36 protein-coding genes, 1 pseudogene and 1 riboswitch are annotated in these 48,428 nt (G+C 72.9%); of the genes and pseudogenes, 21 read left to right on the top strand and 16 right to left on the bottom strand.

The annotated features are described in order from the left end of the window. Positions 1–8,014 (top strand): SDR family NAD(P)-dependent oxidoreductase (locus ACFWZ2_RS37670; protein ID WP_384553662.1); only part of this gene is annotated, 8,014 nt, incomplete at its 5' end. Between the two features lie 189 nt (positions 8,015–8,203). On the opposite strand, the pseudogene ACFWZ2_RS37675 reads toward ACFWZ2_RS37670, so the two are convergent. The 7 genes and pseudogenes from ACFWZ2_RS37675 to ACFWZ2_RS37705 form a co-directional block, all read right to left on the bottom strand. After that, a pseudogene (locus ACFWZ2_RS37675) lies at positions 8,204–12,955 on the bottom strand (type I polyketide synthase); the annotation flags it as partial. A 35-nt stretch (positions 12,956–12,990) separates the two neighbouring features. After that, entirely contained in the window at positions 12,991–13,791 is an 801-nt protein-coding gene (locus ACFWZ2_RS37680) for a thioesterase II family protein (RefSeq protein WP_384553664.1), read from the bottom strand. Then, positions 13,788–14,015, bottom strand: coding sequence for a phosphopantetheine-binding protein (locus ACFWZ2_RS37685; RefSeq protein WP_384553666.1), 228 nt, complete (start codon positions 14,013–14,015; stop codon positions 13,788–13,790). Before ACFWZ2_RS37685 ends, ACFWZ2_RS37680 begins: the two co-directional genes overlap by 4 nt. Beyond that, positions 14,015–15,925: an HAD-IIIC family phosphatase gene (locus tag ACFWZ2_RS37690; RefSeq protein ID WP_384553668.1), complete on the bottom strand. Its 1,911-nt coding sequence runs from the start codon at positions 15,923–15,925 to the stop codon at positions 14,015–14,017. Before ACFWZ2_RS37690 ends, ACFWZ2_RS37685 begins: the two co-directional genes overlap by 1 nt. A gap of 5 nt (positions 15,926–15,930) precedes the next feature. Then, positions 15,931–16,959 carry a 3-oxoacyl-ACP synthase III family protein gene (locus ACFWZ2_RS37695; protein ID WP_384553670.1) on the bottom strand — a complete coding sequence of 343 codons (1,029 nt, stop codon included), beginning with the start codon at positions 16,957–16,959 and terminating at the stop codon, positions 15,931–15,933. A gap of 39 nt (positions 16,960–16,998) precedes the next feature. Then, positions 16,999–18,027 (bottom strand): alpha/beta hydrolase, encoded by a 1,029-nt coding sequence (locus tag ACFWZ2_RS37700; protein ID WP_384553671.1) that lies wholly within the window; start codon positions 18,025–18,027, stop codon positions 16,999–17,001. Beyond that, complete coding sequence (locus ACFWZ2_RS37705; protein WP_384553673.1) at positions 18,024–18,830, bottom strand: 2-oxo acid dehydrogenase subunit E2; 807 nt, start codon at positions 18,828–18,830, stop codon at positions 18,024–18,026. Before ACFWZ2_RS37705 ends, ACFWZ2_RS37700 begins: the two co-directional genes overlap by 4 nt. A 189-nt stretch (positions 18,831–19,019) precedes the next feature. Continuing rightward, positions 19,020–19,150: riboswitch (FMN riboswitch) on the top strand. Between the two features lie 189 nt (positions 19,151–19,339). Between ACFWZ2_RS37705 and ribD the strand changes: the two genes are divergently transcribed. The 10 genes from ribD to ACFWZ2_RS37755 all read left to right on the top strand — a co-directional run bounded on the left by ribD (position 19,340) and on the right by ACFWZ2_RS37755 (position 27,788). Continuing rightward, a complete protein-coding gene (gene ribD / locus ACFWZ2_RS37710) occupies positions 19,340–20,398 on the top strand; it encodes a bifunctional diaminohydroxyphosphoribosylaminopyrimidine deaminase/5-amino-6-(5-phosphoribosylamino)uracil reductase RibD (RefSeq protein WP_384553720.1) in 1,059 nt (352 codons plus the stop codon). A 1-nt stretch (position 20,399) separates the two neighbouring features. Continuing rightward, positions 20,400–21,020, top strand: a complete 621-nt coding sequence (locus tag ACFWZ2_RS37715) for a riboflavin synthase (RefSeq protein WP_384553675.1) — start codon at positions 20,400–20,402, stop codon at positions 21,018–21,020. 44 nt (positions 21,021–21,064) lie between these two features. After that, on the top strand, positions 21,065–21,664 hold the full coding sequence (locus tag ACFWZ2_RS37720) for a nicotinamide riboside transporter PnuC (RefSeq protein WP_384553722.1): 600 nt from the start codon (positions 21,065–21,067) through the stop codon (positions 21,662–21,664). Next, positions 21,661–22,950, top strand: coding sequence for a bifunctional 3,4-dihydroxy-2-butanone-4-phosphate synthase/GTP cyclohydrolase II (locus ACFWZ2_RS37725; RefSeq protein ID WP_384553677.1), 1,290 nt, complete (start codon positions 21,661–21,663; stop codon positions 22,948–22,950). Before ACFWZ2_RS37720 ends, ACFWZ2_RS37725 begins: the two co-directional genes overlap by 4 nt. A gap of 53 nt (positions 22,951–23,003) precedes the next feature. Continuing rightward, positions 23,004–23,489: a 6,7-dimethyl-8-ribityllumazine synthase gene (ribH, locus tag ACFWZ2_RS37730; RefSeq protein ID WP_384553679.1), complete on the top strand. Its 486-nt coding sequence runs from the start codon at positions 23,004–23,006 to the stop codon at positions 23,487–23,489. 35 nt (positions 23,490–23,524) lie between these two features. Continuing rightward, positions 23,525–23,797, top strand: coding sequence for a phosphoribosyl-ATP diphosphatase (locus ACFWZ2_RS37735; RefSeq protein WP_205039161.1), 273 nt, complete (start codon positions 23,525–23,527; stop codon positions 23,795–23,797). A gap of 54 nt (positions 23,798–23,851) precedes the next feature. Next, positions 23,852–24,709, top strand: coding sequence for an ATP phosphoribosyltransferase (hisG, locus tag ACFWZ2_RS37740; protein WP_384553681.1), 858 nt, complete (start codon positions 23,852–23,854; stop codon positions 24,707–24,709). Positions 24,710–24,729: 20 nt separating this feature from the next. Continuing rightward, positions 24,730–25,179, top strand: coding sequence for a PH domain-containing protein (locus ACFWZ2_RS37745; RefSeq protein ID WP_384553683.1), 450 nt, complete (start codon positions 24,730–24,732; stop codon positions 25,177–25,179). Positions 25,180–25,377: 198 nt separating this feature from the next. Continuing rightward, positions 25,378–26,721, top strand: coding sequence for a hemolysin family protein (locus ACFWZ2_RS37750; RefSeq protein WP_384553685.1), 1,344 nt, complete (start codon positions 25,378–25,380; stop codon positions 26,719–26,721). Next, positions 26,718–27,788, top strand: coding sequence for a hemolysin family protein (locus ACFWZ2_RS37755; RefSeq protein WP_384553687.1), 1,071 nt, complete (start codon positions 26,718–26,720; stop codon positions 27,786–27,788). Before ACFWZ2_RS37750 ends, ACFWZ2_RS37755 begins: the two co-directional genes overlap by 4 nt. A 32-nt stretch (positions 27,789–27,820) precedes the next feature. Here ACFWZ2_RS37755 and ACFWZ2_RS37760 read toward each other — a convergent pair whose 3' ends face one another. Next, the gene (locus tag ACFWZ2_RS37760; RefSeq protein ID WP_384553689.1) at positions 27,821–29,749 is read right to left on the bottom strand and encodes an AAA family ATPase; all 1,929 of its coding nucleotides are present in this window, start codon (positions 29,747–29,749) and stop codon (positions 27,821–27,823) included. 466 nt (positions 29,750–30,215) lie between these two features. After that, complete coding sequence (locus tag ACFWZ2_RS37765) at positions 30,216–30,866, bottom strand: uridine kinase (protein WP_384553691.1); 651 nt, start codon at positions 30,864–30,866, stop codon at positions 30,216–30,218. A 233-nt stretch (positions 30,867–31,099) separates the two neighbouring features. Between ACFWZ2_RS37765 and ACFWZ2_RS37770 the strand changes: the two genes are divergently transcribed. After that, positions 31,100–32,449: a peptidase C39 family protein gene (locus tag ACFWZ2_RS37770; protein ID WP_384553693.1), complete on the top strand. Its 1,350-nt coding sequence runs from the start codon at positions 31,100–31,102 to the stop codon at positions 32,447–32,449. A 108-nt stretch (positions 32,450–32,557) separates the two neighbouring features. On the opposite strand, the gene ACFWZ2_RS37775 is transcribed toward ACFWZ2_RS37770, so the two are convergent. Next, on the bottom strand, positions 32,558–34,039 hold the full coding sequence (locus tag ACFWZ2_RS37775) for a M1 family metallopeptidase (protein ID WP_384553695.1): 1,482 nt from the start codon (positions 34,037–34,039) through the stop codon (positions 32,558–32,560). Positions 34,040–34,258: 219 nt separating this feature from the next. Between ACFWZ2_RS37775 and ACFWZ2_RS37780 the strand changes: the two genes are divergently transcribed. After that, positions 34,259–34,405 carry an SCO1431 family membrane protein gene (locus tag ACFWZ2_RS37780; RefSeq protein WP_384553697.1) on the top strand — a complete coding sequence of 49 codons (147 nt, stop codon included), beginning with the start codon at positions 34,259–34,261 and terminating at the stop codon, positions 34,403–34,405. Here ACFWZ2_RS37780 and ACFWZ2_RS37785 read toward each other — a convergent pair. Genes ACFWZ2_RS37785 through ACFWZ2_RS37795 form a run of 3 tightly spaced genes read right to left on the bottom strand, consistent with a single transcriptional unit; the run spans position 34,383 to position 36,811 of the window. After that, positions 34,383–35,291, bottom strand: coding sequence for a hypothetical protein (locus ACFWZ2_RS37785; RefSeq protein WP_384553699.1), 909 nt, complete (start codon positions 35,289–35,291; stop codon positions 34,383–34,385). The genes ACFWZ2_RS37780 and ACFWZ2_RS37785 overlap by 23 nt on opposite strands. Positions 35,292–35,315: 24 nt before the next feature. Beyond that, on the bottom strand, positions 35,316–36,299 hold the full coding sequence (locus ACFWZ2_RS37790) for a DUF6114 domain-containing protein (RefSeq protein ID WP_384553701.1): 984 nt from the start codon (positions 36,297–36,299) through the stop codon (positions 35,316–35,318). Further along, a complete protein-coding gene (locus ACFWZ2_RS37795) occupies positions 36,290–36,811 on the bottom strand; it encodes a DUF6230 family protein (RefSeq protein WP_384553723.1) in 522 nt (173 codons plus the stop codon). Before ACFWZ2_RS37795 ends, ACFWZ2_RS37790 begins: the two co-directional genes overlap by 10 nt. A gap of 233 nt (positions 36,812–37,044) precedes the next feature. Between ACFWZ2_RS37795 and ACFWZ2_RS37800 the strand changes: the two genes are divergently transcribed. After that, a complete protein-coding gene (locus tag ACFWZ2_RS37800) occupies positions 37,045–37,668 on the top strand; it encodes a TetR/AcrR family transcriptional regulator (protein WP_384553702.1) in 624 nt (207 codons plus the stop codon). Positions 37,669–37,770: 102 nt separating this feature from the next. On the opposite strand, the gene ACFWZ2_RS37805 is transcribed toward ACFWZ2_RS37800, so the two are convergent. After that, a complete protein-coding gene (locus ACFWZ2_RS37805) occupies positions 37,771–39,015 on the bottom strand; it encodes a glycoside hydrolase family 18 protein (protein ID WP_384553704.1) in 1,245 nt (414 codons plus the stop codon). Positions 39,016–39,364: 349 nt separating this feature from the next. Between ACFWZ2_RS37805 and ACFWZ2_RS37810 the strand changes: the two genes are divergently transcribed. Further along, on the top strand, positions 39,365–40,540 hold the full coding sequence (locus ACFWZ2_RS37810; protein ID WP_384553706.1) for an acyl-CoA dehydrogenase family protein: 1,176 nt from the start codon (positions 39,365–39,367) through the stop codon (positions 40,538–40,540). On the opposite strand, the gene ACFWZ2_RS37815 is transcribed toward ACFWZ2_RS37810, so the two are convergent. Next, positions 40,503–40,910 carry a hypothetical protein gene (locus ACFWZ2_RS37815; protein ID WP_384553708.1) on the bottom strand — a complete coding sequence of 136 codons (408 nt, stop codon included), beginning with the start codon at positions 40,908–40,910 and terminating at the stop codon, positions 40,503–40,505. The genes ACFWZ2_RS37810 and ACFWZ2_RS37815 overlap by 38 nt on opposite strands. Before the next feature lie 323 nt (positions 40,911–41,233). On the opposite strand from ACFWZ2_RS37815, the gene ACFWZ2_RS37820 reads away from it, so the two are divergent. After that, complete coding sequence (locus tag ACFWZ2_RS37820) at positions 41,234–42,361, top strand: hypothetical protein (RefSeq protein ID WP_384553709.1); 1,128 nt, start codon at positions 41,234–41,236, stop codon at positions 42,359–42,361. Between the two features lie 23 nt (positions 42,362–42,384). Beyond that, positions 42,385–43,485 carry a phosphotransferase family protein gene (locus tag ACFWZ2_RS37825; RefSeq protein ID WP_384553711.1) on the top strand — a complete coding sequence of 367 codons (1,101 nt, stop codon included), beginning with the start codon at positions 42,385–42,387 and terminating at the stop codon, positions 43,483–43,485. Between the two features lie 7 nt (positions 43,486–43,492). On the opposite strand, the gene ACFWZ2_RS37830 is transcribed toward ACFWZ2_RS37825, so the two are convergent. Further along, the gene (locus tag ACFWZ2_RS37830; protein ID WP_384553713.1) at positions 43,493–43,924 is read right to left on the bottom strand and encodes a hypothetical protein; all 432 of its coding nucleotides are present in this window, start codon (positions 43,922–43,924) and stop codon (positions 43,493–43,495) included. 233 nt (positions 43,925–44,157) lie between these two features. On the opposite strand from ACFWZ2_RS37830, the gene ACFWZ2_RS37835 reads away from it, so the two are divergent. The 4 genes from ACFWZ2_RS37835 to fxsA all read left to right on the top strand — a co-directional run bounded on the left by ACFWZ2_RS37835 (position 44,158) and on the right by fxsA (position 48,338). After that, complete coding sequence (locus ACFWZ2_RS37835) at positions 44,158–44,598, top strand: Lrp/AsnC family transcriptional regulator (RefSeq protein WP_030789227.1); 441 nt, start codon at positions 44,158–44,160, stop codon at positions 44,596–44,598. A 66-nt stretch (positions 44,599–44,664) separates the two neighbouring features. Next, entirely contained in the window at positions 44,665–46,326 is a 1,662-nt protein-coding gene (locus ACFWZ2_RS37840) for an amidohydrolase (protein WP_384553716.1), read from the top strand. A gap of 536 nt (positions 46,327–46,862) precedes the next feature. Beyond that, entirely contained in the window at positions 46,863–47,654 is a 792-nt protein-coding gene (locus ACFWZ2_RS37845; RefSeq protein ID WP_384553717.1) for a polyprenol monophosphomannose synthase, read from the top strand. A gap of 105 nt (positions 47,655–47,759) precedes the next feature. Next, positions 47,760–48,338 carry an FxsA family membrane protein gene (fxsA, locus tag ACFWZ2_RS37850; protein ID WP_384553718.1) on the top strand — a complete coding sequence of 193 codons (579 nt, stop codon included), beginning with the start codon at positions 47,760–47,762 and terminating at the stop codon, positions 48,336–48,338. Positions 48,339–48,428 lie beyond the last annotated feature (90 nt).

Genomic DNA, 48,428 nt, shown 5'->3' on the forward strand with positions numbered 1-48,428 from the left:
GCTGCCCGGCACCGCCTTCGTCGACCTCGCCCTCCACGCGGGCGACCAGGTCGGCTGCGACGAACTGGCCGAACTCACCCTGGAAGCACCGCTCCTGCTCGCCCCCGGCGACGCGGTGCGGCTCCAGGTGTCCGTCGAGGCGCCGGACGAGACGGGACGCCGCTCCGTGAGCGTGTACGCGAGGACGGACGTGGCGGACGACGTCGAGCCCGGCCCCTGGACCCGGCACGCCACCGGCGTCCTCGCGCCCGCCGCGCCCGCGGCGGCCACCGCACCGGACGATCTGCGGGCCTGGCCCCCGTCCGGCGCACGCCCCCTGGACATCGACGCGCTGTACGCCTCCCTCGCCGGGCGCGGCTACGACTACGGCCCCGTCTTCCAGGGCGTACGAGCCGCCTGGCACACCGCGGACGCGACCTACGCCGAGGTGCTGCTCGCCGACGAACAGCAGGCGTCCGCCGCCGAGTTCGGCCTGCACCCCGCCCTCCTCGACGCCGCCCTGCACGCGGGTCTCATCCCGTCGGGCGAGGCGGCGGACGACACCGCGGACGCGGTCCCGCAGCTGCCCTTCGTCTGGTCCGGCGTGCGTCTGCACGCGACCGGTGCGACGGTGCTGCGGGTGCGGCTGGCCCCCGTGGGCCCGCACACCCTCGCCGTCGACGCGGCCGACGCGGAGGGGCGCCCCGTCGCCTCCGTCGCCTCGCTCGCGCTGCGCCCCGTCCCCGGCGGGGCCCTGGCCCCGGCAGGACCCGCGGCGAACGACTCGCTGTACGCGCAGGAGTGGACCACGGCGCCCGCCGCCGAGCAGGCCGCCGGCACGTCCGCCTGGTCCGTGCTCGGCGCCGACGCACCCCTCACCGCCGACCTGACCGCCGCCGTACGGTCCTTCGACGCCACCGCGGCCGTCCACCCGGACGCCGCCGCGCTGCGCGCCGCCGTCGAGGCGGGAGCCCCGGCACCGGACGTCGTGCTGCTGGCCGTCGACAGGACCGCCGAAGGCGCCGACGCGCCCGCAGCGGTGCGCGCCGTCACCCACCGGGTGCTCGCCGAACTCCAGGAGTGGGCGGGCGCGGACGCCCTGTCCGGCACCCGCCTCGTGCTCGTGACCCGCGGCGGCGCGGTGGTCGACCCCGAACAGGACGTCGCGGACCCGGCCGTGGCCGCCGCATGGGGCCTGGCCAGGAGCGTGCGCGCCGAGCAGCCCGGCAGGATCACCCTCGCCGACGTCGACACGCACGAGGCGTCCCCGGCCGCCCTGCTCGCCCACCTCGCCGCGGACACGGAGCCCGAACTCGCCCTGCGGGACGGCACGGCACGGCTCCCCAGGCTCGTCCGGGTCGAGCCGAATGAAGAACCGCAGGACACCCGGCAGGCACTGTCGGACGGCACCGTCCTGATCACCGGGGCCTCCGGCACCCTCGGCGGCCTGGTCGCCAGGCACCTCGTCACCGGCCACGGGGCCACCCGGCTCCTGCTGGCGAGCCGGCGCGGCGCCGAAGCGCCCGGCACGGCCGACCTGACGGCCGAACTCGCCGCCCTGGGCGCCGAGGTGACGGTCGCCGCCTGCGACGTCGCCGACCGCGACGCGCTCGCCGCACTCCTCGCGGACATCCCGGCCGCACACCCGCTGACCGCCGTGTTCCACACCGCGGGCACCCTCGACGACGGCACGCTCGCCGGTCTCACCCCCGAGCGGTTCGACGCCGTGCTGCGCCCGAAGGCCGACGCGGCCTGGCACCTCCACGAGCTCACCCGCGACCTGGACCTGTCCGCGTTCGTGCTGTTCTCGTCGGTGACGGCGGCCCTCGGCAACGCGGGCCAGGCCAACTACACCGCGGCGAACGGCTTCCTGGACGCCCTCGCCCGGCGCCGCCGCGCCCACGGCCTGCCCGCGACCTCCCTCGCCTGGGGGCTGTGGGGCCAGGCCACCGGCATGACGGGCCACCTGGACGCGGCCGACATCGCGCGGATGTCGCGCGGCGGTGTCGCGCCGATGACCTCCGAACAGGGCCTCGCCCTGCTGGACGCGGCGCTCGCCGCCGACAGGCCCGTCCTCGTACCGGCGAAGCTCGACCAGCAGGCGCTGCGCGCCCAGGCCGGATCCGGGCTGCTGCCCGCCGTCCTGCGCGGGCTCGTCAGGGCCCCCGCACGCCGGGCCGCGGCGGCCGCCACCACGGCGGGCGGCGCCTCCTGGGCGGAGCGCGTCGCCGCGCTCCCGGACACCGAACGGACCGCCGCCCTGCGGGACCTGGTCCGTACGCAGGTCGCCACCGTCCTCGGGCACGCCGACGCCACGTCCGTCGACGGCGCGCGCAGCTTCAAGGACGCGGGCTTCGACTCGCTGATCTCCGTCGAACTGCGCAACCGTCTGAACGCGGCCACCGGCCTCCAGCTCCCCGCCACCCTCGTCTTCGACCACCCGACGCCCGACGCGGTCGTGGCGCACATAGCCGGGCGCGTGAGCGGCACCGCCGCCCCCGTCGCCGTGCAGGGACCGAGGGCCGGGGCCGCCGACGACGACCCGATCGCGATCGTCGCCATGAGCTGCCGCTACCCCGGCGGCGTCGGCTCGCCGGAGGACCTGTGGCGCGTCGTGGCCGAAGGCGTCGACGCCGTCGGGGAGTTCCCCGAAGGACGCGGCTGGGACGCGGAGCGGCTCTACCACCCCGACCCCGACCGCGAGGGCACCACGTACGCGAAGGAGGGCGGCTTCCTCTACGACGCCGACGGCTTCGACGCGGAGTTCTTCGGCATCAGCCCCCGCGAGGCGCTCGCCATGGACCCGCAGCAGCGGCTGCTCCTGGAGACGTCGTGGGAGGCCGTCGAGCGGGCCGGGATCGACCCGCACAGCCTGCGCGGCAGCAGCACCGGCGTGTTCGCCGGTGTGATGTACGACGACTACGGCTCGCGCCTGCACACCACCCCCGAAGGGTTCGAGGGCTACCTGAACAACGGCAGCCGGGGCAGCGTCGCCACCGGCCGCGTCTCCTACACCTTCGGCTTCGAGGGCCCCGCGGTGACCGTGGACACGGCGTGCTCGTCGTCCCTGGTCGCCCTGCACCTCGCGGCGCAGGCGCTGCGCCAGGGCGAGTGCTCCCTCGCGCTCGCGGGCGGCGTCACCGTCATGGCCACGCCGAGCGTCTTCATCGAGTTCAGCAGGCAGCGCGGCATGGCCCCCGACGGACGGTGCAAGTCGTTCTCCGCCGACGCGGACGGCGCGGGCTGGTCCGAGGGCGTCGGCATGCTCCTGGTGGAGCGCCTCTCCGACGCACGCAAGAACGGCCACCCCGTCCTCGCCGTGCTGCGCGGCTCCGCCGTCAACCAGGACGGCGCGAGCAACGGCCTCACCGCGCCGAACGGCCCCTCCCAGGAGCGGGTCATCCGCCAGGCGCTGCACAGCGCGGGCCTGACCGCGTCCGAGGTGGACGCGGTGGAGGCGCACGGCACCGGCACCCGGCTCGGCGACCCGATCGAGGCGCAGGCGCTGCTCGCCACGTACGGGCAGGAGCACACGGCCGAACAGCCGTTGTGGCTCGGCTCGTTGAAGTCCAACATCGGCCACACGCAGGCCGCCGCCGGTGTCGGCGGTGTCATCAAGATGGTGACGGCGCTCCAGGCCGGGGTGCTGCCCCGCACGCTGTACGTCGAGGAGCCGTCGCCGCACGTCGACTGGTCGACGGGCGCGGTCTCGCTGCTCGCCGAGGAACAGGCCTGGCCCGAGCTGGACCGGCCGCGCCGCGCCGCCGTCTCCTCCTTCGGCATCAGCGGCACCAACGCCCACGTCATCCTCGAACAGGCCGCCCCGGAGGCGGACACCGCGCAGCCGGGCGAGGAGGAGCCGTCCGCGGCCCCGACCGCCTGGGCGCTGTCCGGGCGTTCCCCCGAGGCCCTGCGGGACCAGGCGGCGCGCCTGCACGCGCACCTCGCGTCCGACGACACGTTCCGGCCCCGCGAGATCGCCCGCACCCTCACCGCGGGCCGCACCGCCTTCGACCACCGGGCCGTGGTGCTCGGCGACGACCGGACGGAGCTGCTCGACGGCCTCGCCGCGCTGGCACGCGGCGAGCACACGCCGGGCGCGGTGCGCGGCACGAGCGCGGACCGCGGCGGCACGGCCCTGATGTTCACCGGCCAGGGCAGTCAACGCCCGGGCATGGGACGTGAGTTGTACGAGGCGTTCCCGGTGTTCGCGGCGGCCTTCGACGAGGTGTGCGCGGCGTTCGACCCGCTGCTCGGCCGGTCGTTGCGCGAGCTGGTGTTCGCGGCGGAGGGGAGTGCGGAGGAGGAGTTGCTGCACCGCACCGCCTTCACCCAGCCCGCCCTGTTCGCCGTCGAGACGTCCCTGTACCGGCTCGTCGAGTCGTTCGGGGTGCGCCCCGACGCCGTGATCGGCCACTCGGTCGGCGAGCTGACGGCGGCGCACGTGGCCGGGGTGTTCTCCCTCGCGGACGCCGCGGCCCTGGTCGCCGCGCGCGGCAGGCTGATGGACAGCGCCCAGGAGGGCGGCGTGATGATCGCCGTCCGGGCCCCCGAGTCCGACGTCCTGCCCGAACTGGCCGCCCACGAAGCCCTCGTGAGCGTCGCCGCCGTCAACGGCCCCGAGTCCACCGTCATCTCCGGTGACGCGGACGCGGTGCGCGAGATCGCCGGGCGGTTCGCCGAGCGGGGTGTGAAGACCAAGGAGCTGCGGGTCAGCCACGCCTTCCACTCGCCGCACATGGACGGCGTCCTGGAAGAGTTCCGCCGGGTCGCGCAGGCGGTGACGTACCACGAGCCGTCGATCCCCGTCGTCTCGAACGTCAGCGGCCGGATCGCGGCCGAGGGCGAGCTGACGACGGCCGACTACTGGACGGGACACATTCGCGCCGGAGTCCGCTTCCACGACGGGGTACGGGCGCTGCGCGAGCAGTCCGTCACCACCTATCTGGAGCTGGGCCCCGACCCCGTCCTGACCGCCATGGTCCGCGGCAGCCTCGGCGACGACGCCGACGGCGGCGCCCCGGTCGTGGCCGCCGCAGCACTGCGCGCCGGGCACGCCGAGGCACGGACGCTGCCGGTCGCGCTGGCCGCCGCGTACACCCACGGCACCGCCGTCGACTGGAGCACGCTGCACGGCACCGGACGCGAGAGCCGCGAGCCGCTGCCCACCTATCCCTTCCAGCACAAGCGGTACTGGCTCGACGCACCGGCCGCCGCGACCGACGCCACGGGCGCGGGACAGGACACCGTCGACCACCCGCTGCTCGGCGCCGAGGTCGAACTCGCCGAAGGGCAGGAGCTGTTGCTCACCGGACGGCTCTCCCGCGGCGCCCAGCCCTGGCTCGCCGACCATGTGGTGGCCGGACATGTGCTCCTGCCGGGCGCGGCCTTCGCCGACCTCGCGGTACGGGCGGGCGACCGGGCCGGCTGCGACCGGGTCGAGGAACTCACCCTGCACGCCCCGCTGGTGCTGCCCGACGACGGCGCGTTGCGGCTCCAGATCGGTGTCAAGGCACCCGACGCCTCCGGCGCACGGCCCTTCGCCGTGCACAGCAAGGCCGACGGCGACGGCCAGTGGATCCGGCACGCGTCCGGAACCCTCGCGGCCCGCACCCCCGAACCGGCCCTGCCCTGGGACGAGTTCACCACCGCCTGGCCGCCGTCCGGCGCACGGCCCGTCGACACCGAGGCCCTCGACGAGCGCCTCACCGATGCCGGACTCGGCTTCGGCCCCGCCTTCCAGGGGCTGCACGCCGCCTGGCAGCGGGACGACGTGCGCTACGCGGAGGTCCGCCTCCCCGAGGCGGCCGAACAGAGCGCCACGGGCACCGACGCGTACGGCATCCACCCCGCGCTGCTCGACAGCGCACTGCGGCTGCTCGCACCCGCGCAGGACACCGGAGGCACCGAAGGCGACGGCGTCAGGCTGCCCTTCTCCTTCGGCGGCGTGACGCTGTACGCGACCGGCACCACGGCGGCACGCGTCCGCATCGCGCCCGCCGAGGGGTCCGACACGTACAGCCTGCAGATCGCCGACCAGGACGGGCGGCCCGTCGCCCTCGTCGAGGAGATCGCCCTGCGCCCGCTGGACGCCGGGCAGTTGCGCGCGGCGCGGCAGAACGCGTCGGGCGGCGGCCTGTACCGGGTCGACTGGACCGCGCTCACCGAGAGCGCGGCCCCGGACCTGGCCCGATGGGCGGTGCTCGGCACGACCGCCCCGTCGCACGGCGCGGCCACCGCCTACGCCGACCTCGCCGCCCTGCGCGAGGGCCTCGCGGCCGGTGCGACGCCGCCGGACGTCCTGCTGGTCGACGCGGCCGCCGCCGACGACCACGATGCGCCCGCCGCCGTGCGCGCCGCCACCCACCGCCTCCTCGGCCTCGTCCAGGGATGGCTCGCCACCGACGGCCTCGACGGCACCCGCCTCGCGGTCCTCACCCGGCACGGCGCGGCCGTGTTCCCCGGCGAGACACCGGGCCTCGCGGCCTGTGCCGTGCACGGCCTGCTCGCCGCCGCGCAGGCCGAACACCCGGGCCGCATCGCCCTGGTCGACCTCGACGAACACCCCGACTCCGACCGGTCCCTGGCCGCCGCGGTGGCCTCCGGCGAACCGCGTACGGCCGTACGCCAGGGCATCGTCCACGCGGCCCGGCTCAGCGCGGCCGACCGCACCGCCACGGCCACCGACCCGGCGCCCGCCGCGTTCGGCCAGGACGGCACCGTCCTGGTCACCGGCGCCACCGGACTCCTCGGCGGCCTGGTCGCCGAGCACCTGGTGACCGCACACGGCGTCAAGAACCTGCTGCTCACCAGCCGCAGCGGACCGGACGCCCCCGGCGCGGCCGAACTCGTCGCGGGCCTCGAAGCGGCGGGCGCCACCGTCACCCTGCGGGCCTGCGACGCCGCCGACCGGACGGCGCTCGCCGGACTGCTCGCCGCCGTGCCGGACGACCGGCCGCTGACGGCGGTCGCGCACATCGCGGGCGTCCTCGACGACGGCGTGCTCACCGGGCTCACCCCCGAACGGCTCGACGCGGTCCTGCGCCCCAAGGTGGACGCCGCCTGGAACCTGCACGAACTCACCAGGGACCTCGGCCTCTCGGCGTTCCTGCTCTTCTCCTCGGTCGCCGCCACAGTGGGCACCGCGGGCCAGGCCAACTACGCGGCAGCCAACGCCTTCCTGGACGGACTCGCCGCACACCGGCGCGCCGAAGGACTCCCGGGCCTCTCGCTCGGGTGGGGCCTGTGGGACGAGAGCGGCGGCATGACCGGCGCCCTCCAGGACGCCGACCGCGCCCGGCTCGCCCGCTCCGGCATCGCCCCGATGACCGCACGGGAGGCGCTCGCGCTCCTCGACGCGGCCCTCGTCGCGGGCGAACCCGTCCTCGTACCCGCCAAGTTGGACCTGGCGGCGCTGCGCACCGAAGCGGCCGACGGGCGGCTCCTGCCGCTCCTGAAGTCCCTGGTGCGCGTCCCCGCGCGCCGGGCCGCGGCAGCGGCGGGCGGCACGGACGGCGCACAGCGGTCGCTGGCCGACCGGCTCGCCGCGCTCCCGGCCGACGAACGCGAGCAGACCCTGCTCACCCTCGTACGGGAAGAGGTCGCGGGCGTCCTCGGCCATGCCGACGCGCGCACCGTCGACCCCCAGCAGGGCCTGCAGGACATGGGGCTCGACTCGCTCACCGCCGTGGAACTGCGCAACCGCCTCGGCGCGGCGACCGGGCTCCGGCTCCCGACCACCCTCGTCTTCGACTATCCGACGGCCGCGGGGCTCGCCGCCCATCTGGGCGAGCGGCTGCTGCCCGACGAGCCGGGGACCGCGGTGACGGTCGCCGCGGAGATCGACCGCCTCGCCGCGGCGCTCGCCGCGGGCCCGAGCGGCCCCGAGGAGCACGCGGAGATCGGCGCCCGCCTCGCGGAGCTGCTGCGCGGCTGGCAGAGCGGCGGGGCGCCGGAGGACGATCTGTCGTCGGCCACCGACGACGAGCTGTTCGAGGCGCTCGACGAGGAGCTGGGGATGTCCGCGCTGGACTGAGCGCGGCCGCCCCCGCGGTGACAGAGCCGGCCCCCAGGACCGAGAACGGTCCTGGGGGCCGGCTCTTCGCGTGGGCGTGAGTTGACCGAGGGGCGTATGCGTACAGCCGTAGGCCCCGCACATGACTGATCCTCCGGTCCCGTGGTGGGGCCGGAGGATCAGGTCGTACGGGGGAGTGCGGAGCCGGTGCTACACCTGCTCGTGGTCCCCGGCCAGCTCACCGCTGAGCATCCGGGACAGGTCCTCAGGGGTCGGGTGGTCGAAGACCGCCGTCACGGGCAGGTCGACACCGGTCACCGCGCTCAGCTCGTTGCGCAGCTGCAGCGCCATGAACGACGAGAAGCCCATGTCCAGGAACTGCTCGTCCGCGCCCACGGCGTCGTGCGCGCCCCGGTCGAGCACGGTCGACGTACGGTCGCGCACCAGGCGGAGCAGCAGCCGTTCCCGGTCGCCCGCGGGCGACTTGGCGAGCAGCAGCCGCAGCGACTCCGGCTCCAGCGGCAGCGCGGGCAGCGCGGCACCGGAGTCGGCGTCGGACCCGGACACGTCGTCCCGGTCGTCGAGGTGCGCGGCCGCCTCGGGGAGCCGGCGCAGCAGGGGAGCGAGGGCGGACGCGCCCAGCCTCGGCGCGAGCCGCGCCCAGTCGGCGTCCACGGTGATCAGCGCGGGCGCGTCGTGCGTGGCGGCCCTGGCGAGCGCCGCGACGACCAGCGGCAGATGCACCGGGCGGACCCCGGGCTGCTCCTTGTCGTCCGGGCCGCCGTCCGTCCACGGCCCGACGGTCACGGACTTCGCGGGCAGACCGGCTGCGCGGCGCCGCTCGGCGAGTGCGTCGAGGAACGCGCCCGTCGCGAGGTCCACGGCCCGGCCGGGAGCGCCCGGGCCCGCGGTGGCGGGGGAGAGCAGGAACAGCGCGGGCACGAGACCGTCGCCGTCGGGCTGCGCGGCCAGTTCGTGCAGGGCGAGCGCGGCGGCGGTCGCGGCGTCGATGACGCGGGCCGCCTCCGCCGGGTCGAGATCGGCGAGGAGCCGGTCGCCCGCCGTCCTGCGCGCGTGCACCACGGCGGTGAGCGGCCGGTCGTCGGGCAGTCCGGCCCGCAGCTCCGTGAGCGCCGCGACATCGGTGAGGTCGCAGGTGGCGACGGTCACCTCGATGCCCAGGGCGAGGAGTTCGGCCTCGGCCTCGACGGTCAGGGCCTGCCCGGAGCCACCGGGCGACTGCACGAGCAGCACGTGCCGCGCCCCGCTGCGGGCGAGCCGGAGCGCGGCCGAGAGCCCGAGGTCGCCGGAGGCACCGGCATCCGCCGCGGCGGCCGCGGCTGCGTCCACCGTCACGAGCACCGTGCCGCCCGCGCGCTGCCGGGGCGCCGCCTTCTCGTCGCCGAGGGGCGCGTGCAGGAGACGTCGTGCGTGGCTGCCGCTGGCGCGGACCGCGAGCTGGTTCTCGCCGCCGTGCCCGGCGAGCGCGGCGGCCGCCCGGGTGGCGGTGCGCTCGCCGAGGAGGCCGGGGAAGTCGATGAGACCGCCCCACAGCTTCGGGTGCTCCAGCGCGACGGCCTGCCCGATGCCCCACAGCCGGGCACCTTCCGGGTCGCCCTCGCCGTCGGACGCGTCCACGGACACGGCGCCACGGGTGCCGATCCACAGCTTCGCCGAGGGCAGGGCGTCCGCCACTTCGCGTACCAGCTCAAGGGTGGGACCGACGCCGGAGAGCAGCGAGAGCACGCCGTCGACGGAGCCCTCGGCGTCCCGCGCGACGGCGTCGAGTACGCCGCCCTGGCCCGTGGGACCGTCCGGGCGGACCACCACGGTGGCCCGCGCCCCCGCCCGGCGCACCGCGTCGGCGGCCCACTCGGCGAGACCGTCGTCCGCGGTGCCGTCGTCCGCCGTGCCGTCGGGGCCCGTGACGATCAGCCAGTGGCCGGGGAGCGCGGGCGCGCCCGCGTCCGTGAGGCCCTCCCAGCCGGTGCGGTACCACCAGCCGCCGCTGCGCCGGTACGCCGAGAGCCGCGGCAGGATCGCCCGGAGCGCCGGGTGGTCCTCCGCGTCCAGGGCGAGTGCGTCGGTCAGCGAGTCGAGGTCGGAGTCCGTGATCGCCGACCAGAACGCGTCGTCCGCGCTGGCGCCGGAACCCGGTGTGCCGCCGGGGGCCGGTGTCTCGTCGACCGCGTCCAGCCAGTGGCGGCGCCGCTGGAAGGGGTAGGTCGGCAGGTCCACATGGCCCTCGGGCGCGCCGTCCAGGACGGTCGGCCAGTCCACGGCCGTGCCGTACGTGTGCAGCTGGGCCACGGCGGCCAGCAGGCCGGGGGCCTCCGGCCGGTCGCGGCGCAGCGCGGGCACGAACACGGCCTGGTCCGCGGCGGGTTCGGCGGGCAGGGCGGTCTGCGCGAGCGGGGTGAGCACCGCGTCGGGGCCCAGTTCGAGGAAGATCCCTGCGCCGTTCTCGCGCAGCGCGCGCACGCCCTCGCCGAAGCGGACGGTGCCGCGGGCGTGCCGCACCCAGTACTCGGGGTCGGTGAGCAGCCCGGGACCGGCGACCTCACCGGTCAGGTCCGACACCACGGTCAGCGTCGGCTCGTGGTACTCGACGGACGCGGCGACCCGGCGGAACTCGGGCAGCATCGGGTCCATCAGCGGCGAGTGGAAGGCGTGGCTGACCCGCAGCCGCTTGGTCTTGACGCCCTGCTTGCGCAGCAGTGTCGCGACCCGGCGCAGTTCCTCCGCGTCACCGGAGAGGACCGTCGCGTCGGGCCCGTTGACCGCGCCGACGGCGATCCCCTCGAACTTCTCCAGGAGCGGGAGCAGTGCCTCCTCGGGAGCCTGGGCCGCCAGCATCGAGCCGCCCGGCGGCAGTTCGCGCATCAGGCGGCCACGGGCGGTGATCAGGCGGGCGGCGTCGTCGAGCGAGAAGACCCCGGCGACATGCGCGGCGGAGATCCCGCCGACCGAGTGCCCGATGAGCTGTCCGGGACGGACGCCCCACTGCTCGATCAGCCGGTAGAGGGACACCTCAAGGGCGAAAAGGGCGGGCTGCGTCCAGTCGGTACGGTCCAGGAGCTCGGCCTCGGGGCTGCCGGGAGCGGCGAACAGCACGTCGCGCAGCGGCCGTTCGAGATGCGGGTCCAGGGTCGCGCACGTCTCGTCGAGGATGCGCGCGAACGCGGGCACCTCCTCGTACAACTCACGCCCCATGCCGGGGCGTTGGGAGCCCTGACCGGTGAAGAGGACGGCGGGCCTGGCCGCTTCGCCGGGGCGCCGGACACCGCGTACGACATCGGGTGCGCTCTCCCCGGCGGCCAGGCGTGTCAGGGCGGCGCGCAGGGATTCGGTGTCGCGGCCGACGACCGCGGCGCGGTGGTCGAACGCGGTGCGCCCGGTGGCAAGGGCGCGGGCCACGGCCGCCGGGTGCGGGTCGGGGCACGCGTCGGCGCCGGATCCCGCGGTGCCTTCGAGCAGCCGCGCCGCCTGGGCGCGCACCGCCTCCGCGGACCGGCCCGACAGGAGCCAGGGCAGCACGGCGGGCGCCGTGGATCCCGGCGTCTCCTCGGTGGGGACCGCGCGGGGCGCGGGGGCCTCCTCCACGATGACATGCGCGTTGGTGCCGCTGATCCCGAAGGAGGACACCGCGGCGCGGCGCGGCCGTTCGCCGTCGCGCTGCCACGGCCGGGCCGCGGAGAGCAGCTTCACGTTCCCCGCCGACCAGTCCACGTGCGGCGAAGGCTGCTCGGAGTACAGGCTGCGCGGCAGGACGCCGTTGCGCATGGCCATCACCATCTTGATGATGCCGCCCACGCCCGCGGCCGCCTGGGTGTGCCCGATGTTCGACTTGAGGGAGCCGAGCCAGGCGGGGCGGTCGTCGGGGCGGCCGGGGCCGTACGTGGCGATCAGGGCGCGCGCCTCGATCGGGTCGCCGAGCGTGGTGCCCGTGCCGTGCCCCTCGATCGCGTCGATCCGGTCGGCGGTGAGGCCGCTGTCGGCGAGCGCCTGGCCGATCACCCGTTCCTGGGAAGGGCCGTTGGGCGCCGTGAGGCCGTTGCTCGCGCCGTCCTGGTTGACCGCGGAACCGCGGACCACCGCGAGGACGGGGTGGCCGAGCCGCTGCGCGTCGGAGAGCCGCTCGACGAGCAGGACGCCCGCGCCCTCGCTCCAGCCCGCCCCGTCGGCGGACGCCGAGAACGCCTTGCAGCGCCCGTCGGACGCGAGCCCGCGCTGGCGGCTGAACTCGACGAACACGCCCGGCGTCGACATCACGCTGACCCCGCCCACCAGCGCCAGCGAGCACTCGCCCGCGCGCAGCGCGCGCACGGCCAGGTGCAGTGCGGTGAGGGAGGAGGAGCAGGCGGTGTCCACGGACACGGCGGGACCTTCGAGGCCCAGCGTGTACGAGATGCGGCCGGAGGCCACACTGCCCGCGCTGCCGCTGCCGATGTACCCCTCGTAGCCGTCGGGCACGGGCCGCAGGCGGCTCGCGTAGTCGTTGTACATGACGCCCATGAACACACCGGTGCCGGTGCCGCGCAGCGTGCCGGGGTCGATCCCGGCCCGCTCGATGGCCTCCCAGGAGGTTTCCAGGAGCAGCCGCTGCTGCGGGTCGGTGGCCGCCGCCTCGCGGGGGCTGAGGCCGAAGAACCCGGCGTCGAAGTCGGCGGCGTCGTGCAGGAATCCGCCCTGCCGGGTGTACGTCGTACCGACCGCGTCCGGGTCGGGGTCGTACAGCTTCTCCACGTCCCAGCCGCGGTCGGTGGGGAACGGGCCGATCGCGTCGGTGCCGTTCGCGACGAGGTCCCACAGCTCCTCGGGGCTGCGCACCCCGCCGGGGAAGCGGCAGGCCATGCCGGTGATGGCGATCGGCTCCCGGCCCCGCTCCTGGACCTCGCTCAGCCGGCGGCGGGTCTCGTGCAGGTCGACCGTCACCCGCTGCAGATAGGCGACGAGCTTGGCTTCGTTGTCGGTGGTCTCGTTGGCTGTGTTGCCCGTCACGGGCGCTCAACTCCTTTGCCGGGGCGGTCGGCGAGCAGCCTGCTGAGGAGCCCGGTCACCGCCCCGCTGTGTTCCCTCGTGAAGAAATGGCCGCCGGGCATCTCGTGCACCCGGCAGCCCGCGGCGGTGTAGCGGGCCCACGCGGCCGCCCCCTCCGGGGTGAGGAGGGGGTCGCGGGAGCCTGCGAGCACATGGATCGGGCAGGGCAGCGGCACGCTGTCGCGCGTCCACCCCGCGGAGTCGCTGCCGAGCATCAGGTCGGCGCGGAGCAGGGCGGCGGCCGTGGCCAGCCACTCCGGATAGCGCAGAACGAGGTCGGGCACCCCGCCGACCTCGATCATCCACTGGACCAGTTCCGCGTCCGACGCGCCCCGCACCGCTTCGACGGGCCGCTCCAGGTGCGGCGCGGGCATCGCGCCCACCGCGAGCAGCTCCGGTGTCCGCGCGCCCCTGCGGTGCCTGCGGTCGGCGAGCGCATGGGCGATCAGGCCGCCCATGCTGTGACCGTAGAAGGCGTGCGGCAGTTCGAGCAGCGGGCCGAGCTCCGCGTCGAGTTCGGCGACGAGCGTCCTGGCGTCGTGGTGCGCGCGCCGGTCGGCCAGGTGCTCGCGGCCGGGCAGCTGCACGGGCACGACCGCCACGTCGGCGGGGAACGCCCGTCGCCATCCGGCGAAGCTGGACGCGGCCCCGCCCGCGTGGTGGAAGCAGAGCAGCCGGATCCGGGCCGAGCTCGGGTCCGGCTGTCGTGGCAGCAGGTACGCGGTGCCGTAGGGGGCGTATCCCGCGCCGGCGGTCATGCCTCCGCCGTCACCACGCGGTAGATGTCGGCCAGGCTTCCCGACTCCAGCACCTGGGGCAGGGAGACCCGGCGGCCCGTCTCGCGTTCCAGGGCGCTGAGCAGCACGAGCAGCTGGAGCGAGTCCCAGCCGGGCAGCTGGTCGAAGCCGAGGGCCGCGTCGTCGGGGGTGACCGGCAGTCCGGTCTCGTCCCCCACCAGCTCGACGAACTCGTCAATGGTCATCACGGTCGGTTCCCTTCGGGGCCCTCGATGGATCGGGTGAGCCGGACGTGGGCGGGCGGTCCGGCGATCTCTGCCAGGTCGTGGCGGAAGACGAGCGCGTCGTCGTCTGCGTCGTCTGCGTCGTCTGCGGGGGGGCCGTCCGCGCCCGGCTGTGCCACGAAGCCGTTGCGCGGGTAGAAGTCGCGCACCTTGCCGTTCTTCGCGGACGCCCGGTAGCCGGCCACGACCTCGCGTGCGCCGTGGTCGCGGGCGTGTTCGAGCACCGCGCTCAGGCAGGCCTGCTCGATGCCGCGGGAGAACACCCGGCAGCTGAGCAGGAAGTTGTCGATGCGCCACACGGGCCCTTCGGCGGCCACGAAGACCGCACCCACCACACCGTTGTCCCCGAACCTGTCGCGGGAGCGGATGGTGAGCACATGGGCGTCGGGGGAGTCCGCGAGCGCCTCCACGTCGGTCTGCTGCAGCCGGTGCGTGGTGAGGTTGAACTGGTTGGTGCGCAGCGTGATCTGGGAGACCCTGGCCAGGTCGGCGGGGCGGGCCGCGGCCAGCTCCACGGTCACGTCCAGCTCGCGCAGATAGTCGTCGAGCGAGGAGAAGCTGTCCAGGAAGTCCTTGCGGACCAGCTCCTCGCGGTAGCGCTCGGGGCGCTTGAGGTCGTCCGTGGTGACGTCGGGGACGGCGAACCAGTCGTCCGCGAGGATGCGTTCCACGTGCAGGGCCGGATCGTCGTCCAGGTGCAGGACGGTGACCTCGGGCAGCTCCCTGCGCACCAGACCGCATTCGTACGCGCTGTCGTCGGCGAACACGAAACTGTCGATGCCCAGGTTGAGATCGGCGGCGAGCGCGCGCAGATTCTCGTGCTTGGGCGCCCAGTTGGCGACGACCCGCACGAAGTCGTCCTCGCGCAGCGTCATGTCCGGGTGCTCGCGCAGGACCTGCGTCACCGGCTCGATGTCGTTCTTGCTGACGGCGGCGAGCAGCACCCCCTGGGCGGCGAGCTGCTTGGCCGTGCGCTGCAGGGCGCGGAACGCCTCGCCGCGGTAGCTGCCCGCGACCTCGATGCCCTCGATCCCGTCGTCGCCGAGCACCCCGCCCCAGGTGGTGTTGTCCAGGTCGAGGACGAGGGCCTTCTTGGCGCGGCCCGACAACCCGCGGGCCAGATGGGCGAGTTCGCGGGCATAGCGCCCGGTGATCTCGGGGGAGAGCTGCGTCTTGGCGTACGTCCCGAGGCGGGCGTCGCGCAGCGGCAGGCCGGTGCCGAGCAGCGGCTCCAGGTCGAGGACCACCAGCGAGGGCTGGTCGGCGACCAGACGGAGCAGCCGCGCGTTGGCCTCCCGCCACACGGCGCCAAGGAGTGCCCGGTCGCGGTGGCCGACCAGTTCGGCCATCCGGTCGCGGGGCAGCGGCAGGGTGTTGAGGACCAGCGTGCCGCGCCCGACGGACGCGAACGTCGCGGCCAGCTTGGCGAGCAGCTCGACCTTGCCCGCGAGGACGCGTTCGACGTCGTCGGGGCGCCACTGGACGGGCACCTCGTCGAAGACGACGCTCGCGTCGAGCGCGCAGACCACCAGGTCGGCCCCGGCCGCGTACAGCTCGCTGCCGGGGTCGGAGAGGTCGAAGACATAGGAGTTGAAGTCGGCGACGTGCGGGCGCAACAGCAGTCCGTGCCGGGCGAGTTCGGTCGTCAGGGGCGCGACGAGCCCGGACACGACGCTGTTGCCGGTGACGGCCACGGACACCACGGGGGTGTCCGGGTGCTCGCGCAGCACGTCGTCGGCGGTGGTGCGGGCAAGGAGCTGCCCCGCGCGGCGCAGCCCGGCATCACCCGCCTCGGCGAGCAGGGCGCGCACCCGCGGGTACTCGGCGGCGAGGCGCCCCTGCCGGTGCAGCTCGGACAGTTCCTCGGACATGCGGGTCAGAGCCTTTCGAGGGCGTAGCCGGAGGCGATCCACTTGCTGGACTCGATCGCGATGCCGATGGCCCGGTCACCGGGGCCCATCTCGGCGACGGCGCGCTCGAGCTGGAGGTAGGGCAGGCCGTTGCCGGTGTTGCCGGTGTCGGCCACACAGCTGATCTCGTTCAGCGGCAGGTCGCCGAGCCTCTCCATGATCGTCCGGGTCATCTTGCCGGACAGCTGGGGCGGCAGTAGATGCGTCAACTCGCCGCGGTCCCAGTCGAGTTCGTCCAGCAGCTCGTCGAGGATCTCGGCGGCCATCTCGGGCACGTGCTGCTCGATGGCCTTGTAGTCCTCCACCGCGAACGGCCTGCCGTCCTGGTCGGTGGCGCCGAACCACTCCAGGGCCTGCCCGGGGGCCCGCCCGAGTCCGGTGAACCGGCTGACGGGGGAGCGCAGCAGCGTCGCGCCGGGGGTCGGCTCGGTGCTCAGCACCACGGCCCCCGCGCCGTCCCCGAAGAGCACCATGTTCACCAGCTCGCCCGGCGGCAGCGCGTTCAGGTCGGTCTTCGGGTCGAAGAAGCGGGCGCACAGGTCGCCGCCGATCACCAGCGCCGTGCGGTGGCCGCCCGCGAGCAGCAGGAGCCGCCCCAGCTCGATGGCCTGCACGGCACCCGAACAGCCGGACTGCACCTGGTAGGTGGGGATGTTGTTGATGCCGAGGCGGTCCGCGACGATGTTCGCGGTGGTCGGCATGAGCTGGTCGGGGGTGGCGGTGTTGAGCACCACCACGTCGATGTCGATGGCGTCGAGCCCGGCCCGTTCGAGGGCCTGGCGCGCCGCACTCTCGCCGAGGTCCGCCAGCGAGTGGCTGACCTGCCCGGACTCCAGGTCGACGGCGAGGTGCCGGGTACGGGTGCCGACGAACGCGTCGATCCACTGTTCCCAGACGTTGCCCATGCCGAAGTGCCCGGCCAGCGTCGCGTTGTCCACCGGAGGACCGGGGAGCGCGGTGCCGACCGAGAGTATGTGAATGTCTGCGACGTCCATCCTGTCGCCTCTCTCAGGGGTGGCGGGTGGGGGAGGTGGTCATGCCGACGCGGGGTCGGCGAGCATCCCGATCAGGGACTCGACGGTCCACTGCATCGTCTGCTCGACGTGTGCGGGCGAGGCGTGGACGTCGTCGAACTCGTTGAGGCGCAGCCCGCGGACGTGCTTCCTCAGCGCGTCGATGTCACCGGCGGGGATGATCTCGTCCCGCAGGCTCGCGGTGTACGCGACGGGGATCTCCAGGCCCGCGAGTTCCTCGTCGGTCAGCGCCCAGGCGCGCAGCACGTCGGGCAGCCGCTCCGGCTCGGCGCCCGTCAGACCCACGAGGGTGTCCACGGTGATCCGGGGCAGCTGCCGCTGCCACTCGGCATCGGTGAAGAAGTCGCTGACGGGCGCGCCGGTCGTGACGATGCCGCGCAGGCGCTCGTCCCGGGTCGCGGCGCGCAGCGCCAGATGGCCGCTGAAGCTGTTGGCCACGGCGTACGTCCTGGTGACGTCGGCCCGGTCGGCGACCGCGTCGAGCAGGGCGGGCAGCATCCGCCAGCCGTCGGCGTCGTACGGCAGGGTGTTCTCGCCCACGCCGGGCAGTTCGGTCACGACCATCGCCATGCCGAGCAGTTCGGCCTGGAGGAGGATCGGCGCCCACTGCTCCTTGGTGCTGACGATGCCGCCCATGACGACGAGCAGCGGCTTGCTCGCCGCCGTGTCGAGGCCGCTGGCCCACGCCGTGAATCCGCCGCCGTCCAGCGTCACTTGGACCGCCTCGATGTCGGGCTGCTGGCGGCGCCACCGCTCGAAGACGGCGAGCCGCGCCCGGTCGGCGTCCTGTCGCGCGGGCCCGTCCACGAAGGGGAAGCGGGCCATGTTGTGGCAGAGGAAGGCCAGCAGCAGCTGGGCCTCGTCGCCTTCCAGGCGCTCGGCGGCCGCCGACCACTCGTGCGCCCAGGAGCCGGGTCCCTGCCCGTCGTGGTTCACCCGCGCGAGGACCCCTTCGTACAGCTCCTGCGGCAGGTTCTGGGCCTTGGCGTGGACGGTGATGAACTGCTTGAGTTCCGCGATGTCGTTCATGATCCTTCTCCCCCTGTGGGCGCATGGCCCGCTGCGGGCTTGTAGCCCTCCAGACCGTCCTTGATCTCGCCGAGCACGTCCGCGGCCTCCGCGCCGTCGATCACGCGGTGGTCGAAGGTGAGGCTGAGCCGCATCACGGGGGCGATCACCACCTCCCCGTCGCGCACGACGGGCCGGTCGGTGATGCGGCCCACGCCGAGCGTCACGGTGGTGCCACCGACCGAGTGGAATCCGTCCACGGGCCGGTGGCCGAGCGAGGACACCGAGAAGGTGCCGAGCCGCTCCGCACGTGCCGACAGCGGTCCCACGGTGCGCCGGAAGAGCCGGCCGCCCAGCCAGCGGGGCACCTTGTGCAGGGCGCGCACGCCCGCGAACTCGGGCAGCGCGTCGAAGTCCGCGTTCCGGTAGTGGTCCACCTGGTCCTGGATCTCGTCCAGGTCCGCCCGTTCGAGACCGGGGAAGACGGCCGAGAGGACCACGCGGCGGCCGGACAGCGTCGCGTCGAGCGCGAGCTTTCCGTTGACCGACGGGTACTCGGCGACGCGCGGCCGCAGTCGGCCGTTCAGGGCCGCGTTCGCGTGCGGATGCTCCTTGAGCACCCGCGCCGTCGTGTGCAGCACATAGCTGACCACGGAGTAGCGGCGCGCATCGGTGGCCGTACTGGCGCGATGCGCGAGCACCCCGTCCATCTCGACCTCGGTGTCCAGATGGACGGGCGAGAACGAGCGGATTCCGGCCAGGAAGTAGAGGGTGTGCAGGCGCTCCCGCGCGGGTGGGGACGGACGGACGTTCGGAGTGTTCACGGAGAGGATTCCTCCCAGGCTCCCGTAGCGGCGGGCGCCTCTGGCCCGGGCCGTGTCTCCAGGAGTCTGGGGAGGATCTCTAAAGGCGACCTAACGGTCTGCTTAGCACCCATGGGCTGTGAGCCACCCCACAGCCGCTCACCCGTATGGCCGACGATCAGGCGTGGCACACTGACCTCGTACCAGAAGCAGCGCACTCCGGGGTCGGTGTAATTCCGAACCGGCGGTTACAGTCCGCGACCCGATCGCCTCCAGCGACCGGTTGACCAGGTGAAATTCCTGGACCGACGGTGAAAGTCCGGATGGGAGGCAGTGCGCGGCGGGCGGGCATCCGTGCACGCCGCCGTAGTGGCTTGTTCCTGGATTTCCAGGGGACAGGTGTCATTCCGGCGCAGGCGTCGCTCCCGGTGTGCTCGTCCGTACGTTCTGTCGTCATCGACAGGCCCCGGAGTCCGTGCCCGAAGAGGCAGGAGGACCCGGTGGCCACCGCCGTAGCCGAAGCAGCCGCCATGCAGCGCGCCATCGCGCTCGCAGCGCGCGGCCTCGGAGCTACCAGCCCCAATCCGGTCGTCGGCTGCGTCGTCCTCGACGCCGCGGGCGAGACCGTCGGCGAGGGCTGGCACCAGCGCGCGGGCGGCCCGCACGCCGAGGTGCACGCCCTGCGCGCGGCGGGAGACCGGGCCCGCGGCGGCACCGCCCTCGTCACCCTCGAACCCTGCAACCACACCGGTCGCACGGGCCCCTGCGCCCAGGCCCTCATCGACGCCGGGATCGCCCGCGTCGTCTATGCGGTCGGCGACCCCAACCCCACCGCGACCGGCGGCGCGCAGACCCTGCGTGCGGCCGGGATCGACGTGGCGCAGGGCCTGCTGGAGGCCGAGGCCGCCGAGGGGAACGCCGCCTGGCTGACCTCCGTACGGCTCGGTCGCCCCCACGTCACCTGGAAGTACGCCGCCACGCTCGACGGCCGCACCGCCGCCGCCGACGGCACGAGCCGCTGGATCACCTCCGCCGAGTCCCGCGCCGACGTGCACCGGCTGCGCGCCGCGTGCGACGCGGTCGTCGTGGGCTCCGGCACCCAGCGCGCCGACGACCCGCACCTCGCCGTGCGCGGCATCGAGGGCGCGACCCAGCCGCTGCGCGTCGTCGTCGACACGAACGGCACGGCGGTCACGCCCGGCGCCCGCGTCCTGGACGACGCGGCACCCACCCTGATCGCCGTCGCCGACGACGCCACTCCGGCGTACACAGCCGACGACATGGTCCGACTCCCGCGCGCGGAGGGCGGGTTGGACATTCCAACCCTCCTCGACGTGCTCCACGCGCGCGGGGTGCGCTCCGTGCTCCTCGAAGGCGGCGCGACGCTCGCCGGGGCCTTCGTCGCCGCCGGCCTCGTCGACCGCGTCGTCGGCTACCTCGCCCCCGTCCTGCTCGGCGCGGGCCCCGCCGCCCTCACCGGCGGCGGAATCACGACCATCACCGAAGCGTTGCGGCTCGACATGGGCGAGACCGTCCGCATCGGACCCGATCTGCGCATCACCGCGAACCTCGTAGCGAAGGAGCACTGAAGTGTTCACCGGAATCGTCGAAGAGCTGGGCGAGATCACCGCCGTCGAGAACCTCCCCGACGCCTCCCGCTTCCGCCTGCGCGGCCCCGTCGTCACCGAGGGCGCCAAGCACGGCGACTCCATCGCCGTCAACGGCGTCTGTCTGACGGTCGTGGAGCACGAGGGCGACGAGTTCACCGCCGATGTGATGGCCGAGACCCTGAACCGCTCCAGCCTCGGCGCGCTCACGGTCGGCTCCCGCGTCAACCTGGAGCGCCCCACCTCGGTCGGCGCGCGCCTGGGCGGGCACATCGTGCAGGGACACGTTGATTCGGTCGGCACCGTCCTCGAGCGCAAGCCGTCCGAGAACTGGGAGATCGTCAAGGTCTCGCTCCCCGCCGACCTGTCCCGCTATGTCGTGGAGAAGGGCTCCATCACGGTCGACGGCGTCAGCCTCACCGTCGTCGACGCGGGCCCCGACCACTTCACCATCAGCCTCATCCCCACCACCCTCGCGCTGACCACGCTCGGCATCAAGCAGCCCGGCGACCCGGTCAACCTCGAGGTCGACATCATCGCCAAGTACGTGGAGCGCCTCATCGGCGACCGCGCCCAGGTCCCGGGTCGGGAGGCCACCCAGTGAACTGGCTCAACTCCGAAGCCTTCACGGCCTTCGACCAGCACATCATGTGGTCCGACATGATCGGCAACACCATCGGCCTGATCGCCCTCGCGCTCGGCTGGCGGCGCTCGATCTGGACCTGGCCCGCCCAGTTCCTGTCCGGCGTGATCCTCGTCGCCGCGTACGCCTCCGCACAGCTGTCCGGCGGCGTCGGCAAGCAGCTCCTCGTCATCGGCGTCGCGCTGTGGGGCTGGCGGCAGTGGACCCGCGGCAGACAGCAGGCGCAGGACGGCTCCATCGCCATCCGCTTCGCCACCTGGAAGGAGCGGGGCATCCTGCTCGCGGGCACCGCCGCCGGCACGCTCGCGGTCGGCGCCCTGTTCGCCGCCGTCCCCTCGCTGTCCTGGAACCCCTGGCCGGACGCCTACATCTTCGTCGGCACGCTCGCCGCGATGGTCGCCCAGGCCCGCGGGCTCGTCGAGTTCTGGTTCGCCTGGCTGCTCGTCGACGTGGTCGGCGTGCCCCTCGCCTTCAGCAGCGGCCTGGCCTTCTCCGGCCTGGTCTACGTCGTCTACCTCGCCCTCGTCCTCTGGGGCCTGCGCGACTGGTGGCTGCGCTCCCGCGCGGCGGCCTCGCAGCCCGTCATGGAAGGAGCCCCGGCATGACTGTGGCACCCCTCTGGTACAGCACCGACAACGCCGAAGACCTCTCCCTCGACCCCGTCGAGCAGGCCATCCGCGACATCGCGGCGGGCCGCCCCGTGGTCGTCGTCGACGACGAGGACCGCGAGAACGAGGGCGACCTCGTCATCGCCGCCGAGAAGGCGACCCCCGAGATCGTCGCCTTCATGATGAGCGAGTGCCGCGGCCTGATCTGCGCGCCCATGGAGGCCGACGAGCTCGACAGGCTCCGGCTCCCGCAGATGGTCGACCACAACACCGAGTCGATGAGCACGGCCTTCACCGTCACCGTCGACGCCTCCGGCGCGCACGGCGTGAGCACCGGCATCTCCGCCGCCGACCGCGCCACCACGCTCCGGCTCCTCGCGGGCGGCGAGGCGGGACCGGACGACTTCGTGCGCCCCGGACACATCTTCCCGCTGCGCGCCAAGCCCGGCGGCGTGCTCGTGCGGGGCGGCCACACCGAGGCCGCCGTCGACCTCGCCAGGCTCGCGGGCCTGCGCCCCGCCGGGGCCATCGTGGAGATCGCGGGCGAGGACGGCAAGATGCTCCGCCTTCCCGAGCTGGTCCCGTTCGCCCGCAAGCACGGCCTGACGATCATCTCCATCGAGGACCTGATCGCCTACCGCCGCTCATCGGAGCCGACCGTCCGCCGCGAGGCCGAGGTCAACCTGCCCACCGCCTTCGGCGACTTCACGGCGTACGGCTACCGCTCCACGGTCGACGGCGTCGAGCACGTCGCCCTCGTCCACGGCGACATCGGCGACGGCGACGACGTGCTTGCCCGGCTGCACTCCGAGTGCCTGACCGGCGACATCTTCCACTCCCTGCGCTGCGACTGCGGGCCCCAGCTGGAGGCCTCCATGCGGCGCGTCACCGAGGAGGGCCGCGGCGTCATCGTCTATCTGCGCGGCCACGAGGGGCGCGGCATCGGCCTGCTCTCCAAGCTGCGCGCGTACGAACTCCAGGAGCGCGGCAGCGACACCCTGGACGCCAACCTGGAGCTCGGCCTGCCCGCCGACTCCCGCGACTACGGCGCGGGCGCGCGGATCCTCGACGACCTCGGCGTCCGCAGCGTCCGCCTGATGACCAACAACCCCGACAAGACCGCCGCCGTGCTGCGGCACGGCCTGAAGGTCACCGGGCGCGAGCCCATGCCGGTCAAGGCCGGCGAGCACAACCTCCGGTACCTGCGCACCAAGCGGGACCGGATGGGCCACGACCTGCCCTGGCTCGACACCCCCGGTGTCTCGCCCTGCGGCAACCAGTAGTCCCGTACCAGCAAGCGACGTACACACACCACGAGAGCGACCAGGAGAAGCGCGTGAGCGGCAAGGGTGCACCCGAACTGAGTGTGAAGAACTGCGGCGACCTGCGGGTCGCGGTGATCGCCGCGCAGTGGCACGAGAAGGTCATGGACGGCCTCGTCGACGGCGCCCTGCGCGCCCTGCACGAGCTCGGCATCAGCGAGCCGACGGTCCTGCGCGTGCCGGGCAGCTTCGAGCTGCCGGTCGTCGCGAAGGTCCTCGCCGGACGCGGCTACGACGCGATCGTCGCGCTCGGCGTCGTCATCCGCGGCGGCACCCCGCACTTCGAGTACGTGTGCCAGGGCGTGACGCAGGGCCTCACCCAGGTCTCCGTCGACACCGGGGTACCGGTCGGCTTCGGCGTCCTGACCTGCGACACCGAGGAGCAGGCCCTGGACCGCGCGGGCATCGAGGGATCCCGCGAGGACAAGGGGCACGAAGCGGTCACCGCGGCCGTGGCCACCGCGACCACGCTCCGTACCATCTCCGAACCCTGGCGCTGAGCGGCGCCGCGCGGGCGCGTAGAGTGAACGGCATCATGTCCAAGAAGACTTTCGAGGAGCTCTTCACCGAGCTCCAGCACAAGGCCGCCAACGGCGACCCCACGACCTCCCGCACCGCCGAGCTGGTCGACAAGGGCGTCCATGCCATCGGCAAGAAGGTCGTCGAGGAGGCCGCCGAAGTCTGGATGGCCGCCGAGTACGAGGGCAAGGAAGCCGCCGCCGAGGAGATCTCCCAGCTCCTGTACCACGTACAGGTGATGATGGTCGCCCGCGGCATCTCCCTCGACGACGTGTACGCCCACCTCTGAGCCCCGCGTCACCGGCTCGTCCAACTCACCCATCACGCAAAGGAATCCGACCTCATGCTGCGCATCGCCGTCCCCAACAAGGGTTCACTGTCCGGACCTGCGTCGGCGATGCTCCATGAGGCCGGATACCAGCAGCGCAAGGAATCCAAGGAACTCGTCCTGGTCGACCCGGACAACGAGGTCGAGTTCTTCTATCTGCGGCCCAAGGACATCGCGATCTATGTCTCGGCCGGCAAGCTCGACATCGGCATCACCGGACAGGACCTCCTGATCGACTCCGGGGCCAACGCCGAGACCATCCTGCCGCTCGGCTTCGCCCGCTCCACCTTCCGCTTCGCCGCCAAGCCCGGCACCGCGAACGGCATCGAGGACCTGGCGGGCAAGACCGTCGCCACCTCCTACGAGGGCATCGTCGCCAAGCACCTCGCCGAGCAGGGCGTCGACGCCTCCGTCGTCCACCTGGACGGCGCCGTCGAGACCGCCATCGAGCTGGGCGTCGCCCAGGTCATCGCGGACGTCGTGGAGACCGGCACCTCCCTGCGCAACGCGGGCCTCGAGGTCTTCGGCGAGCCGATCATGAAGTCCGAGGCGGTCGTCATCCGCCGCTCCGGCGCGGGCACCGACGACGCCGTGCAGCCGAAGGTGGAGCAGTTCCTGCGCCGCCTCCAGGGCGTCCTGGTCGCCAGGTCGTACGTGATGATGGACTACGACTGCCGCGCCGAGCACCTGGAGCAGGCCGTCGCCCTCACCCCGGGCCTGGAATCGCCGACGATCTCCCCGCTGCACAACGAAGGCTGGGTGGCCGTCCGCTCGATGGTCCCGGCCAAGGAGGCCCAGCGGATCATGGACGACCTGTACGCCATCGGTGCACGGGCCATCCTGACCACCGCCATCCACGCCTGCCGCCTCTGACCCGGCAGGAGACCCCCGCCATGTCCGACGTTTCCGCACCGCCCGCCCTGCCCGTCACCTTCCGGCCGACGCGCACCCGGGCCGTCCTGCTCACCGCGGGCGCCGCGATGTTCGTGGTCCTCACGGTCATCGCCTTCCTGCTGCCCACGCTCAGCCCGGGGGAGCGCACCAGCTTCGTCTTCACCGGCGCGCTGCTGTGCGGTGTGCTCGTGCTGCTCAGCAGGCCCAAGGTCGTCGCCGACGAATCCGGCGTCACCGTCGTCAACATCGCCACCAGCAGGCGCCTCGCCTGGGCCGAGATCGTGCAGGTCAATCTCCGGCCCGGCGACCCCTGGGTGTTCCTGAACCTCAGCGACGGCACCAGCCTGCCCGTGCTCGGCATCCAGCCGGGCATCGCACGGCAGCAGGCCATCGGCGACGCCCGCGCCCTGCGCGCGCTCGCCGACGCCCGGACCGCTCGCGGGGACTGACGCTCCGCGCCCGGTCTTGATTAATCTGGTGGCGGGGCACGCATGGTGTGCCGCCCCGCCCCTGACGGGCCCGCCCGGCCCCCAGGGGCTCCTGCTACCCGAGGAGTGACTCCCTCCGGCGATGGACGGATCGTCCTGTAGTACCTGCGCCGCCCCCTCCCGACATACCGGGACCGGCACGACCGGGGAGGCGGCGGCATGACAGTCCCCCTGCTGCTTCTCGGGGCGGCATTCCTGCTGATTCTCGCCAACGGCTTCTTCGTGGCGGCCGAGTTCGGCCTCGTCACCGTCGAACGCCCGGAAGCGGAGAAGGCCGCGGCCGACGGCGACCGTCGGGCCCGCACAGTCGTCAGTTCCCTCAAGGAGCTGTCCTTCCAGCTCTCCGGCACCCAGCTCGGCATCACCATCACCTCGCTCGTCGTCGGCATGCTCGCCGAACCGGCCCTCGCGCATCTGCTCGCGGGCCCGTTCACGGCGACCGGCATCCCGGAGGGCGCCGTCGGCGGTGTCTCCGTGGTCGTCGGCATGCTGCTCGCGTCCGCCGTGCAGATGGTGATCGGGGAGCTGGTGCCCAAGAACTGGGCGGTGTCGAGGCCGCTGCAGGTCGCGCGGTTCGTCGCGGGCCCGCAGCATGTCTTCGCGCGCCTCTTCCGCCCGGTGATCTCCCTCCTGAACAGGGTCGCCAACCGCCTGGTGCGCGCCCTCGGGGTCGAGCCCGCCGAGGAGCTGGCCTCCGCCCGCACCCCCGGCGAACTGGTCTCCCTGGCCCGGCACTCGGCGCAGGCCGGTGCCCTGGAGCAGGACACCGCCGACCTGTTCGTCCGCACCCTCTCGCTAGGCGAGCTGACCGCGCAGCACGTCATGACGCCGCGCGTGAAGGTCAGCGCCCTGCAGTCGTCGGCGACCGCCGAGGACGTGGTGAACCTGACCCGCGCCACCGGTCTGTCCCGCTTCCCGGTCTACCGCGAGCGGATCGACGAGATCGTCGGCATGGTGCACCTCAAGGACGCCCTCGCGGTGGCCGCCCACGAGCGCCTGCGGACCCCCGTGAGCCGGATCGCGCAGTCGCCCCTGCTCGTCCCGGAGACCCTGCCCGTGCAGCCCCTGCTGGAGCGGCTGCGCAGCGAGCAGCCCATCGCGGTCGTCGTCGACGAGTACGGCGGCACGGCGGGCGTCGTCACCCTGGAGGACATCGTCGAGGAACTCGTCGGCGAGGTCCGCGACGAGCACGACCTGCACGATCTGCCCGAGCTCTGCGTGGCGCCGCCCGAGGACGGCAGGCCCGCGTGGGACGCCGACGGCAGCTGCCGGATCGATACGCTCCGGCGTATAGGACTCGACGTGCCCGAGGGGCCGTACGAGACCGTGGCCGGACTCGTCGCCGGTCTGCTCGGGCGCATCCCCGCCCCCGGCGACCGGGCCGAACTCCCCGGCTGGCGGCTCGCGGTGCGCCAGGTCGGGCACTACCGCGCCGAGCGGGTCAGGATCGTCGCCATGTCCGAGGCCCCGGCCCACGCCGCCGTCGCGGAGGCGGTCCGATGAGCCTGCTCCAACTCCTGTTCGCCGTCCTGCTCGTGCTGGCCAACGGCTTCTTCGTGGGCGCCGAGTTCGCGCTCGTCTCCGTACGCCGCAGCCAGATCGAGCCCCTGGAGTCCAAGCGGGCCCGCCAGGTCCTGTACGGCCTCGAGCATCTGCCGCAGATGATGGCGGCCGCCCAGTTCGGCATCACCGTCTGCTCGTTGACGCTCGGCGCGGTCGCCGAGCCGACCGTCGCGCATCTCCTGGAGCCGCTCTTCGAGGCGGCCCATCTGCCCGCGGGCATGATCCATCCGCTCGGCTATGTGATCGCGCTCGCCGTCGTCGTCTTCCTCCACCTCGTCATCGGCGAGATGGTCCCGAAGAACCTCGCGATGGCGGCGCCGGAGAAGACCGCGCTCTGGTTCAGCCCCGGCCTGGTCGCCTTCGCGCGGCTGTGCCGTCCGGTGACGGTGGCGCTCGGCGCGTGCGCCAGGGTCGTCCTGAAGCTCTTCGGCGTCGAGCCGAAGGACGAGGTCGAGGCGGTCTTCACCAGTGAACAGCTGAACCGTCTGGTCGAGGACTCGGGCCAGGCGGGCCTGCTCGACCCCGAGGAGCAGGAGCGCCTGGAGGACGCCCTGGAGCTGGGCTCGCGCCCGGTGACGGACGTGCTGCTCGACCGTGCGTCACTGGTGACCGTGGGCCCCTCGGTCACCCCGGGCCAGGTCGTCGAACTCACCGGGCGCACCGGCTACTCCCGCTTCCCGGTCCGCGCGGAGAACGGCGCCTTCATGGGCTACCTCCACGTGAAGGACGTACTGGACCTGGAGGAGACGGACCGCGCCGTGCCGCAGCAGGTCTGGCGGCCGATGACGACCCTGCGGGCCGAACTCCCGCTGGACGACGCCCTGACCGTGATGCGCCGCGCCGCGACGCATCTGGCGCAGGTCGCTGACGCGTCGGGCAAGGTGCTCGGCCTGGTCGCCCTCGAAGACGTCCTGGAACTCCTGGTCGGCGAGGTCCGCGACCCGGCGCACCGGGTCGCGGTGCCCCGCAAGGCCCAGGAGGCACGCGACGGCGCCCTGGTGGGCTGAGGCCCCGGGGCGGGGCCCCGCGCAGCGCGTCCTCAGATGCCGGACGGGTTCTGCGGCCCCCGCCCCGAGAGCACCTCGCCGTACGCCTGCATGAGGTCCGGCAGGCGCAGCGTCGACAGGTCGTCCCTGTCCGGCTCGCCCGGGTAGCCGGACAGGCGCAGATCGCGGTAGGCGCAGCTCTTCTCGTACAGGGTGCGCAGGAAGCGGCCGTTGCCCAGCTCGTCGATCCACGCCTGGTCGACGACGTGCCCGCTGATGGAGCGCAGCTCGTCGAGGGCCTCCTCGTCCCACACGTCGCCGTTGTCGGCCGCGAGGACCTCGCCGATGGAGGTGAGCTCCAAGGGGCGGTACGAGGGGAAGTCGACGCGCGTCGTGAAGCGTGAGGACAGGCCGGGGTTGGCGGCGAGCAGCCGGTCCATGCCCTCGGGGTAGCCGGCGAGGATCACGACGAGGTGGTCGCGGTTGTCCTCGGCGCGCTTGAGGAGGACCTGGAGGGCCTCGTCGCCGTACGCGTCGCCCTTGCCGTAGCCCGAGTTGGACAGGGCGTACGCCTCGTCGACGAAGAGGACGCCGCCGATCGCGGAGTCGATCAGTTCGTTGGCCTTCACGGCGGTCTGGCCCAGATACTCGCCGACCAGATCGGCGCGCTGCGCCTCCACCAGATGGTCGCCGCCGAGCAGTCCGAGTGCGTAGAAGACCCGGCCGAGGATGCGGGCCACGGTGGTCTTGCCGGTGCCGGAGGGGCCGGAGAAGACGAAGTGTCGTTTCGGCGGCTGGACGGGCAGGCCCTGGGCGGCCCGAAGCCGCGCCATGTTCAGCTGCGCGGACAGCGCCTTGACCTGTCGCTTCACCGGTTCGAGGCCGACCATGCCCTCGAGTTCGGCGAGCGCGGCCTCCAGGAGCGCGGGGTCGGTGGGGCCCGACGGCAGCTGCGGCAGGCCCGCCTTGATCGGGATGATCGCCTTCTCGCGGACCGTGTCGGATGCGGAGGGCCCGGAGGGAGCGGCAGATCCGGGTGGGCCCGTGGGGCCCGAGGATCCGGGCGGCCCGCCGCCCGGCGGCGGTTCGGGGTCGGTGACCTTCAGGTCGCGGCCCTCCGCGCCGAACAGCGGCTCGATGCCCTCGGGCCCCTCGAGGAGATCGGGGCCCGCCCCGGCCAGGCTGATCGCGGCGGCCAGGTCGGCCGCCTCGTCGTACCCGTCGCCCTCGGCGATCGCCGCGAGCCGCGCGGAGGTGTCCATGAACGCGGGATCCACCCGGTGCACGGCGCGGTACAGCGGCAGGGCCGCCGCCGAGCGCCCGGTGCCCTCGTGCGCGCGGGCCAGCCAGTAGCGCAGCTCCTTGCGCTGCGGCTGCTCGCTGCGGCAGCGCATCAGGGCGGCGGACAGGAGCGGTTCGGCCTGTCCGTACATCTCCAGGCGCACCCGTGCCATGCCGCCGAAGAGCCCCGCCTCGATGCCCAGCATCGGGTCGTCGATCAGCGGGTCGGTGTGTCGGACCAGCTGCTCCCAGTCCTTGACCAGGTAGGAGCGGCAGGCGTGCAGAAAGCGCACCTGCGGGTCCGCGTCGACGGGCGGCAGGCCCGCGAGCGCCCGGTCGAGCTCGGGCACATGGCGTCCGTCCAGCCAGTGCGAGGCGTGCGCGAGCAGCAGGTCGCGGGTGCTCTCCAGGACGGGCTGGACCCACCATCCCAGCCAGTACCAGGAGTTGAGGGTCCTGGTGTGCCGGGCGCGCTGCTCCCCGAACCGGTCCCTGTGCTGGAACATCCGCAGTAAAGCCGTCGTCGTGTCGATGCGCAGCGCGTGCAGCCCGAGCCAGCCGTCGGCCATCCCGGGATCCATCCGTACCGCGGTGCGGAACTCCTCCTCCGCCTGCGGATAGGCGCCCATCGTGTAGGCGTCGACGCCCCTCAGCCAGGCGAGGTCGGCCGGGGCGGGTGAGCCCACCGCGTCGAAGTCCATCACGTCCCCCACAAACCGTGCCCCCGTGTGCGTACCGCCGGGTGGTGCCCGTCGGCCACTTCGCTGAACCGCCGTGCTGCGGACGGGAGTTGATCCGGTGCGCAGAGCTGCAGCCGTCCGAAAGGCGCACCGAGTGGCATCGTACCTGCGGGGGAGCGGTCGGCCGTAGGGTGCCGCACCGCGGGATCGGCCGCGCGGGGCCGGAAAGCAGGGGGTCCGATGGTGACCGAGGGTGAGCGAATGGCCGCTGGCGGCGTCCGAAAATCGGGCCCCGGAGGCAGAACGAAGCCCCCGATCACGGGGGAACAACCGGGGGCTTCGCGTCTGCGGGCGGCCTCGTAAGACCGCACATTCAGAACGTAAGTCCTGTAAGGCCCCTGGGTCAAGCCGAGTTGGGGCACTCGCCGAAACTCGCAGGGCCAAGTGGAAGTGGTTTTCCGGGGGTTCAGCGGACCGCCGATGATCCTTAACTCTGTGTGACGACTTGGGTCCCGACTGGCGTCTCAGTGGGGCCCTGAAGCAACTCGTATCCCTCTGGGCCCTGTCGCACCAAAAGATGCGCGAACGGCCGTGAAGGATCCTCGGAGAAGTGCCGGCGTTCCCTGGGCTCCCAGCCGTCCCAGAACTCACTCTGGACCGCCCCGTCCCGGTGGCGGCCCCTCGCCCAGGCCTCCTCGCGCGGCACATCCATCCACATCAGCTGGGCGAGGTGCGGGCGCAGCGCCGCACGGCCCGCGCCGACCCCCTCGACGATCACCACGGGGGCGGGCGGCAGCACCTGATCGGCGGGTCCGAAGTGGCGCTCGTGCCAGTCGTACGCCGCATAGTGCGCCGTCTCGCCCCGTTCGAGCGGCGCGAGGACCTGCCGCCGCAGCCGCTCCGTCCAGTCGAACAGCGCGTCGTGGCTCGCGATGTCGTCGAGCCGCAGCACGGGCGCCCCGCCGAGCGCGTCGGCGAGCCCGCGCGCGAACGTCGACTTCCCCGAGCCCGCGTGCCCGTCCACGGCGATCAGCCGGACCGGGCCGCAGGAGGGCGGCAGCCGGCGCAGGGCGTCGGCGAGGCGGGGGAGCGCGGCGTGCGGTCCTGGGCGCGGGTGCGGTCGCGGGTGCCTGGTCATGACCCGCAAGCGTACGACCGCGGAAGCAGGTGTTCCGCGCGCCGCCGCAGGTCATGCCATTGGTAAAGGCCAATAATGATGCGCGCGGCAGTGCCCGAAGCGCTGGCAGAAGTCGGCCGGGACCGGCCATAGTTGGCCCACTTCCGTGCACCTGTTCCGACCCTTCCGGCACCCCGCCGGAGACCACGTCGACTGGGGGTCCCGCCATGGACCGAGCTGACCGAGCAGATGACATGTCCCGCAGAACCGTGCTCACCACGGCGGCCGCGGTGGCCGCCCTCGCGGTGACCGCGAGCCCCGCCCTGGCAGGCGCGGGGTCCGCCGCCCGCCCGCCGCGCGCGGACCGGCTCGTGGACAACCGCTTCTGGACCTCGTACGAGGACTGGCGCGAAGGCACCGCCGAGGGCACCACCGCCGTCGCCGGGAGCCGCCCCGGCCTGCGGATCGCCAAGGCCGCGGGCCGCACCGACTACACCGACCCGCACACCGGCAGGACCGCCACCTGGGAGTACGCCCGGTGGACGGCGCCCGTGCACCGCTCCACCGTGCCCGCGACGGAGGCCATCGCCTCCTGGAACGCGCGCACCCCGAAAGGCACCTGGCTCCAGGTCGAGCTGCGGGGCACGTACTCCGACAAGACCAAGACCCCCTGGTACGTGATGGGCCGCTGGACCTCGGGCGACGACAAGGAGACCGACATCCGGCGGACCTCGGTCGACGACCAGACCGACGGCAAGTCCACCGTCTGGACGGACACGCTCTCCCTGAACGACACGACCACGAGCCTGCGGATCACCTCCTACCAGCTGCGCCTGACGCTGTACCGCACGCCGGGCAGCACCGCGACCCCCACGGTCTGGCGGCTCGGCGCGATGGCCTCCGCGATCCCCGACCGCTTCACGGTCCCCGCGTCGTCCCCGGGCCTCGCCAAGGAACTGACGGTCCCGCGCTACTCGCAGGAGATCCACGCGGGCCAGTACCCGGAGTACGACAACGGCGGCGAGGCCTGGTGCAGCCCCACCTCCTCGCAGATGATCATCGAGTACTGGGGACGCAAGCCCACCGCGGAGGACCTCGCCTGGGTCGACCCCTCCTACGCCGATCCACAGGTCTGCCACGCGGCCCGCTTCACCTTCGATTACCAGTACGAGGGCTGCGGCAACTGGCCGTTCAACGCGGCGTACGCGGCCACGTACCGGGACCTCCAGGGCGTCGTGACCCGCCTCGCCTCCCTCACGGAACTGGAGTCGCTGATCGCCGCGGGCATCCCGGCCATTACGTCCCAGTCCTTCCGCAAGGAGGAACTGACCGGCGCCGGCTACGGCACGGCGGGCCACCTGATGACGGTCATCGGCTTCACCGCGACCGGCGACGTGATCGCCAACGACCCCGCGTCCCCGTCCGACCCGGCGGTGCGCCGCGTCTACAAGCGGCGCGAGTGGGAGAACATCTGGCTCAGGACCAAGCGCTACAACGCCTCGGGCAAGGTCGTCTCCGGCACGGGCGGCGTCTGCTACCTGTACTTCCCGACGAAGCTCTCGACCGCCCAGCGCAAGGCGCTCGCGGCGGTCGGGATCCGCTGACGCGAGCGACGCGAAGCCCCCTCCGCCGCCGGCCGGGGAGGGGGCCTCGCCGCCCTGGCGGCCGGACGGCGGGCACCTGCGCCGACCTGCGCGGCGCCCGCCCACCCCTCACCTGGCCGGGTCCACCACCCAGTCCGGGTGTCCCGGCATCGGCGGGGTCTTGGCGCCGTAGAGCCACGGGTGCAGGAAGCCGTCGAGGTCCTCGCCCGCGACCTTCGACGCCAGGTCGACGAAGTCCTGCGTGCCCGCCGTACGGCCCTTGAACTCGGTCACCCACGCGCGTTCGATCTTCCGGAACGTGGCGTCGCCGACCTTCTCCCGCAGCGCGTACAGGACCAGCGCGGAACCGTCGTACCGCATGCGCTTGAAGAGGTTCGGCTCGGTCGGCTCCGCGGGCGCGCCGTAGTCGCGCCGCCACTGGTCGTGGGCCTGGTAGGCGGCCTTCATGGTGGCCTCGAAGTTCTCGCCGCCGTGCCCCTCGGAGTACAGCCGGTCGTAGAAGCGGGCGTGCCCCTCGCTCACCCACAGGTCGGACCAGCTCTTGAGGGCCACGCTGTCGCCGAACCACTGGTGGGTCAGCTCGTGCACCATGTTCCGCTCGGCGTCGACCTGGTTGCCGAGCAGGTCGGCCTTCGGGACGAGCGAGAGCGTCTGCGTCTCCAGTGCCACGCCGAGGTCGGTGTCGCCGACGAGGATGCCGTAGCGGTTGAAGGGATAGGGGCCGAGCCGCTCCTCGAGCCACTTCAGGTGGTCGGGGGTGAGTTTGCGGTACGCGGCCGTCGGTTCGACCAGCGCGTCGGGGACGACGTCACGCAGCGGAAGGCCACCGGGGCCCTCGCCGTCGACCAGCTGGAACTTGCCGACCGCCAGCTGCACCAGCTGCGTGGAGAGCGGCTGTTCGGAGTCGTACGTCCAGCGGACCCGGCCGTCGGGGCGCTCGGTGCGCGAGACCAGCCTGCCGTTGGCGACGGCCGTGCGGTCGCCCGGCGTGGTGATGCGGAAGGTGATCGGCGCGCGCTGGCTCGGGTGGTCGTTGCCGGGGAAGATCAGCCGGGCGCCGTTCGGCTGGGGGTAGAGCACGGTGCCGTCGGGCGTGGGGATCCAGCCGTAGTCCTCGATCGCGTCGTCGCGGTGCCTGGTCTGGGTCGGGTCGGCGGTGTAGCTGACCTTGACGGTGAACGAACCGCCCTTGGCTATCGGGGACTTGGGCGTGACGGTCAGCTCGTCGCCGGTGCGGGAGGTGGCGGCCGGGGAGCCGTTGACCGTCACCTTGTGCAGGGTGTTGCCGCCGAAGTCCAGGTTGAAGCGGGAGAGCGCCTGGGTGGACCGCGCCTTGATCGTCGTGGTCGCCTCGAAGGGCGTCTTCGGCGCCTGCCAGTCGAAGTCCAGGTAGTAGCGCTCGACCCGGTAGCCGCCGTTCCCGTCGAGCGGGAAGAGCGGGTCGCCGAGGCCGGGCGCGCCGGGCGACGGCTTCTCCGCGGTGGCCGGTGCGGCCTGCGATACCGGTGCGGTGAGGGCGGCAGCGGCGGTGATCGCGGCCGCGAGGGCGAGCCGCGCTCTGCGGCGGGGCATCGTCCGGTTCGTGCTCATCGGGAACCTCTCGGTCGTACGGTGCACGGGCGAACGGACGGGGGAGATACCCCGTCGTGGGTACTTAGACGCGCGGCCATCCGTCCGAGTTGTGGGGTGACCAAGGTCTCTCCCGCGGGAGTGCCTCCTGCTGGCAAGGTGGAGGGGGTCCCGCGGGGGGAAGTCACCGCGAGGGACCCCGTGGGGGAGCCACTGCCAGACACACGTCAGCGAGAAGACATGACTGCGACCTCTGCCACCGCCGTCCGCGCCAAGGCCCGCACCGGCGGTCCCAAGGACGACGGGCCGAAGCTCCTGGAGCACCTCGCGGGCTGGACCCTCGTCGTCGTCCTCGCGATGCTCGTCACGCAGGCCGGTCTGCTGTGACCCCGCTCGCGTAGCCGTCGTCGTCCAGACCGGCCCGCCAGTGCCGCCCCGGCACGCCCACCAGGCCGTACAGCCACCGCACCGGCGAGCGCCCGTGCAGCAGCGTGACCCCCGCGAGCACCGCGAACAGCGGCAGCCCGAGCCACCCGCCGACGAGGCGCACCAGCACGCTGGCGAGGACGGCGCCGAGGAACGGCAGCCCGTAGACCCCGGCCGCCGCGATCGCGATGCCGAGGATCCGCGGCACCTTGCGGTCCTCGTCGGCGCCCGGCAGCGACCACCCCTCCATGAGCCAGCCGATCTCGGTCATCAGCATCGTGCCGATCACGGCGGCGCCGAAGAGCAGCAGCGCGAGGAACGTCCCGGACGTCAGGAAGTCCAGGGCGTGATTGACGACGCTGTCCTTCGGCCAGTCGGCGAAGTCCTTCGCGCCGGGGGAGAGGAAGCGCTCGTAGCCGCTGCCGTCCCACCCGTGGACCAGCGTCCCGAAGAGCAGGAAGTATCCGCCCACGCACTGCAGGTACGCCCAGTAGCCCGCCCCCACGAGCACCAGCGACTGCGCCACCAGGAACCCGAGGATCGCGGCGACCGGGATCCCGCCCGCGTAGAACAGCACGAACCCCGCCCAGACGTCCTCGTGCCCCGACGCGACGTGCATGGTCGCCCATGCGGGGTTCTGCCACAGTAGGAAGAGGCCCGTCGGCACCATCAGGACGGCGGCGAACAGCGCGGTGAGCGCGAGATACGGATTGGCGGCCCTGCTGCGCGTGCGCGGCCCCTCGCCCGCGTTGATCCGCTCCCACACCTGCAGCTGCCGCCCCGCCGAGACGGCGAACGTCGCACCGATCGCGTACGCCCAGAAGAGGGCGGCCTGGATCTGGATCATGCCGGGCCCTTCATGCCGGGGCCTTCACGCGGATGCCTTGAGGGTGAGCCCGCCCGCCACGATCACGTCCGAGGTGACCAGGGCCTGTTCGGCGCTGACGTCCGTCATGAAGACGAACGGCGGTACGACGGGCGGCACCGGCAGCTTGTCGGGCGTGAAGGTCAGACAGAGGATGCCTTCGAGGCACCCCTTGAACTTGGTCAGATACAGCGTGACCGAGCCGCTCAGGTCCAAGGTGTCGGCGCCCAGGGCGAGTTCTTCCTTGCCGTCGCGGGTGGTGAGCCGGTAGTCCGTGAGCGAGGCGGCCTTCATCCGCAGCACCATCACCTTCAACGGTCCGTCCGCGGTGGGGATCTCGCGGACGCCCGCCAGCGTGAAGCCCTGCGGCGCGAAGAGGGTCGTGGTCACGGTCGGCGGCACGCGCGGCGCCACGATCGCGTCGGCGGCGGACGGGGCGGCCTTCGCCGGGTTCCCGTTCATGATCCCGGCGACGATCAGCACGGGAAGGAGCACGGCCAGGGTCCGCGTACCCTGCCCGTCCCGCGCCTTGGGCCGGTCCGGATCCTCCTCGGCGTCCTCGGGCACGGGGCTCCAGCCGAACCCCATGGCGCTGCCCGCGATGCCGAGGAGCATGCCGACCAGGAATCCGCCGAGATTGGTGGCCGCGAACGAAAGCACCGACAGGATCAGGGCGTTGACGCTCACATAGTGGTGGGTGTGCGGCAGCAACCACAGGAAGAGTCCGGCGACGAACAGCGCGATCCCGATGCCGACCGCCGCGATCCCGCCGAGCCCCAGGCTGACCAGGACGGTGAGCGGTGACAGCGGCACGAGCAGGAGCTCGGCGCCGCCGAGTATCAGCAGCAGGCCGCCCCAGAACGGCCGGGTGCGCCGCCATCTGCGCACCACCCGGCGCTGATCGGGCCACGGCAGGCGGCGGTCGAGCCACCCGCCGCCGTCCCTGCGGAAGGGCCTGACCCCGGCTCTGCCGCCACCGGTCAGAAGCACTTCTTGCCGCCGATGCTGACATCGACCTTCATGCCCTTGAGCCGGAAGTTCCCGCCGGTGGCCGACCAGGCGTGCGACTTCACCCCGGCGACCTCGATGTCCCCGGCCTGCAGCCCGAACTTGCCCTTCTCGCCCTTGACTCCGGGCACCTCGTCGAGGGTGGAGGCGTCCCGGCCGATCTGCGCGGTGCCGAAGCGGGCGTCGCCCACCAGGTCCTCGCCGTCGATGACGAGGTTGCTCGCGGTGACGTTGCCCGCGTCGCCGCCTGCGGTCAGTTTGAAGACGACGGTGCCGACAGGTGTCTTGACCTCGGCGGCCTGGCAGATGTCGGAGAGCGTGGCGTCACCGATCCCGAGGAGCGCCACCGGGTGCCCCTTGCCGTCGATGTCCCGGTCGGTCTGGACGTACGAGGACAGGCCCTCGCTGGTCAGCTTGCCCGACGAGACCTGGAAGCTGGTCCCGGAGACGGCGAAGGACGCGGCGAGCGCGCCCTCGGCCATCACGGAGGCCATCACGCCGACGGCGAGGACGGCGGGCAGGGCCACCACCGCCGTCTTCTTCCAGTTGGTTCTGCCCTCGCGTAACGCGTTGCGTGCTGCGCCCACTGTCTTCCTCCCGTACGTCGTGCCTGTGCGTAAGCGTGCGTAAGGGGAGTGCGTGAAGTGCCGTCGGGAGCCGAACCGGCAGGTGGCACCGTTCTGCCATACTGCGGACATCCCGAGGCAGTTGGAGACTAGGGCCGAAATTGAATAATAGTCAACAGCGCGGCACCGACCGCTCCGCGGCGCGCCGTGCCGAACTCATCGTCATCGGCCGGAAGTTGTTCGCCGACACGTCCTACGACGCCCTGTCCATGGACGACATCGCGAAGCAGGCAGGCGTCGCCAAAGGGCTGATCTACTACTACTTCAAGTCCAAGCGGGGCTACTACCTGGCGATCATCGAGGACTCCGTCGCCGACCTCGTCGCGCGCGCCGGACGCCACGACGACCTGCCGCCCGCGGAGCGGGTGCACCGCACCATCGACGGCTATCTGCGCTACGCCGAGCACCACCAGGCCGCGTACCGCACCATCATCAGCGGCGGCGTCGGCTTCGACGCCGAGGTGCACGCCATACGGGACGGCGTGCGCGAGGCGATGATCGGCGCGATCGCCGAAGGGGCCTACGGCCGCAAGGACATACCGCGCCTCGCCCGCACCGCGCTGCTCGGCTGGCTGTGCAGCGTCGAGGGCATCGCACTGGACTGGATCGGCCACCAGGGCCTGCCGCGTGAGACGGTCTGCGACCTGCTCGTACGGACCCTCGGCGACACCCTGCGCGTGATCGAGGACTTCGAGCCCTCCTATCCCGCGCCGCCGCGCCCATGAGGAAGTGAAAGGCGCGGAGCGCGGCCTTGAAAGGGCGGTGGTGGGAGACGGGAGGGCGGGAGCCGCCGACCGGCTCCCGCCCCCACCCTCTCCCACGGTGCGTCAGTTGATGGCCTTGATCAGCTCACCGCCCGACGTGTCACCGCTGAGCTCCCAGAAGAACGTGCCGCCGAGGCCCTGCTGGTTCTTGTAGTCCATCTTCCCCGCGATGGTCGCCGGGGTGTCGTAGCTCCACCAGTTGTTCCCGCAGTACGCGTACGCGGTCCCGCCGACCGTGCCGTTGGCCGGGCACTTGGTCTTCAGTTCCTTGTAGTCGTCGATGCCCTGCTCGTACTTGCCCGCGGCGGGTCCCGTCGCGGTGCCGCCGGGCTCCTTCTGCGTGACGCCCGTCCAGCCGCGGCCGTAGAAGCCGATGCCGAGCAGCAGCTTCTCGGAGGGGATGCCGAGCCCCTTCAGCTTCTTGATGGTGGCGTCGGAGTTCCAGGACTCCTTCGGGATGCCGCTGTAGGAGGTGAGCGGCGAGTGCGGCGCGGTCGGCCCCTTCGCGTCCCAGGCACCGAAGAAGTCGTACGTCATGGGGTTGTACCAGTCGACGTACTGCGCGGCGCCCGCGTAGTCGGCGGCGTCGATCTTCCCGCCGTCCGCGGCGTCCGCCGGGATCGCCGCGGTCACGAGGTTGCCAGCGCCGAACTTCGAACGCACCGCGGACATCAGGCTCTTGTACGCCTCGCGCCCGCTGGTGTCACAGGTCAGACCGCAGGCGTTGGGGTACTCCCAGTCGATGTCGATGCCGTCGAAGACATCGGCCCACTTGGAGTTCTCGACCAGGTCGTAGCAGGACTGGGCGAACGCGGCGGGGTTCTTGGCCGCCTCGGTGAAGCCGCCCGACCAGGTCCAACCGCCGAAGGACCAGAGGACCTTGAGGTCGGGGTGCTTCTTCTTCAGCTTGCGCAGCTGGTTGAAGTTGCCCCGCAGATCCTGGTCCCAGGTGTCGGCGACGCCGTCCACGGACTGGTCAGCGGTGTACGCCTTGTCGGTGGCCGCATAGGCGTCGCCCATCGTGCACTTGCCGCCCTGGACGTTGCCGAAGGCGTAGTTGATGTGCGTGAGCTTGTCGGCGGAGCCTGACGTCTCGACGTTCTTGACGTGGTAGTTCCGGTCGTAGACGCCCCATTCGGTGAAGTAGCCGACGACCTTGGAACCGGCGGCGGCCCGTGTGCCGGAGCCGCTGTCCTGCCCGGCGGCGGCGCTGCCCGCGCCGGCCAGCAGGCCCGCGCCGAGCACGGCGCAACAGGCGGTGGCGATGAGCGCCCGGAAGGAGGCGCGGGAGGTGTGCGGTCTGAGCATCGTGTCTCCTCGTGGGGGGAAACAGGGAGGGGGGAAGTGGTGCTGTGGACCTGCGTGTGCGTCTTGGCATGAACGCGTTAAGACGTTCGGGGGAACAGTAGGAGGACTAGACCAGTGCGTCAATGGTTCGTACCAATTAAGGGGCGACCGTCGATCTTCGGCTATCTTTCGAGTAAGCGGTCGTTAACTAGTGACTGGCTGGCGCGGATCGGGCATACTCAACGCGCCAGAGCCGCTGGTCAGCAGCTTCCGTGACCCGGAAGGAGACCCCGGCCCGGCATCGTTTCGCGGCGACGCCGCCCCCACCCAGCGCGGGCGTCCGCCGAAGCCCCACAGGGAGGAGAGCGACATGCCCGATCAGGGAGTCCCGCAGCCGGTGGACCGTCAGCTGCCCACGGACGAGGCCAGGGATCTGCTCTCACTCGTCCGGGACATCGTCCAGCGCGAGATCGCGCCGCGGGCCGCGGAAGAAGAGGAAGCCGGGCGCTTCCCCCGCGAGGTCTTCACCCTGTTGTCCGAATCGGGTCTGCTCGGTCTGCCGTACGCCTCCGAATTCGGCGGCGGCGACCAGCCGTACGAGGTCTACCTCCAGGTCCTCGAAGAGCTCGCGGCCGCCCGTCTGACCGTCGGCCTCGGCGTCAGCGTGCACTCCCTGTCCTGCCACGCTCTCGGGGGCTACGGCACCAAGGAGCAGCAGGCCGAGCACCTGCCGGACATGCTCGGCGGCGGCCTCCTCGGCGCGTACTGCCTCTCCGAGCCCGCCTCGGGATCCGATGCCGCGTCCCTGCGCACCAAGGCCGTCAGGGACGGTGACGACTGGGTCATCACCGGCACCAAGGCCTGGATCACGCACGGCGGCATCGCCGACTTCTACACCGTCCTCGCCCGCACCGGCGGCGAGGGCGCCCGCGGCGTCACGGCCTTCCTGGTGCCGGGCGACGCGGAGGGCCTGAACGCCGCGGTGCCCGAGAAGAAGATGGGCATGAAGGGCTCGCCCACCGCCCAGATCAACTTCGACGGCGTCCGTGTCCCCGACTCCCGCCGCATCGGCGACGAGGGACAGGGCTTCGCCATCGCCCTCTCCGCGCTCGACTCGGGGCGGCTCGGCATCGCGGCCTGCGCGATCGGGGTGGCCCAGGCGGCCCTCGACGAGGCGGTGTCGTACGCCACCGAGCGCCGGCAGTTCGGCCGGCCCATCGCGGACTTCCAGGGCCTTCGCTTCATGCTCGCGGACATGGCGACGCAGATCGAGGCGGGCCGGGCGCTCTATCTGGCCGCGGGCAGGCTGCGCGACGCGGGCAGGTCGTTCTCCAAGCAGGCGGCCATGGCCAAGCTGCTGTGCACGGACGCCGCGATGAAGGTCACGACGGACGCCGTGCAGGTCCTCGGGGGCTATGGCTACACCGCGGACTTCCCGGTGGAGCGCTTCATGCGCGAGGCCAAGGTGCTGCAGATCGTCGAGGGCACCAATCAGATCCAGCGCATGGTCATCGCGCGTCACCTCGCGGGTCCCGACTCCCGCTGAGGTCCAGGGCCGCGCCGAACTGGCCGTGCCGCACCGGCGGCGCCGCGAGCCGGACCCACTCCGGGTCGGGGTGTCCCGGCAGGGTGCGGCCGCGGTCGGACCAGTGGCGGATCAGCGCGCGGTAGATCGGCGGGTCCTGGAGGTGCGGCTGCTGGAACGCGGGCTGCGGGTGCGGCTGCGCGGGCGGCTGAGCGTGGGGCTGGTACGGGTGCCCCGGCGCGTGGGGCGGATGCGGTGGCTGGTGGGGCTGTGCCTGTGGGGGGCGCTGGGGCCGCTGGGGAACCGATTCTGCGGAGGCGGGCACCGCCACCAGCGCGCGCCGTCGGCGGCCGGTGGGGATATGCGCCGGGCCCATGTCCGTGGGGGTCATGCCGGGCCAACGCCTGGCGCAGCGTCGAAGTCACCGCTCCATGGATTCGACCGTGAGTTCGCGGCATGCCCGTGCGGCGGTGCGGGCGTCCGCGTGGACGGCTGTACGGCCCCGCCCGCGCGCCGGAGGCGGACTCTCGCGCGGCACGAGAACGGCCCGCGCGTGGCGCGGCAACAGCGCGCGCACGGCCGGGGTGCGGCCCGTGAACGCGGCCTGACACGCGTCTGGCTCCGTCCCTTGATCTGACGTACCGTCATCTGCGCGCCGGAGGCCCGCACCGCCTCCCGCCACCCTGAACTGCCGTGCATCCAGGGAGGTTTGCCGTGGCAGACGACCGTCCGGTCCCGCTCGACGAGTACCCCGTGCACCAGGTCCCGCTGTCGATGAAGCACGTCGCGACGGGCGACCGCAACGCCTACGACCGGTGCATCTTCCACCTCTTCGACCACGAGGGCCGCGCGCTGCTCATCCTCGGCCTCGGCGTCTACCCGAACACCGGTGTCATCGACGCGTACGCCACCCTGCGCATCGGCGATACGCTGCACGCCGTACGCGCCTCCGACGCCCTGGGCGACGACCGGATGAACCTCTCCGTCGGCCCCCTGCGCATCACCGTCGACGAGCCGCTGCGCCGCCTGCGCCTGGAGTGCACCGCCGACCCGGCCGACCCGGACTCCCTCACGTACGACCTCACTTGGACCGCCGACTTCCCGGCGCTCTGGGAGCCGCACCACATCCAGCGCCGCGGCGACCGGCTGAGCCTCGAAGGGCGCCGCTTCGTCCAGGCGGGCCGCCCGGCCGGGGTGATCCGCGTCGGATCCGAGGAGATCCGGGTGACGGAGCGGGAGTGGACCGGCACGCGCGACCGCAGCTGGGGCGTGCGGCCCATCCCGGGCGAGGAACGCGGGCGCCTCGAGGAGGAGTTCGCCACCGAGGGCTTCCACTGGATCTGGTGCCCGGTGCGCTTCGACGACCGTTTCCTCATGGTCATCGCCCAGGAGGACGCGGACGGCTACCGCACCCTGAACGACGCCACCCTCGTCCGCGACGGCCACCCCGACCGCCAACTCGGCTGGCCCCAGGCCGACATCACCTACCGCCCGGGCACCCGCCACCCGGAGAGCGCCGTCATCCACCTCACCGACCCCGACGACCGCAAGCCCGTGGAACTCGACGTGCGGGTCCTCGCCTCGCTGCCGCTCGCCGTGGGCGCGGGCTACCCGCCTGCCGACGACTGGCAGCACGGCACCTGGCGCGGCCGCGACTGGACCGACCGGCGCACCTACGACCTCGCGGACCCCGCGGCCCACCCGCTCGCCGCGTACGGCGTCATCGACCACGCCGCCCGCTTCACCCTCAACGGGCGGACGGGCTACGGAATCTTCGAGCACGGCAGCTTCGGCCGCCACGACCCGAGCGGGTTCACCGGATTCGACTCGGTCGCGCCCTGAGCGGCCGGGAGAGGAGCACGGGCATGGCCACGCCGCCCCGACCCCGCACCACGACACGCGAACCGGAAGAGCTCGCCCGCCGCCTGACCGCCTGGCTCGGCAGTCGCCTGCCCGGCGCCAAGGCGGTCGACGTGACCGTCCCCGAGTCCAACGGCATGTCCAGCGAGACCCTGCTCTTCTCCATCGAGCACCCCGAACCGCCCCTGAAGTCCTGCGCGTTGCGGGTGGCGGCCGACCCGGCGGCGTACACGATCTTCCCCGTCTACGACATGCCGCGCCAGTACCGCACGATGCGGCTCGTCGCCGAGCACACCGACGTGCCGGTGCCGCGCGTGCTGTGGCTGGAGGAGGACCCGGGACCGCTGGGCGCACCGTTCTTCGTCATGGAACGCGTCGAGGGCCGGGTGCCGCCGGACGTCATGCCCTATACGTACGAGGGGAATTGGCTGCACTCCGCGAGCGACGCCGAGCGTGCGCACCTGGCGGAGGCGTCGGTCCGGATCATCGCCCGCCTGCACGACCAGGTGCCGGTGTCGCAGGCGCAGTTCCTCGCACTGCCCGGCGACGGCACCCCACTGCGCCGCCACGTCGCGTCCCAACGCGCCTACTACGCATGGGTGGTGAGCGGCCTGCCCCGCTCGCCGCTGATCGAGAGCGCCTTCGCCCGGCTCGAGGAGATGTGGCCGGACGACGAGGGCGACCCGGTCCTCAACTGGGGCGACGCACGCATCGGGAACATCATCTACGCCGGTTTCGACCCCGTGGCCGTCCTCGACTGGGAGATGGCGTCCCTGGCCCCGCGCGAGGTCGACATCGGCTGGACCGTCTATCTGCACCGGTTCTTCCAGGACTTGACGGAGAGCTTCGGGCAGCCGGGCCTGCCGGACTTCCTGCGCCGCGAGCACATCGAGGAGACGTATGCGCGGCTCACCGGGCACACGCCGCGCAGCATGGACTTCTACACGCTGTACGCGGCGCTGCGGCACGCCGTCGTGATGCTGCGCGTCGCCTACCGCCAGGTCCACTTCGGCGAGGCCGAGGTGCCGGGGAGCGCCGAGGAGGCGGACATGCTGATCCTGCACCACGACAGCCTGGCGGCCATGGTGCAGGGCAGCTACTGGTGACGGTGGCTCAGGCGGCGGGCCGGTGCTGCTGGGGCACGCGGACCATGGGGCGCGAGCCGGGACCGCCCACGTGCGAGAAGGGCTGCGTCCGCCAGTCGAGTCCCTGAGGGAGCGTCAGGAGCAGGGCGGTGTCCTGCTCCTGAGCCTCCATCGACTCGTCGGCGGGCGCGGCGTCGCCGGCCGCACGGCCGGTGCCGGCGCAGACCGTGAGCCCGAACGGGTTCCACGGGGTGGGGCACAGCGCGTGCTCGGGCAGGACGTCCTCGTCGGCAAGGAGCGCGATCGGCTGCCCGCAGTCGGGGCAGTTGACCCGGTACATCTCGAAGGTGTCGTAGGCGTCGAGCGTGTCGTCCGCCGGTTCGACGCCCTCCGGCTCGGGTTCGGCGACCGGCTGCTGCTTGCTGCGGGCAGACCGGCCGGGGCGCTTCAAATTCTGCATGGGAATCTCCCCCTTGGGTGGGCCGACAAGGCGCTGCGGCCTCGACCACAGCAAGCACTTCCCGTCCCGTCGTGGGCGTAATCGTTGCATCCCGAAGGACACGGTCACAGGGATGTGTCGTTCGTCACATGCCGTGCGGAGTTGCCGCTCGGCGACCCGGGAAACCGCCGGTCGGACGCCCCCTTCGGGTGCTCGGGTATCCCGGGGGATCAAGAGCCCTGTAGGTTCGGCGCATGGAGGAGCTGGACCGACAGATCGTGCAGCTGCTCGTCAAGGACGGGCGGATGAGCTACACCGACCTGGGCAAGGCCACGGGCCTGTCCACGTCGGCCGTGCACCAGCGGGTGCGACGCCTAGAGCAGCGCGGCGTCATCCGCGGCTATGCCGCGGTCGTCGACCCCGAGGCCGTCGGGCTGCCGCTCACCGCGTTCATCTCGGTGAAGCCGTTCGACCCCAGCGCCCCCGACGACATCGCCGAACGCCTCGCGGGCGTCCCGGAGATCGAGGCGTGCCACAGCGTCGCGGGCGACGAGAACTACATCCTCAAGGTGCGCGTCGCCACCCCGCTGGAACTGGAACACCTGCTGAGCAGGCTGCGCGCCCTCGCGGGCGTCTCCACGCGCACGACGGTCGTCCTCTCCACGCCGTACGAGGCGCGTCCGCCGCAGGTCTGACCGCGCGCACGGCACACCGGCCGACCCCCGCGTCGGCCGCCCGCCCCGAGGGGCGAGACTGGTCCCATGAGCGAGAGCACCGCCCCAGGGATGCATTCCCAGGACCCCCAGGCCCCCCAGGACCACCGCACCGTGCTGCTGCGAGGCGGAGAGGTCCACAGCCCCGCCGACCCGTTCGCGACCGCGATGGTCGTCGAGCGCGGGCATGTCGCCTGGGTCGGCTCCGAGGGCGCGGCCGACGCCTTCGCCGACGGCGTCGACGAGGTCGTCGACCTCGAAGGGTGCCTGGTCACCCCGGCATTCACCGATGCCCACGTGCACACCACCGCCACCGGCCTCGCGCTGACGGGACTCGATCTGACAGGGGCCCGTTCGCTCGACGAAGCGCTCGTTCTCGTACGCGAACACACCGCGGCGCGGCCGGACGACGTCGTGCTGCTCGGCCACGGCTGGGACGCCGCACGCTGGCCCGGCGGCCGCCCGCCCACGCGCGCGGAACTCGACGAGGCGACCGGTGGTCGTCCGCTCTACCTGTCCCGCATCGACGTCCACTCGGCGGTCGCCACCACCGCCCTGCTCGACCTGGTCCCCGGCATCACGGAACGCACCGGCTTCCACCCCGACGCCCCGCTGACCGGCGACGCCCACCACGGCATCCGCGCCGCCGCCCTCGCCGCGATCACGCCCCGGCAGCGCACGGAGGCCCAGCGCGCCGCCCTGCGCCGCGCCGCGTCCCTCGGCATCGGCTCGGTCCACGAGTGCGCGGGCCCGCAGATCTCCGACGAGGACGACTTCACGGGCCTGCTGCGGCTCGCCGCGGCGGAGGCGGGCCCGCGCGTGGTCGGCTACTGGGCGGAGCAGGGCGCCGAAGGTGTCGCGCGCGCCCGCGAGTTGGGTGCCCTCGGCGCCGCGGGCGACCTCTTCGTGGACGGCGCCCTCGGCTCGCACACGGCCTGCCTGCACGATCCCTACACCGACGTCGCCCACACCGGCACCGCCTACCTCGACGCCGCCGACGTCGCGGCCCACGTCGTGGCCTGCACCGAGGCGGGCCTCCAGGCGGGCTTCCACGCCATCGGGGACGCCGCCGTGGGCGCCGTGGCCGACGGCATGCGCGCGGCCGCCGAGACGGTCGGCCTGGCCCGCGTCCGCGCCGCGAGGCACCGCGTGGAGCACGCCGAGATGCTCACCCCCGAGACCATCGCGGCCTTCGCCGAGTTCGGCCTCACCGCCTCCGTCCAGCCCGCCTTCGACGCGCTGTGGGGCGGCGACGACGGCATGTACGCCCAGCGCCTCGGCGCCGAACGCGCCCGCACCCTCAACCCGTACGCCGCCCTCCTGCGCACCGGCGTCCCGCTCGCCTTCGGCTCGGACAGCCCGGTCACCCCGCTCGACCCGTGGGGCACCGTGCGCGCCGCCGCCTTCCACCACACGCCCGAGCACCGCGTCTCGGTGCGCGCGGCGTTCACCGCCCACACGCGCGGCGGCTGGCGGGCCGTCGGCCGCGACGACGCGGGCGTCCTGGTGCCCGGCGCGCCCGCGGACTACGCCGTGTGGCGCACCGCCGATCTGGTGGTGCAGGCCCCGGACGACCGCGTGGCCCGCTGGTCGACCGACCCGCGCTCCGGTACCCCCGGCCTGCCCGACCTGACGCCGGGCGCCGATCTCCCCGTCTGTCTGCGCACCGTGGTGGGCGGGCGGCCGGTCTTCGTGGGGCCGGACGAGTGATGTCACGGCGATGCGCGCCGCGGATCGCGGCCCGCCCGTCCGTCGTACGACCTGGGAATCCTCGGCATTGACCTGCCGCTCCACGCCATAGCCCCAGGTCACATGGCTATTGACAGAGAGCCGCCGTCGGCGGGTAGGTTCGGCCGGGTCCACCACAGGACGTCCGACCGGCGAACCTCCACGCAGTCGTCGAACGCCGCTGGGTCATGGGTGGTGTGCCGCACCGGCGCACCACCACTGGGAGCCAGGTCCAGCGCCCGCGACGCGGAGGCGAGGGAACGTATCAGCCGATCGGCAGGTGTGACCCGGGTGGGGCCCGGACGCTCAGTAGACAACGGCTCTCGGTCGATCCGCAGCCAGCGGGTCCCAGGTCGGCCCGAAGGGTGCCGGGCCCCGATCCGCAGTACGTCCCGAACGTCCCGGAGCGGGTGCGACCCGGTACATCTCGGGTACTTCCGCCCCGACCTCCGTGCCGCCGCTGCGGCGCAGGCCGCGGCCACTATGGTGGTCCTCTGCGTACGAACGAAGGGGCAGTAGTGAACGACGGCGGTCGGGTCTCCGAATCAGGGGACCAGGGGAGAGAATTCGGCCCGCTCGGCACGGCCTTGGTGATCATTCCGACCTACAACGAGGCGGAGAACATCCAGTCCATCGTCGGCCGGGTGCGAGCCTCCGTGCCGGACGCGCACGTCTTGGTGGCCGACGACAACAGCCCCGACGGCACCGGCAAGATCGCCGATGAGCTGGTGGCCGAGGACGACCACGTCCACGTGCTGCACCGCAAGGGCAAGGAAGGCCTCGGCGCCGCCTATCTCGCGGGCTTCCGCTGGGGTCTCGACAACGGCTACGGCGTCATCATCGAGATGGACGCCGACGGCTCGCACCAGCCGGAGGAGCTGCCCCGGCTGCTCACCGCGCTGAAGGGCGCCGACCTCGTGCTCGGCTCGCGCTGGGTGCCGGGCGGCCGGGTCGTCAACTGGCCCAAGTACCGGGAGTTCATCTCGCGCGGCGGCAGCACCTACTCGCGGCTGCTGCTCGACGTGCCCATCAGGGACGTGACGGGCGGCTACCGCGCGTTCCGCCGCGAGACCCTGGAGGGCCTCGGCCTCGGCGAGGTCGAGTCGCAGGGGTACTGCTTCCAGGTCGACCTCGCCCGCCGTGCGGTCAAGGCCGGTTACCACGTCGTCGAGGTGCCCATCACGTTCGTCGAGCGGGAGCTCGGGGACAGCAAGATGAGCCAGAACATCGTGGTCGAGGCGCTGTGGCGGGTCACCGCCTGGGGCGTGGGGGAGCGGGTCGGCCGCGTCGTCGGCCGCAAGCAGCCCTGAGGACGGCGCTCCCGGCCCGCCCTCGCGGCGGGCCCACGGTTCCCGGCCCGCCCTCTTGATCATCCCCTTATCCCGGACTGAGGCGGGCCCAGGCACACTGGGAGCATGACGACTGGCGCACCGCCTCCCCATCGCACTGCCCGGCCCCGGCGCTCCGGGCCCCTGAGGTTCCTTCCGCTCGGCATCGCCGCGTGGCTGGTCCTCGAGATCTGGCTGCTCACGGTCGTGGCGGGGGCCACGAGCGGCCTCGTGGTCTTCCTGCTCCTGGTCGCCGGCCTCGTGCTCGGCTCCGCGGTGATCAAGCGCGCGGGGCGCAGGGCCTTCCGCAAGCTCAGCGAGGCGGTGCAACAGCAGCAGAGCGGCCTGACGCCCGCCCCGGAGACCAGCGGTGGCGGCGGCGCCCTGACGATGCTGGGCGGCCTCCTGATCATCCTGCCGGGCCTCATCTCGGACGCGCTCGGCCTGATCCTGCTGATCCCGCCGGTCCAGAAGGCGCTCGGGCGGTACGCGGAGCGGACGTTCGAGCGCAAGGTGCGCGAGGCGACCCCCGGCGGCCTTGGCGACGCCTTCCAGCAGGCCCGTATGCACCGCCCGGACGGCAAGGTCGTCCAGGGCGAGGTCATCAGGGACGACGAGCCCCGGACGCGCACCCCGCGCCCGGACGACCCGCAGCTGCCGCGCTGATCCACTTCCTGCGGGCGGGGCACCCCCGCCCGCAGGGCATCGAGACACACACGCGAGACACAAACGAGGGCCGGGGCCACTGCTCAGCAG

This window comes from Streptomyces sp. NPDC059002 (genome assembly GCF_042740435.1).
GTDB lineage: Bacteria > Actinomycetota > Actinomycetes > Streptomycetales > Streptomycetaceae > Streptomyces.

Coding starts and splice junctions, on each gene's coding strand:
- ACFWZ2_RS37775 (WP_384553695.1), bottom strand. CDS start 34,039: ATGAGCACGAACCGGACGATGCCCCGCCGCAGAGCGCGGCTCGCCCTC.
- ACFWZ2_RS37835 (WP_030789227.1), top strand. CDS start 44,158: ATGGAGGAGCTGGACCGACAGATCGTGCAGCTGCTCGTCAAGGACGGG.
- ACFWZ2_RS37770 (WP_384553693.1), top strand. CDS start 31,100: ATGTCCCGCAGAACCGTGCTCACCACGGCGGCCGCGGTGGCCGCCCTC.
- ACFWZ2_RS37795 (WP_384553723.1), bottom strand. CDS start 36,811: ATGGCCTCCGTGATGGCCGAGGGCGCGCTCGCCGCGTCCTTCGCCGTC.
- ACFWZ2_RS37725 (WP_384553677.1), top strand. CDS start 21,661: ATGACTGTGGCACCCCTCTGGTACAGCACCGACAACGCCGAAGACCTC.
- ACFWZ2_RS37755 (WP_384553687.1), top strand. CDS start 26,718: ATGAGCCTGCTCCAACTCCTGTTCGCCGTCCTGCTCGTGCTGGCCAAC.
- ACFWZ2_RS37685 (WP_384553666.1), bottom strand. CDS start 14,015: ATGACCATTGACGAGTTCGTCGAGCTGGTGGGGGACGAGACCGGACTG.
- ACFWZ2_RS37805 (WP_384553704.1), bottom strand. CDS start 39,015: ATGCTCAGACCGCACACCTCCCGCGCCTCCTTCCGGGCGCTCATCGCC.
- ACFWZ2_RS37780 (WP_384553697.1), top strand. CDS start 34,259: ATGACTGCGACCTCTGCCACCGCCGTCCGCGCCAAGGCCCGCACCGGC.
- ACFWZ2_RS37785 (WP_384553699.1), bottom strand. CDS start 35,291: ATGATCCAGATCCAGGCCGCCCTCTTCTGGGCGTACGCGATCGGTGCG.
- ACFWZ2_RS37810 (WP_384553706.1), top strand. CDS start 39,365: ATGCCCGATCAGGGAGTCCCGCAGCCGGTGGACCGTCAGCTGCCCACG.
- ACFWZ2_RS37750 (WP_384553685.1), top strand. CDS start 25,378: ATGACAGTCCCCCTGCTGCTTCTCGGGGCGGCATTCCTGCTGATTCTC.
- ACFWZ2_RS37815 (WP_384553708.1), bottom strand. CDS start 40,910: ATGACCCCCACGGACATGGGCCCGGCGCATATCCCCACCGGCCGCCGA.
- ribD (WP_384553720.1), top strand. CDS start 19,340: ATGCAGCGCGCCATCGCGCTCGCAGCGCGCGGCCTCGGAGCTACCAGC.
- hisG (WP_384553681.1), top strand. CDS start 23,852: ATGCTGCGCATCGCCGTCCCCAACAAGGGTTCACTGTCCGGACCTGCG.
- ACFWZ2_RS37695 (WP_384553670.1), bottom strand. CDS start 16,959: ATGGACGTCGCAGACATTCACATACTCTCGGTCGGCACCGCGCTCCCC.
- fxsA (WP_384553718.1), top strand. CDS start 47,760: ATGACGACTGGCGCACCGCCTCCCCATCGCACTGCCCGGCCCCGGCGC.
- ACFWZ2_RS37680 (WP_384553664.1), bottom strand. CDS start 13,791: ATGACCGCCGGCGCGGGATACGCCCCCTACGGCACCGCGTACCTGCTG.
- ACFWZ2_RS37700 (WP_384553671.1), bottom strand. CDS start 18,027: ATGAACGACATCGCGGAACTCAAGCAGTTCATCACCGTCCACGCCAAG.
- ACFWZ2_RS37720 (WP_384553722.1), top strand. CDS start 21,065: ATGTGGTCCGACATGATCGGCAACACCATCGGCCTGATCGCCCTCGCG.
- ACFWZ2_RS37735 (WP_205039161.1), top strand. CDS start 23,525: ATGTCCAAGAAGACTTTCGAGGAGCTCTTCACCGAGCTCCAGCACAAG.
- ACFWZ2_RS37765 (WP_384553691.1), bottom strand. CDS start 30,866: ATGACCAGGCACCCGCGACCGCACCCGCGCCCAGGACCGCACGCCGCG.
- ACFWZ2_RS37745 (WP_384553683.1), top strand. CDS start 24,730: ATGTCCGACGTTTCCGCACCGCCCGCCCTGCCCGTCACCTTCCGGCCG.
- ACFWZ2_RS37830 (WP_384553713.1), bottom strand. CDS start 43,924: ATGCAGAATTTGAAGCGCCCCGGCCGGTCTGCCCGCAGCAAGCAGCAG.
- ACFWZ2_RS37690 (WP_384553668.1), bottom strand. CDS start 15,925: ATGTCCGAGGAACTGTCCGAGCTGCACCGGCAGGGGCGCCTCGCCGCC.
- ACFWZ2_RS37840 (WP_384553716.1), top strand. CDS start 44,665: ATGAGCGAGAGCACCGCCCCAGGGATGCATTCCCAGGACCCCCAGGCC.
- ACFWZ2_RS37760 (WP_384553689.1), bottom strand. CDS start 29,749: ATGGACTTCGACGCGGTGGGCTCACCCGCCCCGGCCGACCTCGCCTGG.
- ACFWZ2_RS37825 (WP_384553711.1), top strand. CDS start 42,385: ATGGCCACGCCGCCCCGACCCCGCACCACGACACGCGAACCGGAAGAG.